Origin of the sequence: Amycolatopsis speibonae (assembly GCF_042647925.1) — a bacterium.
GTDB lineage: Bacteria > Actinomycetota > Actinomycetes > Mycobacteriales > Pseudonocardiaceae > Amycolatopsis > Amycolatopsis speibonae.
Genome location: NZ_JBHRWK010000067.1, coordinates 1 through 41,056, shown reverse-complemented (window position 1 = coordinate 41,056; position 41,056 = coordinate 1). Strand labels below are relative to the sequence as shown.

Sequence of the window (41,056 nt, the reverse complement as noted above, 5' to 3'; positions counted from 1 at the left end):
AGGCACGGTTCTCTCACACGATCATGGGACTTAGACACTCACATGATCAACCAGAGACCGTGCCTGCCCTCATGCAGACCCAAACCGACTTTGCCGGGACCCTGCTCTCAAGGTAGGGAAGGAGGCCTTCACGGACTTGTGGGTGACTGCCACTGCCCACCGGGAAGACGCTCTTCGGCCAAAGGCAAACGTGACTCTGCGCGACGCCGGGCGTTGGCGCCGACTGTGCGGATCCAGGCTCAACGTCCCTATTTCCACACACCACTCACCTTGAGTGACACTTCGCGCTCTCGTCGCCACCGCGAGGCGACCTGTGTGATCAGGTGATGATCGTGACGACCGGTTCCCCGGCCTTCGCGGCTCCGGCGAAGAAGGGCACGAGCTCGTCGTAGTAGCCGCGCACGTAGTCCAGCGCGTCGGGCTCGTCCCAGATCGACGGGTAGATCCCCGCGGAGTCGAGTTCCGAGAGCTCGACGCCCTGTGAGAGCTTGTCGAATCCGGTCCGCGACAGCTCCGCCGAGATCGTCCGTACCTCGTCCGCGCTGAAGTGCCGCGGCGGCCCGTCGCTGTCGGCCTCTCCCAGCAGGGTTCCGCCCAGCACGAAGTCGACCTCGAACCCGGCTCGCTGGACCAGGAACCACAGCGCGTGCCAGGCCTTGTCGATGTCCACCGCCTGCCCGGTGCCCACGGCCTTCTCGGCGTACTCCCAGTACCGTCCGGGCTCTTCGATCAGCTCGCGCAGTTCACCGGAGGTGACGCGCAGGTACGCACCGCACATGCCCATCGGTCAGAGCCCCGCCATGAGATCGGTTTCGGTGATGCCCGGCCCCTGGCCCGCGCGGATGAACCACTCGACGCCGAACGCCTGCGCGAAACCCTCGTCGGGCATCGCGAGGAAGAACGATTCCTCACTGATCTGACTGGCGTGCGCGCGCATCGCGGCCCGCTTCTGCGGCAGGTACGCCGCGACGTCGACCCTCGCCGTCAGGATCTCCTCCGGCTTGCCGAACTCGGCACCGTCCTCGAAGTCGGGGAGGTCCTCGGCCTTCAGCTGGCCTGTCCGCACCGCCTCTTCCATACCGCGGCGCATCTCGTCACTGTTGCTCGTCGCCTCGTAGACCCGCGGCGTGCCCGCCAGCTCGGCCGCGCGCATGCCGACGCGGTGCACCTGGATGTGGTCCGGATGCCCGTAGCCGCCGTTGTCGTCGTAGACGGTCAGGACGTCGGCCTGCTCCTCGCGCAGGATCTCGGCCAGCCGCTGGGCGGCCTCCTCGACGTCGGCCTGCCAGAACGTGCCGGGCACGTCGTTGCGCGGCTCGCCCATCATGCCGGAGTCGGTGTACCCCAGGAACTCCACGCGCTTGGCCCCCAGCACCTCGGCCGAAGCGTGCGTCTCCTGCACGCGGCGCTGCCACAACTCCTCTCCGTCGTCGAGGAACCCGTCCGGCACCTCGCCGACCTCGCCCCTGGTCGCGACGACGAGCACGACACGGTGGCCTTCCTCGAAGGCCTTCCGCATGACGCCGCCCGCGACGATGCACTCGTCGTCGGGGTGGGCGTGAAAACTCACCAATGTGGCCATGATGGGGAAACTATCGCGGGGCACCGACATATTCCGGCGCGACGACCGCTCCCGGATAACAGTTGACCTTCAGCATGTTGCGGATTCGGCCGCCGGCACGACTCAAGATTCACGGGTAACAGGAGGCAGAGGGGGCGGCCGGCCGTGATGGGGATCGACGATCGGTACCAGACCCGCGCACATCGGGGCGACGTACAGCCGGAGTACAGCCCAGACGACGACATCCCGGATCCGGTTGCTTTCGGGGAGGCCCCGGCTCACGGGTGGAGCATCCACAGAGGTGGAGAGCCTCGGCACAAGCAGCGGATTTCGGCGCCCAAGGGGCCGCGCAAGCTGCCACCCGCTGGCTCTGGAGGCGCATGGCAATCAGCTGCCAGGAAGTGGCTGACCGCCTTCCCGCAGGGCACGAACCGCGAGTGCGAGCGTGCTTTGAAGCAGGCGGGCCACATGAAGGCGACGACCCGAGCGATCGAGCGCTTACGGCGCGACCTGCCCGCCACACCACCGCCGAAGGCCAAGGCCGCAGTCGACGGCAACTCGTCGGCGCACACCCGGCGGAGCACTTCCGGAAACAAGCGGCGCCGTGCCGCCGGAGCCGTATCGTGGCAAGGCTTCGCCGTCCAGTGGTTGCGAACTCATCCGGACGCGAGCAACCGTAAATGGCGGGAGGCGGTCGAGGAAGCGGGGTATGTCGGAGTCACCACTGCGGCGATTTCCAGGCTCCGCCACGACGCGAAACCCGGCAAGGCGAAACCGTCCCGTCGCTCGGTCGTTCGCCCGACGTCGACCCCGACGCGACAGGCCGGGGTCGACTACTGCGACGGCTGCGGTATCGCGGTCCGCGACGACGGTCTCTGTCGTTGCTAGGCGCTGTCTGTGTAAGTACGTCCGCGGTCTTACACAGGATAGGTTCGCCGCAGGAAGTCCAGCGTCAGCTCCCAAGCCGCCGCAGCGGGCTCCGGCTGGTGGAACATCGGCGCCACGTGGTTGTGGAACGCGTGCCCCGCGCCCTCGTGGATGTGGATCTCCGCGCCGTCATGAGAAGCGACCGCGTCGGCCAGGTGACGTACTCCCTCGACGGGAACGTAGGGATCGGCGCCGCCGAACTGGAACTGGATCGGGCAGCTGATCTTGTCCAGCAACGGAATCTGCCCCGGCACGGTCGACCCGTAGTACGAGACGGCGACGTCCGGGTCGCCCTCGGCGGCGGCGGCGTAGGCCATCGAGCCGCCGAGGCAGAAGCCGAAGACCCCTGCGCGGCCGCCGGTTTCGGGCAGGGCGCGCAGCATCGCCAGGGTCGCGAGGACGTCGGAGACGGCGCGCGCCGGGTCGAGTTTGCCGGAGACCTCCATCGACGCCGAGATACCGGCTTCGTCGTGCGTGGCCGACCAGCCGGGCGCGATCCGCCAGAACAGTTCGGGCACGGCGACGACGTAGCCGAGCGCGGCCAGGTCGGCGGCGACCGACTTGAGGTAGTCGTCGAGGCCGAAGATCTCCTGGATCAGCACCAGACCCGGGCCGGAGCCGGATTCGGGCAGCCAGAGCGGGGCGTCGAACGAGCCGTCGGCGACGGTCACCTGGGTCATCGGGTTCCTTCCAGTGCGCGCACGAGGCAGTCCGCCACGAGGGCGGCCTGCGTGCCGTCGGGGTCGAGGTCGGGATCGAAGATGGTCAGTTCCATTCCGGCCGCGCCGGGGAGCGCGACGAGGCCGCGCAGCAGTTCGACGAGCCTGTCCGGGCTGAGCCCGCCGGGATCGGGACTGTCCACCGCGGACACGAACTCCGGGTCGAGCGTGTCGATGTCGAGGTGGATCCAGAAACCGTCCAGCGGCGCGAAGATCTCGCGGGCGGCGGCGAGCGCGCCATCGGTGCCGGACGCCATGATCTCCTGGCTGCTCACGATGCGAAGCCCGGCTTCCCGCGCCTCGGCGGACTCCTCCGCGCGAACACCGAGCACGAGGACGTCTTCGTCGCGGACATAGGGCGAAAGGCCGTCCACATCGGCCAGTTCCGGCGCGCCGCGGCCGGTCACGACGGCGAGCGCCTCGCCACCGACGGAAGCGACGTGGTCGGAGTTGCCGAGGTGCCGGAAGTCGTCGTGACCGTCGAAGTAGACGATGCCGAAGCGTCCTTCGCGACGCAGGGTCAGCATCGCGGCGAGCGCGATCGAGCAGTCCCCGCCGAGTACGACCGGGAAGCCGCCGTCCGCGCGGATCTTCGCGAGCCGCGTGGCGAGGGTGGCCGTGTAGGCCGCGATACCGGCGGCGTTCCGGACGCCGCCGTCGGGCGACCACTCGGGCAGGTAACGCGGCGGAGTGACCACGCCGCCGTCGGTCGCCCCCAAACGAGTGAGCAGGCCGTGGTCACGCAGCGCGCCCGGCGCCTTGTAGCAGCCAGGGACCACTCCTTCGGCGGGCGGACGCAGGCCGAGGTTGGACGGTGCGTCGAGCAGTACGAGATTCCCCATCACCTCACCGTAGTAGCCGTCCCTGGTGTCGCGCCGTCCGTCCCTTTAGGTTGGAGAGAACTGAGGAGGCTCAATGGCGGAGCGGACGAAGTACATCCTCGACGAAGCGGACATGCCGGCCCGGTGGTACAACGTCATCCCGGATCTCCCCGAGCCACCGCCGCCGCCCCTGCATCCGGGCACCCGCGAACCGATCGGCCCGGACGATCTCGCGCCGCTCTTCCCGCAGGCGCTCATCGCCCAAGAGGTCACCACCGAACGCTACGTCGACATCCCGGAAGAGGTCCAGGACGTCTACCGGCTCTGGCGTCCTTCGCCGCTGTTCCGCGCCAGGCGGCTGGAGAAGGCGCTCGGCACTCCCGCCCGCATCTACTACAAGTACGAGGGGGTCAGCCCGGTCGGCTCACACAAGCCCAACACCGCTGTGCCGCAGGCGTTCTACAACGCGGCGGAGGGTGTCGCGAGGCTGACGACGGAGACCGGCGCCGGGCAGTGGGGGAGCGCGCTCGCGTTCGCCTGCGCCACCTTCGGCCTCGAGTGCGAGGTGTGGCAGGTCCGCGCTTCGTACGACCAGAAGCCGTATCGCAAGCTGATGATGGAGACGTTCGGCGCGACGGTGCACCCGAGCCCGTCCGAGCTGACCGCGTCCGGCCGCGCGATCCTGGCCGCCGACCCGGGCTCGACCGGGAGCCTCGGCATCGCGATCAGCGAGGCCGTCGAGCAGGCGGCGCAGGCGGAGAACACCCGCTACGCGCTCGGCAGCGTGCTCAATCACGTGCTGCTGCACCAGACGATCATCGGCGAAGAGGCGCTCAAGCAGTTCGAACTGGCCGGTGACACCCCGGACGTCCTCGTCGGCTGCACCGGCGGCGGGTCCAACTTCGGCGGGCTCGCCTTCCCGTTCCTGCGGGAGAAACTCGCCGGACGGATGGACCCGGTGATCCGCGCGCTCGAACCGGCCGCCTGCCCGACGCTCACCCGCGGGAAGTACGCGTACGACTTCGGTGACACCGCCGGGCTGACGCCGCTGCTGAAGATGCACACCCTCGGTCACGACTTCATCCCCGATCCCATCCACGCCGGCGGCCTGCGCTACCACGGGATGTCGCCGCTGATCTCGCACATCTACGAACTCGGGCTCATCGAAGCGCTCGCCATCGGGCAGGAGGACTGCTTCGCCGCGGGTGTGAAGTTCGCGAGAACCGAGGGGATCATCCCGGCACCCGAGCCGACGCACGCGCTCGCCGCGTGCATCCAGGAAGCGTTGCGGTGCAAGGAAACCGGGGAGGAGAAGGTGATCCTGACCGCGTTGTGCGGACACGCGCACCTCGACCTTCCGGCGTATGGCGCGTACCTGGCGGGCGACATCTCCGACCACGCGCTGCCGGACGAGGTCCTCGCGAAGTCCCTCGCCGGCCTTCCCTGAGGGATCAGCCGGTCACCTGGTAGCCCGAAGTCCGGTTCCGCCCGGTGTTCTTCGCCTCGTAAAGCGCGCGGTCCGCGATCGCGATCACCGCGTCGAGGTCGGTGACACCGGGCCGGTCGGCCAGCCCGATCGACACGGTGACGTGCTCCGGCAGGTCGCCGTGCCGGGAGGCCACGCTCGACCGGATCCGTTCCGCGATCGCGTGGGCGTGCACGGCGGAGGTGCCGGGCAGCAGGACGACGAACTCCTCCCCGCCGAACCGCCCGACCAGATCCGTGCCGCGTACCTCGGTGCGCAGCGTCTCCGCGATCGCCGCCAGGTACCGGTCGCCGATCAGGTGACCGTGCCGGTCGTTGATCAGTTTGAACCGGTCGACGTCGACCATCAGCAGACTGGTGTGCCGCCCCATGCGCCGCGCGCGGTCGAGTTCGTCGGTCGCGGCCTCGCGCCACGCCTTGGCGTTGAGCAGCCCGGTCTTGGCGTCGCTGCTCGCCTGCCGTTTCAGTTGCCGCAGCAGCACCCCGCGGTGCAGCACGAGCGTGATCCCGACGACCAGCAACAGCACCACCGGCCAGTCTCGCACCGCCCACGCCACGATGACACCGAGCGCGATCGTCGCCGCTTCGAGCGCGTACTCGAACGGCGTCGCCAGCGCGTCGCGCAGCCGGTCGTGCGGGGTGCCGTAGTACACCGCGACCGTCATCAGCGCGGTGTTGACCAGCAGGAACACCCCGCCGGCCGCGACCACCGAACCGAACGAGGAGAGATCGCGGGGGAGGACGTCGAACGGGGCCGCGTACCGGGCGAGGTAGGCGGCGGCCGCGAAGCCCGAGAGCACGGTCGCCGACGTGGAGAACATCCGCCGGAACAACGGGTTCGGCTGCCCGCGGAACCAGCGGTAGAAGAAGGACACGACGATGACCAGCGCGGCGAGCCCGGGATGCACCAGCAGGACGGCGGCGAAGGTCCAGACGCTGTCGAGCGAGATGTGCGGTGTGCCCGCGAACCGTTCCCGCACCCGCTCCACCGGACGGGACAACTCCGTGTACAGCACGATGCTGGTGATCAGGATCGCGAAAGGGACGACGTCGCCCTGAGTGAACGGGACGCGGAGAAAAGACCAGGCGGATCCGGCGATCGCCGCGACGTCCACCAGGAGGACGAAGCCGATCAAGCCGCGGTTGGGGAGCCGCCACAGCGCCCAATTCGTTAGCGCCACGGTGACGAACGTAATCGGTTGGATACTAGGTGTCACTACGCTGTATGGGTAGGCGTGGGTGCACCACGCGTGACCGGGACGGGGAAGCGGAGGGGGTGAGCTCCATGCGCGGGCAGAACTGGTGAACATCCGGTTCCGGTCAAAGGGGGTGAAGCGAGGCCACATGGCGCCAAGCCCGGGTGGCCGGAACAGCCACTACGAGACCGGCCAACGCGATGACCGAGACCGTCGTCGCGGGTGAACCGAGCACGCCGACGAGCAGGCCGCCGGCGATCAGCCCGATTCCCTGGACGGCGATGAGTCCCGACCCGGCGAGGCCGAAGGCCTGGCCTCGTTCGGTGTCGGGGACCAACCGCATGAACGTGGTGCTCGCGGTGACCTGGTAGGCCGCGCACATCCCGGACAGCACGAGCAGTCCGGCGGCGTAGGGGAGCGAAGGCCGGAACCAGAACGCCGCGAGCGGCACGATCGCGCCGAGCGCCAGTACCCCGACCAGCCGCAGCCGCACTTCGGGCCGCACCAGGCGGCCCAGCGCGAACACCCCGAGCACGATCCCCGCCGGATGCGCCGCGAGCAGCAGCCCCGCCGTCGCCGCCCCGCCGCCGATCTCCGCGGCGTAGGGCACGGCGAGGCCTTCCGGCACGATCACGAAACCCGCCAGCCACGCCAGGCCGACCAGCGCGCGCAACCGGCGGTCGCGCCAGATCGTGCGGGCGCCCGCCGAAAGCCGCCGCAGGGTCGACGTCGCCGGTCCGCCGGAACCCGGAGCGGTCCGGGCGCGGACACCCAGCCGCAGGACGATCGCCGAGATCCCGAACGTCACCGCGTCGACGGCCAGCCCGCGTCCCGGTCCGATCGCGGCGATCACCGCGCCGCCCAGTGCGAAGCCGGCGAGCTGGCCGACCTGGTTGGTGATCTTCAGCAGGGACTGGCCCAGCACGTAGTCGTCCCCGCTCAGGACCGACGGCAGGACGGCGGCCTGCGCGGCGGTGAACGGCGCGTTCGCCAGCTGCACCACCACGAGCACGGCGGCGAGCACGGCCAAGGGGATACCGGGGACGGCGAGGACCGCGACCAGGAGCGCCCGGACGACGTCGGAGCAGACCATCACCGCGCGGCGCGGGAACCTGTCGGCCAGCCCGCCGAGCAGCGGCCCGCCGATCAGGTCGGGCAGGTAGGTGAGGGCGTAGGTCAGCGCGGGCCAGGTCGCCGAACCGGTCCGCTGGAACACCAGTACCGAAAGCGCGACCCTGGCCACCTGGTCGCCGAGGATCGACTGGAGTTCCGCGAACCAGATCGCCCGCAGTTCACCGACCGCGAGGATCCGCCGGAAGGTCGCCGTCGAGGTCATGTCGTGGCCACCCCCGCTCGGTCGGGTTCGCCACTCAGCGTACCTCCCTGGACGCTCTCAGTGAACCCTTGGTAGGTGACCCGGAGGTCAACCTGGACGGGGCACGAGGAGGCGGGATTGCCCCTCCAGGGGGCGCAACGACCGGTCGTTACGGCGCGGTCGAAGTGAACCAGTCGATCTGGTCGCCGGGGCATGCCCCGGACAGCAGACTTTGTCTGACACCGGAAGTAGTACAGCCATGCTTGGCCAAAGTGCTACAGCGGACCATCCTGCTCGGTCCAGTGCACACCGGACGGCCGTTGCCCGCTGGAGGTCAGGAAGTCGTGAGCGGCCCGCCGGGCGACTTCTGCCGGGATCTCGGCGTCGTCCGGGTACTCCCGAGGGTTGTTCATGAAGTAGTAGAGAACCTCTCCGCCCGGCGGCAGCGAAAAGGTCCCGCCCTTCGAGTGCGCTCCGTTCGGCGCGTCGTCACCGACGTACCGCAGGCTCGCCCGTTCGCCGTGCAGGCCGATCTCGAGCCAGGACTTTTCCGGGTCGCCGTCCGTGTACAGCTCGGCGAGCGTCGGCCCGTTCATGGCCGCCACGGCGTCCAGAACGCGGTCGAGATCGGCCTCTGTCGTGACCGTGGTCGCTCCGGTCGCGTTACCGTCGTACCAAGCTTCGATCATGGCTTCTTTCTCTGTCCGAGGTAGGTGGTCCCGACCGGTGTCCCGTCCGGCGTGGTCCCGTACACGGTGAGCGCGCTTCCCTGGGGCAGGATCTTAGGGACCAAGGTTTCACAGCCGAACGGCCCTTTGCAGACTTCGTTGTTGACGGCGACGGTCGCGCTGGTGATGCCCTCGTTCTGCATGTGAACGGCTAGCTTGACCTCGACGTCGGCAGTGGTGGAAGGCATCCGCCGGGCGCCCTGGTCCTTGAAGAACTGGACCGCCGCGGTTGCCATGTCGTCACGGCCGCTCACGATGTGCCCGGCTTCCTCTGCGCCCGAGCCCGTGACCCACTGACCGTGCCGTCGATCATGACACGGGTGTCTGACAGCGAGCGGATACGAAACCGGGGCACCCGGATGCCCCTGCCGCCGGAACCGCAGAAGGCCCCCTTCACTGCGCTAGACGCAATGAAGGGGGCCTTCACGTACTTCCGGCTTACTCGGTACCGCAGGTGATCTTCGGCTGCGGGTTGTAGTGCACGTTCCGGGTGTGGCGCCGGACCTCGCGGCCACTCGCGGCGTCCTTGATGATCCGGGTGTCCGACGTGGTGAAGCCGGGGGCGCCGTTGCTGGGCTTGCAGTTCTCGGCCGGGCCGGGCTTCGTCGGCGGTTCGGACGGGTTGCTGCGGCCGCCGGGCACCGACTCGACGGTGTACTTCTTGGTGCCCCACAGCCGGATCGTGATGTCCGACGGCGTCCAGATGGTCTGGATCGCGACGCCGGTGTCACCGTCGTTGGTGAACTTCAGGTCGATCACGCTGCCGCCGCCGTGGTTCTGGAACACGGTCGCCTCGCGCGCGGCGGGGTAGCGGCTGATGTAGTAGCTGTGTTCCTTGTGCTCGGTGTCCTTCATGCCGGCGAAGTACGAGGCGTTGTACAGCGTGGTCGCGAACTGCGAGATCCCGCCGCCGACCTCACGGCCGGGCGCGCCGTCCTTGATGACACCGGCCTCGACGTAGCCCTGCGGTGCGCCGCGCGGTCCGGTGAACCCGTTGAGGCTGAACGTCTCGTTCGGCTTCACGATGGCGCCGTTGACCTTCTGCGCGACGACCCGGATGTTCGTCCCCGAGTCCGCGGCGAAACCGGAGGTCTTGAACTCGCTGACGACCTCCTTGATGCCGAGCTGGTTCGCCTGCTCGGTGGTCACCTTGGCAGGGGTCTTCTTGTAGGTCACCGGCAGCTCGCGGGTCCCGGTGCGCTTGAGCACGTCGAGCACCGGCTTGAGGCTCGGCTCCCAGTCGACGACGTTGGCGTCCTCGGAGGGCTGGACGGTCGGCCTGCCGCCTTCGAAGACGATCTGCGCGTCCTTGCCCTCCTTCTCGGTGGACTTCAGCTGCGGGCCCGCGGCCTCGATGATCTTGTTGTTGTCCACCTTCGGGTTCAGCACGCCGCCGTCGGCGGGTTCGAAGGTCAGCGCGGTCGCGATGGCTTCGGGCTTGACGATCGCGTCCTTGCCCTCGCCCTTGACGACCACCGGCGCCGCCACGGCGGGCTTCGCGATCTGGTCGAGGGCGGCGTGGACGGCTTCCGCCGAGACCTTGACCGGGGTCTGGGTGACCGCGAGCGTCAGCGGCTCGCCGGTGGCCCAGCGGTCCAGGATGGTCTTCTTCGCGGCCTCGACGTCGAGCTTCTGCCCGGTCTTCGGCTCGACCGCGACCGGCTTGGCCTCTTCGAAGCGGACGGTGCCCTCGACGGGGTCGCGGTCGATCTTGTCGCGCAGGTTCTCCAGCGCCCCGGTGAGCTTGCCGTCGTCGGTCTGCGTGACGACGCCGACCTCGGTGGTCGTGAAGAACGACGCGACCCGCGTGAACGGGTTCAGCGGCTGGTCGCCCGCCTGGTCCAGGGTGGCGGGCCAGTCGAGGAGCAGGCCCGCCTTGTTCGGCGCGAGCGACTCCTCGGCGTCGCCCGCGACGACCTTCACCGGCCGGGTCAGCCGCGGCTCGATGCCGCCCCTGAGCTCCTTCTCGGCCGCGGTGCGGTCCATCCCGCCGACGTCGACCCCGGCGACGGTGACGCCGCGGGGGACGCTGCCCTGGGAGACCAGCACGTCGAGGGCGTACGCGACGACCAGCAGGCCGAACACGCCGCCGCCGACGAAGGCGGCCTTGCGGTAGCTGCGACGACGCTTCGGTGGCGTGGGCTCCTGGGGCGTGGCAGACTCCGCGAACCCGGGCGTGACGACCGGGAGAATGTCCGTCTGCTCAGCGTGGGACTCGGGCCAGCGCGGTTCCTGCGGCAACTCTCCACCCTCCACGGTCCGGCGGTACACCGGACGTCGTGATCGAACATCCGGGCCTTCCACACGTTCCGGACGTATGTATCAAGATACGGGGCGCGTTTTGTGGGCCTGCAACTCGCCCGGTTGGGTGAGCGGGTCACTCCGTCGGGTGGTCACTGGGCGTCAGGTTCCGGGTTTTCACCCACTCTCGCGAGAAAGTCGAAGTCACAGCCCTCGTCGGCTTGCGTGATGTGTTCGGAGTACAACGCGCCGTAACCTCGTTCGTACCGCGGAGCGGGTGTGGTCCACTCCGCGCGGCGGCGTTGCAATTCCGCATCATCGACGTCGAGGCTCAGCCGTCGCAAAGGGACGTCCAAAGTGATCGGATCGCCGTCGCGGACCAGCGCGAGCGGCCCGCCCACGTGGGATTCCGGCGCGACGTGCAGCACGCACGCGCCGTAACTGGTGCCGCTCATCCGGGCGTCGGAAACGCGGACCATGTCCCGGACCCCCTTCGCCAGCAGGTGATCGGGCAGCGGCAGCATCCCGTACTCCGGCATTCCGGGGCCGCCGAGCGGACCGGATCCGCGCAGCACCAGGACGGAATCTTCGGTGATGCCGAGGGCGGGATCGTTGATGCGCTTCTTCAAGTCCTTGTAGTCGTCGAAAACCACCGCGGGTCCAGTGTGGACGAGCAGACGAGGCTCGGCGGCGAGATGTTTGATCACCGCGCCCGAAGGAGCGAGATTGCCGCGCAGCACCGCGACTCCTCCTTCGGCGGCGACAGGATTGTCGCGGGGGCGGATGACGTCGTCGTTGTGCACCCGCGCCGTTTCCAGCGTCTCGCCCAGGGTCCGGCCGGTGACCGTGACACGATCGGTGTGCAGCAGGTCGGTCAGCCGGGACAGCAGACCGGGAAGCCCTCCCGCGTAATGGAAATCCTCCATCAGCCAGTCCCCGCCGGGCCGGATGTTCGCCAGTACCGGCACCCGGCGCGCGACAGCGTCGAAATCGTCGACGGACAACGGGATCCGGCCGCGACCGGCCATCGCGATCAGATGGATGACGGCGTTGGTGGAGCCGCCGAGCGCCAGCACGGTGGTGATCGCGTCGGCGTACGCGCGCTTGTCGAGGATCTTCGTGATGGTGAGGTCCTCCCACGCCATGGCCACCACGCGCGCGCCGCTCGCCGCGGCCATCCGGTGGTGCGCCGAGTCCACGGCGGGGATCGACGCCGCGCCGGGCAAGGTCAGCCCCAGCACTTCGGCGACCGACATCATCGTGGACGCGGTGCCCATCGTCATGCAGGTGCCCGGGGAACGCGCGAGTCCACGCTCCAATTCGGACAGTTCCGTGTCGCCGATCAGCCCGGCACGCTTGTCGTCCCAGTACTTCCACATGTCGGTGCCGCTGCCGAGCACCTCGTTCCGCCAGTGCCCGCGCAACATCGGGCCCGCGGGCACGAAGATCGCGGGGAGGCCCGCGCTCGCCGCGCCCATCAGCAACGCGGGAGTCGTCTTGTCGCAGCCGCCCATGAGGACCGCGCCGTCGATCGGATAGGACCGCAGGATCTCTTCGGTCTCCATCGAAAGCAGGTTGCGATAGAGCATCGGCGTCGGTTTCTGGAAGGTCTCCGACAAGGTCGCGACAGGGAACTCCAGCGGGAACCCGCCCGCCTGCCACACCCCGCGCTTGACTTGTTCCGCGCGCTCGCGCAGATGCATGTGGCAGGGATTGATGTCGCTCCAGGTGTTGAGGATCGCGATGACCGGCTTCCCGAGGTGTTCCTCCGGGTTGTAGCCGAGCTGCCTGCTCCGGGCGCGGTGGCTGAAGCCGCGCAGCTCGTCGCCGCCGAACCAGCGGTGGCTGCGGAGTTCCTCGGGGTCTTTCATGACCCGAGTATGGCATCTCATATATGATCGGCCTATGTCATCGACCTTCAGCCTGCCCGCCTCACGCACCGAAGTGGTGCTGGAGGAGATCCGCCGCGGCATCCTCACCCGTGAGCTCAAGCCAGGGCAGCCGCTGGTCGAAGCCGAACTCGCGGCCCGGCTCGGGGTGTCGAAGACGCCCGTCCGCGAGGCGCTCAAGGTGCTGTCGAACTCGGGGCTCGTGACGTTCAGCCCGTACAAGGGCGCGTCGGTGTGCGTGGTGGACGCGGAGCTGGCGAGGTCCGTTTACGACGTCCGCATGGTGCTGGAGCCCGAGGCCGTGCGCCGGTCGGTGGAGCGCCGCTCGCCGGATCTTCTCGAAGACGCCGCGGGGGCGCTGAAGGAGGCGTCGGCGGCGATCTCGGCCAAGGACCAGGCCGCGCTCAGCCTGCTCAACCGGCGGTTCCACCGCGCGCTCTACAGCGGCTGCGGCAACCCGCTGATGGTCTCGATGCTGGACGACCTCAAGGATCGCGCCGCGCTGATCAGCGTGGTCGGCTGGGAGGCGAATCCCAGCTGGCGCAAGGAATGGACCGAGCACAAGGCGGTACTGGCGGCGGCGAAGAAGGGCGACGCCGACGGCGCGGCTGAGCTGCTGCGCACCCACATCGGTGATTTCCTGGACCGGATCCTCGGGGCGATCGGAGACCAGTGACGCGCCTGCTGCTCATCGCCGACACCCATCTGCCGCCGCGCGCCAAAGTGCTGCCGGATCAGGTCTGGCGCGAGGTCGATGCGGCGGATGTCGTCGTCCACGCCGGCGACTGGGTCGAGGCCGCCCTGCTCGACGAACTCGAGGCTCGCAGCGAGCGGCTCATCGGGGTCTGGGGCAACAACGACGGCCCGGATCTGCGGTCGCGGCTCCCCGAGATCGCGCGGGCGGAACTCGGCGGCGTCCGGCTGGCGGTCATCCACGAAACCGGCGGCAAACAGGGGCGCGAGCGTCGCTGCGACGACCGGTTCCCGGACACCGACGTCCTCGTGTTCGGGCACAGCCACATCCCCTGGGACACCGTCACGCCGAACGGGCTGCGGCTGCTGAACCCCGGCTCGCCGACCGACCGGCGGCGGCAGCCGTTCTGCACGTACCAGACCGCTGAGATCCGCGACGGCGAGTTGCGCGATGTCGCTCTGCATGAGCTGCCTCTCCGCCTCTGACGGGGTAGACAGGTAGCCATGGAACCGGCGCAGGCGTTGAGGGAGATCGCGTTCCGGCTGGAGCGCGCGGGCGAGCCGACCTACCGGGTGCGGGCGTTCCGGCAGGCGGCCTCGGTGATCGCCAAGGTCAAGCCGGATGACCTGCGCAAACGCGCCGAGGCGGGCACGCTGACCGCGTTGCCGAACATCGGCAAGGCGACCGCCGCCGTCGTCGAAGACGTCCTCGCCGGACGCCGTCCCGCGTACTTCGAGAAGATCGGCGAGCCGAAACTGCCCGACGGCGGCCCGATGCGGGCGGCGCTGCGCGGCGACTGCCACACCCATTCGGACTGGTCCGACGGCGGGAGCCCGATCGAGGAGATGGCCGAGGCCGCCCGCGCGCTCGGGCACGAATGGATGGTGCTGACCGACCATTCGCCGCGGCTGACCGTCGCCAACGGCCTCTCGCCCGAGCGGCTGCGGCGGCAGATGGACGTCGTCGCGGAACTGAACGAGACGATGGCGCCGTTCCGGATCCTGCACGGCATCGAGGTCGACATCCACCTCGACGGCACGCTCGACCAGGAGGAAGACCTTCTGGAGCGGCTGGACTTCGTCGTCGCGAGCGTGCATTCGAAACTGCGGATGCCCGCCAGGGAGATGACGCCGCGGATGATCGCCGCCGTCCAGCATCCGCGGGTCCGCGTGCTCGGGCATTGCACCGGGCGGCTCGTGATGGGAGCGCGCGGGAAGCGGCCCGAGTCGGAGTTCGACGCGGAGGCGGTGTTCACCGCGTGCCGGGACAACGGGGTCGCCGTCGAGATCAACTCGCGTCCCGAGCGCCGGGACCCGCCGACGCGGCTGCTGAACCTGGCCGTGGACCTGGGCTGCGACTTCGCGATCGACAGCGACGCGCACGCGCCGGGCCAGCTGGACTGGCTGGTCTACGGCTGCGTGCGGGCCACCGAGCTGGGCATCGAGCCGGACCGGGTGATCAACACGCGGACCGCCGAAGACCTACTCGCCACTGCCTAGATGGCGGCCCCGCGTATGTCATGAAAGGGTCGTTCAGGACATATTTCGTCCTGAACGACCCTTTCATGACATTCAGGGCTGGCGCGTGCCGGGCGCTAGTTGATCTCGTACGGGTCCCCGTAGACCTTCCACCTCAGCGGGGTGTGCAGGTCGAGGTTGCCGTCGTTGAGCCACACCAGCTGGGCCGTGTCGATCCGCGAGGTGTCCGCGTGCGCCTCTTCCTGCTTCATGACCACGCGACGCGCGTCGAGGAACGCCTTCAGGTACGCCTTCTCGTCGCCGCCCTGGGACGGCGGCTTCGCCTTCTGGATCGCGGCCGAGCGGATGCCGCCGAAGCTGTCCTGGCTGGTGCCCGGACCGTGCATCACGATGGCGTCGTAGTAGATGAATTGTCCCAGTGCGCCCAGGCCGTCCGATTTCGCCTGGTTCACCGCCGGGTCGAAATAGACGCGGTCGCGTTCGCCGTTCTGGGCTTCCTTGAAGTCCGAACGGCCGGCGGCCTCCCGCCACGCGTTTTCGAAACCGCTGCCGAGACCTTCGTGCGAATCGCTGCCCTCGACTTTCCGCAGCGCCGGGAGGTAGGCCGCGAGCGGGTTGTCCGGGACCGAGTTCGTGTAGCGCTCGACGAGGTCGAGCATGTCGCCGGTGCCGGAGCAGAACCCGATGATGCCGGCGGTGTACCCGCGTCCGTCACCGATGTCCTCGATGTAGGAGTACTGAGCTTTCCAGTCCAGCGAAGAGTTTTCCGCGCTGGAGACGATCTGCATCGCGATCTCCTTCTTCTCCGGCGAGGCGAGGTCGCCACCGGAGGCGAAGATCGACGCCGACGCCGGGGCGGGCTCGGCCGACGCCAGTGAAGAGAGCGCGATGGGGCCGGAAATGGCGAGAGCGAGAACGGAGACCGCGCCGAGAGCACGACGCATCGCGGGCCGCAGGGTGTCACTCATGAAAGGTGTCCCTTTCTATAGAGAATTGTCATCTTCTCATCGGCGGTGCTGCGGCGTGCGCACACGATAACCAGGGGTGACAGTTTCCGGCAAGGGGTCGATTCGGTGGAAGATTTTTGCTACAGGGTCGCGAAGCGCAGGCCGGCGTCGCTCAGCCTGTCGATCAGCGCCTGCCCCATCGCGGTCGCCGTGGTCACCTGCCCTGATGTCGCGGGCAGGTCGTCCAGCGCCAGGCACAGGGCGGATTCGCCGAGCATCTTCGCCGTCTCGCCATAACCCGGGTCGCCGCCGGACACCTCGGTCACGACGCGCTCACCGCCGCTCTCGGCGTGGAATCGCACGGAGAACCACGACCGCGCCCGACGCTCTTCGTCCGGGCCGCCACCGGGCTTCAGCAGCTTCGACAGCGCCCGCCGCGCGGGCGGGATCTGGGCGGCGCCGAAGAGGAGGCCCATCCCGGCGGCACCGGCGGCCACGGTCGGAAGTCGTTTGATCGCCGCGAAATGCCGGTAGGTGAAGTCGGGGCCGTACGCCGGGAGTGCGGCGGCGGAGCGTTCGACGATCATCGGGTCGATGGTCGGCAGCGGTACCGCCCAGAACCCGTCGGGACTGCGATGCGGGGCGCCGAGCGAGGCGCGCGCACGACGGCCCTCCGGCCGGGGTTCGGCCGCGGCGCGGTCCTTCGCGGCGCGGAAACTCGGCGCCAGCCGGGAAAACGCTGTCAGCGCCGAAAGGAACGTACCGCCCGACGGCGCCGCGCCCGCGCGCACGTAGCCGTCGATCCGGATCGGTTTCCCTTGCGGCAACTGGGAAACCGTGAAGAGGGCACCGAGGTCGTGCGGGATCGAATCGAAACCGCACGCGTGCACCAGCCGGGCGCCGGTCTCGGCCGCGCGGGCGTGGTGGGCCAGGTACATCCTGTCGACGAACTCGGGCTCGCCGCACAGGTCGGCGTAGTCCGTCCCGGCTTCGGCGCACGCGGCGACCAGCGGCTCCCCGTAGTGCACGTACGGGCCGACAGTGGTGGCGACGACCTTTGTGGACTCCGCGACCTTCCGCAGCGAGTCCGCGTCGGAGACGTCGGCTCGCAACAGTGGCAGTCCGCCGAAGTCCGGGTTGAGTGAGAAAAGCTTTTCCCGCAACGCCTCCAGCTTGCCGAGGTCGCGTCCGGCCAGTGCCAGGCGCAGACCGGGTGGCGCGGCGCGCGCGAGATACTCCGCCGTCAGGCCACCGGTGAACCCGGTGGCGCCGAACAGCACGACGTCGTGGTCACGTTCGGTGGGCATGGCGTCACACTACCGCCGGTCACCGCCTGTCGCCGGTGTAGACGACGGCGGCGCCCACCGCGTCCACCCCCGAGATCAGCTCGGCGAGCGCCCTCGGGAGTTCCCGGTGGGTGGCTTCGGCCCAGGTCCGCAGGCCGGCGCGGTCGAGTTCCGGTTCGCAGAGGTCGTCGAGCCCGACGGTCCAGGCCAGCAGGGCAAGGCAGACCGAATGCGGATCCGGCCGTTCGGTGCCGAGCACGGCCGCCCTCGCCTTGCTGCGCGCGGCTGTCGACATCAGCAGATCCCGCGGCGGGTACCGGTGGTTCTTCCGCATGAGCACCCGGTCGGTCTCGTGGTTGATCACTCCCGCGGCGAGCAGATTGTCCGCGACCGATTCCCCGAGGTCTTGGCGAAGGTGGTCGACCCATTCCCGGACGGTGTGCCACTCGCGTTCGCCGAGGATTTCCGAGAAAACCCGATCCAGCGCGGGATGGGCGAGGCCGCGCCGGGACAGCGGCCTGATTCGCTTGCGTTCCACGGTGATCCGCTCGGCGAGGAGGAGATCGCAAAGTGCGGCACCGGCCATTCCGATGCCGAGCCCCGTGCGGCGCAGCACGGGTTTTCCGGTGAACTCGTCGTGGGCGAGGAAGAACAGGGAATCGACCAAGGTCAGCCGACGCATGAATGGCACGCCCTCCGGCGTTGAAGTGCGGGACGGCCAAAGTAGCGGTAGGCCGCGTACCACTGCGACCCGAGGTCCGTTTTTAGCCTGAACGGACGTATCTCGCTCGCGTACCCGGCCCTAAGGTTGGATGGCTTTCGCAAGATCAAGAACGCGAACCGACCGTGTTCGCCGACAAATCGACGTCCGGGGGGACGGGTACATGGGTACGCACAGACCGCGGCGCGGTCTCGGCCAACGGCGGCTCGGAGCCGCTCAGATCGTCTTCTTCGTGGTGGCGGCGGCGGGCCCCCTCTTCGCCATCGCGGGCGGGGTCCCGACCAACTATTCGGTCACCGGCAGTGTCGGTGTCCCGTTGTCGTTCCTCCTGCTCGCCCCGATCCTGGGCCTGTTCGCGGTCGGGTACGCGGCGATGAGCCGCTACATCACCAACGCCGGCGCGTTCTATCCCTACGTCGCCAACGGGGTCGGCAAATCCACCGGCGCCGGGATCGCGTTCGTCACGCTGATCTCCTACAACGCCATCCAGATCAGCATCTACGGCCTGTTCGGCTGGTCGGTGTCGACCTGGCTGGGCACGCTCACCGGCTCCCCGCCGCCGTGGTGGCTGTGCGCGCTGGTGATGGTGCTGATCGTCGGCGCGCTCGGTGTCCTGCGGGTCGACCTCAACGCCAAGGTGCTCGGGGTGGCGCTGTGCCTCGAGGTCGCCGTCGTCGCGATCGTCGACATCGCGTTGTTCGCGAATCCCGCCGGTGGCAGCGTTTCCTGGGTTCCGCTGGAGCCATCCAGTCTGTTCACCACCAGTGTGGGCGCGGTGTTCGCGTTCTCCGCCGCCGCGTTCATCGGCTTCGAGGGCGCGGCGACCTACGGCGAGGAGACGCGCGACCCCAGTCGCACGGTCGGCCGGGCGACGTTCGCCGCGATCGGGCTCACCGCGGTGCTCTACGTCGTTTCGTCGCTCGCGCTGGCCGTCGGCGCCGGACCCGACGTCATCGTCACCACCGCGGCCGCCCAGGGGCCGGATCTGCTGTTCAACCTGGCGGGACAGCATCTCGGCGGCACGTTCTCCGACATCGCGTACACGCTTTTCGTGACCGGCCAGTGCGCGGCCCTGCTGAGCTTCCACAACGCCGTCGCGCGCTACTTCTTCGCGCTGGGCAGGGAAGGGCTGCTGCCGCGCTCGCTGGCCAAGACCAGCAAACGCACCGGCGCGCCTTCCGCCGGTTCGCTCACGCAGACCGCGCTCGCCCTCGTGGTCGTGTCCCTGTTCGCGATCGCGGGCCGCGACCCGGTGACCGAACTGTTCACCTGGCTCGGCACGACCGCGTCGACAGGTGTCGTGGTGATCATGATCGCCGTCTCGCTTTCGGTGATCGGCTTTTTCAAACGCCGCCGTCAGGCCGAAAACGCTTGGCGCCGCTGGATCGCGCCGGGTCTGGCGATCCTCGCGCTGTCGGCCGTACTCGGGCTGATCCTGCTCAACTTCGATGTGCTGCTCGGCCCGGCCGGGAACTTCCTGCTGCGCTGGGGGCTGCCCGGTCTCGTGGTCGTCGCGGCGCTGGCCGGTTTCCTGCGGGCGGAAGTGTTGCGGACAAGGGATCCCGACACCTACGCCGCGATCGGCGGCCCGCTCGAAGGTGAAGACGAAGAACCCGCGACGCTGAGGGCGGGCCGGTGATCGTCCGCGCCGCCGAGCCGTCCGAATTGGACATCGTGGCCGACGTGCTGACCGAGGCCTTCCACGCGGACCCGGTCAGCGTGTGGGTCTTCCCCGATGACGAGCGCCGCGCGGCGGGGCTGTCGATCTTCCACCGGGCGATCGTGCGCGGGACACTGGCCGCGGGCGGCCACGTCGACGTCACCGGCGACCTGTCCGCCGCCGTCCTCTGGACGCCCGGCGGCGAGGAAGACACCGACGAAGACGCGTTCGCCGGGCTCCGCAGGGAAGAACTGGGCAGGCTCGCGGCGTTGTTCGAGCTGATGACGGAGCGCGCTCCCGGCGGCGAGTACCACCACGCGCAGTTCATCGGCGTCCGCGAGCGCGCGCAGCGGCAGGGGATCGGCGCGCGGCTGCTGCGGCACGGACTCGACCGCAACGGCGCCGTGCCGGCGTACCTGGAGGCCAGCAGCGCGGAGAGCGCGAAGTTGTACCGGCGGCTGGGTTTCCGCGAGCACGGCCCGGCTTTCGCCGTCGAGGGCGGGCCGCCGATGTGGCCCCTGTGGCGGGCACCGTGACAGATCTCTCGTCGATATGTCTATAAAGGACTGGTAAAGTCCCCGTCAGATGACGACGAACCGTGCCCCCGCCCCACGGCACCGTTCCGTCTACTTCCTGCTGATCTTGCTCGTCTTCGCCTTCGTCACCCCGACCGTTCCCCACGGGCACAGTGTCCTCGGGAGCAGTCGGTCGGCGAAGGAAGATCCGGTCGCCGTCTTCGCGACCCATCCGCTGCCCGCCTTCCACGGCGGCCAAGCCGTTCCTCTCGCCGACGTTCCCTCCGAAGCGGAGACCGTCGACCTCCTCGACGCCGGTCCCGTCCCTGAGCAGGGCGAACCCGTCGTCGTCACCCGTGCGGTGCCCCAGGCTCCCGCACGGGCGCCTCCGCGCTGATCCGGTCCTCATTCCGCATCAGCCACCATCGGAGGTCTCCATGAGTTCCGGTCATGCCCTGCTGGCCGTCGGCGGGGCGTTCCTCGCCGCCGGTGTCATCGCCAGAGCCGGCGCCCGCATCGGGCTGCCCACCATCCCCCTGTTCATGCTGGCCGGATTCGTCTTCGGTCCCAACACCCCCGGACTGTCCCTTGTGGACGATCCCAAGGAGCTCGGTGTCCTCGCCGGGCTCGGCCTCGTCTTCCTCCTGTTCTACCTCGGTCTCGAATTCTCCCTGGACGACCTCGCCAAGGGCGGGCGGAAACTCGTCTGGTCCGGGCTGGTCTACCTGATCCTCAACATCGGCGGCGGGCTCGCCTTCGGCTTCCTGCTGGGCTGGGGAACCCGGGAAGCGCTGGTCATCGCCGGTGCCATCGGCATCTCGTCGTCGGCGATCGTCACCAAACTCCTGCTCGAAGCCCGCCGGATGAACAACCCCGAATCCCGGCTGATCATGGGCATCATCGTGATCGAGGACCTGTTCCTCGCGCTGTATTTGGCGATGCTGCAGCCGGTGCTGTCCGGCGCGGGCAGTTTCGGCTCGGCCATGGCCGACTTCGGCAAGGCCTTCGCGTTCCTGATCGTGATGGCCGCGCTCGCCCGCTGGGGCGGCCGGGTGGTGTCGAAGCTGTTCGGTTCGGCCGACGACGAACTGCTGACAGTCTGCTTCGTCGGTGTCGCCGTCATGGGCGCCGCCGTCGCCGAAGAGGTCGGGGTGTCCGACGCCATCGGCGCGTTCATGGTCGGCATGATGCTCGGCGGTTCGAAGGTCGCGCCGCGCATCCACAAGCTGGTGCTCCCGCTGCGGGACGCGTTCGGCGCGCTGTTCTTCTTCATCTTCGGGCTCAGCATCGAACCGAACGCGGTCGGTTCGGTCGTCGTGCCGGTGCTGATCGCGGTGGCGCTGACGATCGTGCTGAACCTGGGCGCGGGCGCGCTGGCCGCGCGGCTGAACGGGTTCGGCCGTCAGGAGGGGGTGAACATCGGGCTGACCGTGCTCACCCGGGGCGAGTTCTCACTCGTGCTCGCCGCCATGGCGACCGCCGCCGGACTGGACTCGCGGGTCGCGCCGTTCGTCGCGGGCTACGTCCTCCTGCTGGCCGTGATCGGTCCAGTCGCGGTCATCCGGTCGGAGAAACTCACCTGGTTGCTACCGGCGAGTATCGTCCGGGAGGATTCGACCACCCGGGACCGCGAAGAGCCGGCACCGGTGACGTGACGAGGAGGCCTGGGTGACCGAGCGGTTCGGCGGCTACCAGAACGAGATCTACCTGCAGGGGCTCGGCGGGACCTTCCCGCCGTGCTCCACCGACGCCACGAAGCTGGAGGAGTCGGCGCGGGAGATCCTGGAGCCCGGGCCGTTCTGGTACGTCGCGGGCTCGGCCGGTTCGGGCGCCACCGCCCGCGCCAACCGGGAGGCGTTCGACCGCTGGCGCCTGGTGCCCAGGATGCTCACCGGCTCCACCGAACGCGACCTGTCGACGACCGTCCTGGGGACGCCCGTGCCGGCGCCTGTCCTGCTGGCGCCGGTCGGTGTCCAGTCGATCGTGCACGAGGGGGCCGAGCCGGCGGTCGCGCGGGCCGCGGCGTCGGTCGGCCTGCCCTACGTCATGTCGACGGCGTCCTCGACGAGCATCGAGGACGTCGCCGAGGCCAGTGGCGACGGGCAGCGCTGGTTCCAGCTGTACTGGCCGACCGACAACGACGTCTGCGCGAGCATCCTGGCCAGGGCGAAGGCCGCGGGCTTCACCACGCTCGTGGTCACGCTCGACACCTGGACCCTGGCGTGGCGCCCGAACGACCTCGATCAGGCGTACCTGCCGTTCATCAAGGGCGAGGGACTCGGTGTCCCGCTGAGCGACCCGGTGTTCCGCGGCCTGCTGGAGAAGACGCCGGAAGAGGACCCGCCCACCGCGATCCTGCGGTGGATCTCGATGATCACCGGCAGCGATCTCACCTGGGACCGGCTGCCGTTCCTGCGCGAGCACTGGGACGGGCCGATCGTGCTCAAGGGCATCCAGCACCCCGACGACGCGCGCCGCGCTGTCGACGCCGGGATGGACGGGATCGTCGTGTCCAACCACGGCGGCCGTCAGGTCGACGGCGCCGTCGCCTCGCTCGACGTGCTCCCGGAGATCGTGGCCGCGGTCGGCGAGCGGCTCGAAGTCCTGTTCGACTCCGGGATCCGCACCGGCGCCGACATCGCCAAGGCGCTCGCGCTCGGGGCGAAGGCCGTGCTGGTGGGGCGGCCGTGGGTCTACGGCCTGGCGCACGCGGGGGAGGAGGGCGTCCGGCACGTGCTGCGGAGCCTGCTCGCCGACCTCGACCTGACCATGGGCCTGTCCGGGCACCGGACGCTCGCCGACCTCACCCCGGCTTCCCTCACCCGCTCCTGACCCCCGCAATTCGGCACCTGGTTGCGGTAGTTCGCCCTGCCAACTATCGCAACCAGGTGCCGAATTGCGGGAGGTGGTGGTGACGTGAGGGATATTCGGAGGCCCTGATCGTCACGCACGGCTATCCTGGTGCCGGTCATGGCTGGTTCCACAACTTCCCCGCTCGGCGCCCTGCGCGCTCGCCTGCCCGATTTGATGTCGCGCGACGAGCACCGCCTCCGGCGCCGGCTCGACGGTGCCCGGAAAGCGCGCAACGGCGAGAGCGCCGCCGCGCAGATCGAGGCCGACATCGAGGCCGCCGAACTGCGGGTCACCCGCCGTCGCGACGGCGTCCCGAAGATCTCCTATCCCGAAGAGCTGCCGGTCAGCCGGCGCAAGGACGAGATCGCCGCGGCCATCCGCGACCACCAGGTGGTGATCGTCGCGGGGGAGACCGGCTCCGGGAAGACCACCCAGCTGCCGAAGATCTGTCTCGAACTCGGCCGCGGCATCCGGGGCCAGATCGGGCACACCCAGCCGAGGCGGCTGGCCGCGCGCACGGTCGCCGACCGCATCGCCTCCGAGCTGAACACCGAACTCGGCGAGGCCGTCGGCTACAAGGTCCGGTTCACCGACCAGTCCGGCCAGGACACGCTGGTCAAACTGATGACCGACGGCATCCTGCTGGCCGAGATCCAGACCGACCGGATGCTCCGGCAGTACGACACGCTGATCATCGACGAGGCGCACGAGCGCAGCCTCAACATCGACTTCATCCTCGGCTACGTCAAACAGCTCCTGCCGCGCCGTCCCGACCTCAAGGTGATCATCACCTCGGCGACGATCGACCCGGAGCGGTTCTCCCAGCACTTCGGCGACGCGCCGATCGTCGAGGTCTCCGGCCGGACGTATCCGGTCGAGGTCCGCTACCGGCCGATCATCGACCCCGACGATCCGGACGCCGACACCGACCGCGACCAGACCCAGGCCATCTGCGACGCCGTCGACGAACTCCAGCACGAGGGACCGGGCGACGTCCTGGTGTTCCTCTCCGGCGAGCGGGAGATCCGCGACGCCGCGGACGCCTTGTCCAAACAGGACCTCAAGAACACCGAGATCCTCCCGCTGTACGCGCGGCTTTCGTCGTCGGATCAGCATCGGGTGTTCCAACGGCACACCGGCCGCCGCGTCGTGCTCGCCACCAACGTCGCCGAGACGTCGCTGACCGTGCCGGGCATCAAGTACGTCGTGGACCCCGGCACCGCCCGGATCTCGCGCTACAGCCACCGCACCAAGGTGCAGCGGCTGCCGATCGAGCCGGTGTCGCAGGCCTCGGCGAACCAGCGCAAGGGCCGCTGCGGCCGGACGTCGGACGGGATCTGCATCCGCCTGTACTCCGAGGACGACTTCGACGCCCGGCCCGAGTTCACCGATCCGGAGATCCTGCGGACCAACCTGGCGTCGGTCATCCTGCAGATGACCTCGCTCGGCCTCGGCGACATCGCGGCGTTCCCGTTCGTGGAACCGCCGGACCGCCGTCAGGTCACCGACGGCGTCCAGTTGCTGCAGGAACTCGGCGCCTTCGAGATGTCGGACGGCAAGAAGCTCACCGAAACCGGCCGCAAGCTCGCGCAGCTCCCGGTCGACCCGCGGATGGCGCGGATGGTCCTGGAGGCCTCGCGCAACGGCTGTGTCCGCGAAGTGATGATCATCGCCGCCGCACTGTCCATTCAGGACCCGCGTGAGCGGCCCGCCGAGAAGCAGCAGGCGGCGGACGAGCAGCACGCGCGGTTCGCCGACAAGACGTCCGACTTCCTGGCGTACCTGAACCTGTGGGAGTACGTCAGCGAGCAGCAGAAGGCGTTGTCCTCCAACCAGTTCCGCCGCCTGTGCCGCAACGAGTACCTGAACCACCTGCGCATCCGCGAGTGGCAGGACATCTTCAGCCAGCTGCGTCAGCTGGCCAAACCGCTCGGCATCACCCTCGCCACCGTGACCACCGGCCCGGCCGATCCGCAACGTGTGCACACGTCGCTGATCGCCGGGCTGTTGTCCCATGTGGGGCTCAAGGATCCGGCCAAGGGCGACTACCTCGGCGCGCGCGGGGCACGGTTCTCGGTGTTCCCGGGTTCGGCGCTGTTCAAGAAGCAGCCGCGGTTCGTGATGTCGGCCGAACTGGTCGAGACCTCGCGCCTGTGGGGCCGGGTCAACGCGCGGATCGAGCCGGAATGGGTCGAGCCGCTCGCCGGTCACGTGGTGAAGCGGAACTACTCCGAGCCGCATTGGGAACGCAAGCAGGGCGCGGTGATGGCCCTGGAAAAGGTGACGCTGTACGGCGTCCCGCTGGTCGCCGACCGTCGCGTCAACTACGGCCGGATCGACCCGGAGACGAGCCGCGAGCTGTTCATCCGGCACGCGCTCGTCGAGGGCGACTGGGAGACCCGGCACCACTTCTTCCGTGAGAACCGCGCGCTGCTCGACGAGGTCGAGGACCTGGAGAACCGCGCTCGCCGCCGCGACATCCTGGTCGACGACGAGACGCTGTTCGAGTTCTACGACCAGCGTGTCCCGGCCGACATCGTCTCCGCGCGGCATTTCGACAGCTGGTGGAAGAAGGCGCGGCACACCGAGCCCGATCTGCTGAGCTTCGAGAAGACGATGCTCATCAACGAGACCGCGGGGGGCGTGCGCGAGGCCGACTACCCCGACTTCTGGACGCAGGGCAGCCAGACCTTCAGGCTCACGTACCAGTTCGAGCCGGGGGCGGACGCGGACGGCGTCACCGTGCACATCCCGCTGCCGGTGCTGAACCAGGTCACCGCGGACGGCTTCGACTGGCAGGTCCCCGGCCTGCGCGAAGAACTGATGACGCAGCTGATCAAGTCGCTGCCCAAGGCGATCCGGCGCAACTTCGTGCCGGCGCCCGATCACGCGAAGCTGGTGCTTTCGCGGGTCGGCCCGGCCGACGGGCCACTGCTGCACGCCGCCGCCGACGAGCTGGAGGCCCTGCGCGGGGTGGTGATCCCCGACGACGCCTGGCAGCTGTCGACGGTCCCCGAACATCTGAAGATGACCTTCCGCGTCGTCGACGTCCGCGGCAAGAAGGTGTCCGAGGGCAAGGACGTCGAGGCGCTCAAACGAGACTTGAGCGGCCAGGTGCGCGCGACGATCTCCAAGGCCGCCGACAGCATCGAGCGCCAGGGCCTGACGACACCCGCGTTCGGCGAGCTGCCGAAGGTGTTCGCGAGCAAGCAGCGCGGGCACGACGTCAAGGCGTATCCGGCGCTGGTCGACGAAGGCGGCACCGTGGCGGTGCGGCTGCTGGACACGCCGGGGCAGCAGGAAGCGTCGATGTGGGCGGGTACGCGGCGGATGCTGCGGCTGAACATCCCGTCGCCGATGAAGTTCATCACCCGCAACCTCGGCAACTCCTCGAAGCTCGTGCTGAACCGAAATCCGCACGGTTCGGTGGCGGCGCTGCTCGAAGACTGCGTCGACTGCGCCGTCGACAAACTCGTGGCGGACAACGGCGGACCGCGCTGGGACGAGGCCGGTTTCGCCGTCCTGCTGGAAAAGGTGCGCGCCGGGCTGAACGCCGGAGTGCTCGACGTGCTGACCAACGTCGAGAAGATCCTGCGCGCGGCGAACGACGTCGAGACGAGGCTGGCCGACACCCGCGGCCCGAAGGACTCGCTCGCGGACGTCCGGGCGCAGCTGGACGGGCTGGTGCACAAGGGCTTCGTCACCGAAACCGGGCAGGACAGGCTGAAGCACGTCGTCCGGTACCTGCGGGGGATCGAGCGGCGGCTGGAGAAGCTCCCGACCGAGCCGACCCGCGACATCCAGCGGACCGGCGACATCGCGTGGCTGCGCACCGAGTACAAGACGGCGCTGGACGCGCTGCCGCCGGGGACTTCGTCTCCCGCGCTACGAGAGATCCGGTGGATGATCGAGGAACTGCGGGTCAGCTTCTTCGCCCAGACTCTCGGCACCGCCCACCCCGTCTCGCTGAAGCGGGTCATCAAGGCCCTGGACGACGCCGTCTGATCACGCGAGTCCCGCCCCCAAACACGCGTGTGGCCCCTCTGATCACGCGAGTCGCCCCTCCCGTCACGCGTGTTCCCTGTTGCGGAGAGCGGGACTCGCGTGGCTGGAGGCGGAACTCACGTGCTTGAAAGGCGAACTCACGTGCTTGAAAGGCGAACTCACGTGCTTGAAAGGCGAACTCGCGTGATTGAACGGGCGACACGTGTGATTGAGGGGGAAACTCACTTCGCGTCGGCGTAGGTGTCCACGGCGGCGATGTGCAGCGGGAACCGGACCGGGCAAGCGGTCCCGAACAGCATCCGCGCCGCCTCGGCCATGCTGTCCACAATGGACTGCGAGACCTCGTCGGCGAACTCGGCGGGCGTGTGCACCAGGACCTCGTCGTGCTGGAAGAACACCAGATGCGCGGGGTCGGGAAGCTTGCCGCGCAGGGTCGCCAGCAGGACCGCGGTCATGTCCGCCGCGCTCGCCTGCACGACGAAGTTCCGGGTGAACCGGCCCCAGTTGCGGGACGCCTGGCGTGCCTTCACCTCGCCGGCCTCGTCCTCGGCGACACCGCCTGTCAGCGCGCGCCAGGCCTCCGACGGCGCGGGTGAGGTGCGGCCCAGTCGGGAGCGGACGCGTTCGCCGCGTTCCCCGGCCTGCGCGGCACGCTCCACATAGGACACCGCGTCCGGGAACCTGGTCCGCAGCAACGCCAACAGCGGCCCCGCCTCACCGGACGTGCCGCCGTACATCGCCGACAGCATCGCGATCTTCGCCCGGTCGCGGTCGTCACGGTCGTCCCAGGCGGGCACCGGAACGCGGCGCACTCCGGAGAACATCGCCTCGGCGAGGCTCGCGTACAGATCGGTGGACGCGGCGACGTCGGCCAGTTTGCGGTCCCCGGACAACGCCGTCAGCACCCGCGGCTCCAGCTGCGCGGCGTCGGCGACCACCAGTTTCCAGCCCGGATCGGCCCGGACGCAGGTCCGCAGCACCTTCGGGATCTGCAGCGCGCCCCCGCCCCGGCTCGCCCAGCGTCCCGAAACGACCCCGCCGACGATGTAGTGCGGGCGGAACCGGCCGTCGTGCACCCACTCGTCGAGCCAGGTCCAGCCATTGGCCGAATGCAGCCGCGCGAGCTCCTTGTACTCCAGCAGCGGCGGGACCGCGGGGTGGTCGATGTCGCGCAGCAGGTACTTCCTGGCCGACGTGACCTCGATGCCCTCCCGCCCGAACGCCCGGACGACGCTGGCCGGGGCGTCCGGGTTGACCGGGCGCCCGCCGAACGCGTCGCTGATCTTCGCCGCCAGTTCCACCAGTTTCTTCGGCCGGTGCCCGGCCGGGACGCGCGGCCCGAGCTGGTCGGCGAGCAGCGCGAGGTGCAGATCGGCCCGCCACGGCAGCCCGTCGGCCGACATCTCCGCGGCGGCCAGCGCGCTCGCCGACTCCGCCGCGAAGAGCAGCCGAAGCCGCTCCGGATGCTCGGTGACAGCGACCCGCTTCTCCTGCTCGGCCAGCACCCGGCGGGCGGCCTCGATCATGGTGACGCCGTCGGGCAGCCGGGGGCCGCGCGTCTCGAACAGCGTCGGCTGGTCGTCCTCGGCCCACAGTGGAGGCTCGTCGGCGGGCGCCTCCTGCCCGTTCGCCCTGGCCAGCGCGGCACGCAGGCTCCGCGACTCCTGCGGGCGGCCCTCGTGGGCCAGCAGCAGTCCCTCGGTCAGCGTCAGGTCGTGACACCGCCGCACCCGGACGCCTGCCTTGATCAACGCCGGGTACGCGCGTTCGACCGACGCGAACACCCAGCGAGGTGAGTGCTCCGCCTCCAGACCCCGTACCTCGCTCACGAACTCCGCGAGCTTCAGGCCCTGACGCAGCGGCTGCCCGGAAATCGAGATCGCGAAGCCGCCCTCTTCCTCTTGACCTGCGATCGCCTGCACACTCACATTGTGGTGGTTCCCACCGACATTTCTGTCACCAGACGGTTAGTGCGCCTGCGCTATCGGTCGGCTACTGTCGAGTAGCAACCCATACCGCCGGTACGCGAACACCGTCGGCCATGGTGTCTCGCCGCAGCAGCAACGGAGGTGCCCGGATGAGAAACCCCACCGGCCTCGCCACCCTGGTGGCGGGCAAGGTGACCGAGACCGTGCGGAGTATCGACGTGATGCGCCAGGCGGGCCTGCTCCCGATCCCGCGGGTCGACGAGGGCCTGCGTTCGCTGGTCATGGTGCGGAAGTGGGGTCCGTTCGCCGGGGCGAACATGATCGCGGCCCGCCGGGACCCGACCGCGACGGGCATCATCGACGAGCTCGGCCCGTTGACCTTCAAACAGCTCGACACCCAGTCGAACGCGCTGGCCAGGGCCTGGGCCGAACGCGGACTCGGCCCGGGTTCGGTGATCGCCGCGCTGTGCCGCGACCACCGCGGTCTCGTGCTGACGATGCTCGCCTCCGGCAAGCTGGGCGCGAAGCTGCTGCTGATGAACACCGGGTTCGCCAAACCGCAGCTCGCGGACGTCGCGAAGCGCGAAGGTGTCACGGCGCTCGTGTACGACCAGGAGTTCACCGACCTGCTGGACGCGGTCGAAGGCGAGGTCGACCACTACCTCGCGTGGGTCGATTCGGACACCGCGCGCTCGCGGGACATCCAGGTCGTCACCGAGTTGGTGGCCAGCACCGACGACCGAGCGTGGCCCGCGCCCGCCAAACCGGGCGGGTTCATCCTGCTGACCAGCGGCACCACCGGGACGCCGAAGGGCGCGCCGCGGCCGCACACCTCCGCGCTCGCGTCCGCCCAGTTCCTCGACCGCATCCCGCTGCGGACCGGCGAGGCGACCTACATGGGCGCGCCGCTGTTCCACGGCACCGGGCTTTCGCAGTTCATCCTGTCCTTCGCGCTCGGCTCGAAGGTCGTCATGCGGCGCAAGTTCGTGCCGGAAGAGACGCTGCGCGGGGTCGCGGAGAGCCGGTGCACCACGCTGGTCCTCGTCCCGACGATGCTCCAGCGGATCGTCGACCTTCCCGAGGAGATCCGGGCCAAGTACGACACCTCGAGCCTGCGGATCATCTTCGTCGCCGGCTCCGCCCTGTCCCCGGACCTCGGGAACCGCGCGACCGCCGCGTTCGGCGACGTCGTGCACAACCTCTACGGCTCGACCGAGGTCGCGGTCGCGACCGTCGCGACCCCCGAGGACTGGCGCAAGGCGCCGGGCACGGTCGGCCGCGCGCCGGTGGGCTGCAAGGTCGCGCTGTACGACGAGAAGGGCGGGAAGATCACCGAGCCGCACGTCACCGGCCGGGTGTTCGTCGGCAGCGGGCTGAGCTTCCAGGGCTACACCGATGGCCGGAACAAGGAGATCATCGACGGGCTCCTCTCCAGTGGCGACGTCGGCCACTTCGACGAGGACGGCCTGCTGTTCATCGACGGCCGCGACGACGAGATGATCGTCTCCGGCGGCGAGAACGTCTTCCCGATCGAGGTGGAGAACCTCCTGGTCGAACGCGAGGACGTACTCGAGGCGGCCGTCATCGGCGTCGAGGATCCCGAGTTCGGGCAGCGGCTGAAGGCGTTCGTGGTGCGGGCCGACAAGTCGGAGCTGGACGTCGACGGCGTGCGCGAGTACGTCAAGGCCAACCTCGCCCGCTACAAGGTGCCGCGCGACGTGGAGTTCCTCGACGAGCTACCGCGCAACGCGACAGGGAAGGTGCTGCGCAACAAGCTGCACTAGTACTCCCAGTCGATGCCGAACACGCCGGGGCCGAAGTCGAGCGCCACGGCGTGGACGCCGTTGTTCTGATCGAGCTTCAAGTCCCGGCGATCCAGCGGCGATGTCCCCTGCCTGGAGTACTGCCAGCACTTCGCCGGGACGGTGTCCGGGTCGAACCGGATCTCCAGCAGGTACTCGCGCACGGGGCGCCGGAACTCGCGGTAATGCGTGTTGCGGCACTCCGGGTACGGCGGCCCGGGGTTGGTCAGGGAGTACTCGATCAGGTGGGTCTCGCCGCGGTCGATGGGCCGGTCGAAGAGCAGTTCGGCCACCGTCAGCCCGTGTTCGTCGTCGACCTCGGCGCGGCCGACGTGACAGTTGCGCAGCGTGTTCAGCACCGGCGGACCGGCCTCCGGGTCGCCTTGGGCGTAGACCAGCAGCCAGCGGTCCTGGCCGTCCGCGCCCGCCTGGAACACCGCCCGCGCGGTCACCGCGCGTTGCCCGCCGTCCTCGGCGATCTCGCACAGGTCGTGCAGGCCGACCAGCTTCAGCTGATGGTGCTGTTCGAGCGCGTTGGGCGCGCCGACCTTCTCCAGCAGCGCCTGCAGCGCTTCGAGCGGGAAGGTCAGCGGCTGCTCGGTCGTCGCCCGGCTCCGGCGTGACGACGCCCCGCGCGGCCGCGGCGGCGGCAGCAGGCTGAGCAGGGAACCGGCGGGGATCGCCAGGACCTCCTCCAGGACCCTGACAGCGGAGAGTGAACTCTGCCGCTCCGGCTGGCGTTTCCCGGACTGCCAGTAACTCAATGCGGTGACGCTCACCGACGCACCGCGAGCCAGGAGTCGCGCCTGGATACGGTCGAGACTCAGCCCGCTGGTGGCGATGGCCGAGCGCAACGCCGTGGCGAAAGCGGTACGCGGCTGGTCTTCATCGTCCGTGGTCACCCGGTCCGCCGCGCTCCCCGCCACCATATGCCGCCCGACCGCCCCCGCCTGCTGTTTCGTGCCATCGTCGGAGTTGATAACAACACGAATAACTTTATCAGTCAGGGGTAACACTCCAGGGGCCCCTTCTGCCAGGCGAAAACCCCTTTCCGGACGAGCGTCACTACTCCTTTTGGCCTAGTACTGGTAACTGTGAATCATTGCCCGGCACCTTGCGCACCGGTTTGCATGGCCTCAGCAACGATCATCCTCCCGGGTGATCCGCACGGCGCGGCAGGAAGGGAACCAGTGAGCAAGTCCCGGAAGAACCTGAAGTCCCGAAAGACCCGTAACGGCCTCGTGGCGGGTGTCGCCATCGCCGGTGTGACAGCGGCTGTCGCCACGTTCGGCGCGGGTGCGGCCAACGCCGACCAGCAGGGCGAGATCCGCGGCGCCGGCGCGGCCAACGCGGTCGGTGGCAGCTACATCGTCGTCCTCAAGCCGACCGCGGTCGGCCAGGGCGTGGCCGCGGCGAACGAGATCACCGCGAACGTCGCTTCCAAGGCGCAGGGCCTCACCGGTCAGTACGGCACCACGCTGTCCCGCACGTTCGGCTCGGCGCTGAACGGCTTCTCGATCAAGGCCGACGAGGCCGCCGCGAAGCGTCTCGCGGCCGACCCGCAGGTCGCGTACGTCGTCCAGAACAAGACGTTCAAGATCAGCGAGACCCAGGACAACCCGCCGTCGTGGGGCCTGGACCGCGTCGACCAGGCAGACCTGCCGCTCGACCAGAAGTACACCTACCCGACGAAGGCCGACAACGTCACCGCGTACGTCATCGACACCGGTGTCCGCGGTTCGCACAAGGACTTCGGTGACCGCGCGACCGGCGGCAAGGACTTCATCGACAACGACGACACCCCCCAGGACGAGCACGGCCACGGCACGCACGTCGCCGGCACCATCGGCGGCACGGAACACGGCCTGGCCAAGGGCGTCAAGATCGTCGGCGTCCGCGTGCTGGACGCCAACGGCAGCGGCACCACCGAGGGTGTCGTCGCCGGTGTCGACTGGGTCGCGGCGAACGCCAAGGGCCCGTCGGTCGCCAACATGAGCCTGGGCGGCGGCGCGGACGACGCCTTGGACGAGGCGGTCAGGGGAGCCATCGGCAAGGGCGTGACCTTCGCGCTCGCGGCGGGCAACGAGTCCGCCGACGCCGGCACCACTTCCCCGGCCCGCGTCAAGGAGGCCATCACGGTGGCCGCCAGCGACAAGACCGACAAGCAGGCCAGCTTCTCGAACTACGGTTCGGTCGTGGACCTGTACGCCCCGGGTGTCGACATCACGTCGTCGTGGGGCACCGGTGACGACGCCACGAACACCATCAGCGGCACCTCGATGGCTTCGCCGCACGTCGCCGGCGCTGCCGCGCTGTACCTCTCGGCGCACCCGGACGCCACTCCGGCCCAGGTCTCCGAAGGCCTGGTCGCCGCGGCTGCCGACGGCAAGATCAGCAACCCGACCGGGGGCACCGCGAACAAGCTGCTCCAGGTGAAGTAAAGCTCTATCGGACAGGCTGCCCCCGGCGAACTCCAGGCGCCGGGGGCAGCCATCTGTCCGAAGGGCGCCGGACTTGTTACCAACGGGTAAGCTCCAGCCATGGTCCTGCGGAAGAACATCCTGATCACCGGGGCGAGCTCCGGACTCGGCGAGGGAATGGCCAGGCAGTACGCCGCCAGAGGCCGCAATCTGGCGTTGGCCGCCCGCCGCCTCGACCGGCTCGACGTCCTCGCCGCGGAGCTCAAGAAGGCGTACCCCGGCATCACCGTCGTCACCCGGAAGCTGGACGTGAACGACCACGACCAGGTCTTCACCGTCTTCGAGGAATTCCGTGAAGAGCTCGGCTCCCTCGACCGCGTGATCGTGAACGCGGGTCTCGGCAAGGGGCAGCCGATCGGCTCCGGCCGGTTCGACGCCAACCGCCAGACCCTGCAGACGAACTTCCTCGCCGCGGCCGCCCAGATCGAGGCCGCTGTCGGCATCTTCCGCAAGCAGAAGGAAGGCCACCTCGTCGTGGTTTCCTCCTTCTCCGCCCTTCGTGCCTTCCCCGGCAACCTGACCGCGTACGCCGCTTCGAAGGCGGGCGTCTCGGCGCTGACCGAGGGCACCCGCATCGAGCTGATGAAGACGCCGATCAAGGTCACCCAGCTGCTGCCCGGGTTCATCGAGTCGGAGATGAACGTGGACATCTCCAAGATCCCGCTCGCGACCAAGGCGGAGGCGGGCGCGCAGGCGCTGGTCAAGGCGATCGAACCCGAGAAACCGAAGGCGTTCGTGCCGTCGTGGCCGTGGAGCGTGCTGGCGAAGGTGTTCCGGTTCGTCCCGGTGTCGGTGCTGAAGAAGTTCGCATGACCCTGGCCGCGGACAAGACCGTCGAGGTGCGCGGTGAGGACGCGTTCGACCCCGCCGCGGTGCACGCCTGGCTGGCCGGACGGGTGCCCGGGCTCGGCGGATCGCCGCCCGAGGTCCGTCAGTTCCCGGGCGGTGCCTCGAATCTCACGTACCTGCTGACCTATCCGGACCGGCAGCTGATCCTGCGCCGTCCGCCGCTGGGGCACAAGGCCGCGTCCGCGCACGACATGCGCCGCGAGTTCCGGGTCCAGCAGGCGCTGCGGCCGGTCTTCCCTTATGTGCCCGAGGTTCTCGCCTTCTGCGACGACGAAGCCGTGCTCGGCGGCGACTTCTACGTGATGGAACGCCTCGAAGGCCTGATCCTGCGCGGAGATCTGCCCGCGGGTCTCGAACTGCCGCCGGAAGGCGCGCGCGAGCTGTGCGGCAAGGTCGTCGACAGGCTGGTGGAGCTGCACGCCGTCGACGTCGAAGCCGCCGGGCTGGCCGACCTCGGCAAGGGCGCCGGATACGTCGAGCGCCAGGTGCGCGGCTGGTCGGAACGGTTCCTCAAGGCGCGCACGGAGAACGTCCCGGACTGCGCCGAAGTGATGGCGTGGCTGAAGGAGAATCAGCCGTCCGAGGTGAAGATCTGCCTGATCCACAACGACTACCGGCTCGACAACCTGGTGCTCGACGACGATCTCGACATCGTCGGCGTCCTCGACTGGGAGATGGCGACCCTCGGCGATCCGCTGATGGAACTGGGCAGCACCCTGGCGTACTGGGTGCAGGACGACGATGACGACGTCATGAAGCTCAGCCGCCGTCAGCCGACGCACGTGGCGGGGATGTACACGCGCGAGGAGTTCGTCCGGCGGTACGCGGAGCGATCCGGCCTCGAAGTCGGCGACTGGACGTTCTACGAGGTGTACGGCCTGTTCCGGCTCGCGGTGGTGATCCAGCAGATCTACTACCGGTTCCACGAAGGACAGACGGCCAACCCGGCGCTGAAGGATCTCTGGCGGTTCGTCGGCTATCTCGACGGGCGCTGCCGCCGGATCATCGCGGAAGGACACGCGTAGATGGGCGCGATCTACCTGGTCCGGCACGGGCAGGCGTCGTTCGGCGCGGAGAACTACGACCAGCTCTCGCCGCGTGGCTTCGAACAGTCCACTGTGGTCGGTGAGGAACTACTGCGGCGCGGTGTCGAGTTCACTCAAGCGCGGTCGGGTTCCCTGGCCCGCCAACGGGACACGGCCGCGACGGCGTTGAAGGTGCTCGGCTCCGGGATCGCCGTCGTCGAGGACGAACGCTGGAACGAGTACGACCACGTCGATATCGCGAAGTACCATGCCGCCGGTGTCCAGCAGACCGACTCGCGGGCGTATCAGGCCGCGTTGGACGGTGCGCTGAGCGCCTGGGTCGCGGCGGGAGCTTCCGGTTCGTGCGCCGAGACCTGGCCTCAGTTCTTGGAGCGGGTCAAGGGCGCGCTGGCGGATGTCGTGGCGTCGCTGGGCAAGGGCGAGCACGCCGTCGTGTTCAGCTCCGGTGGCGTGATCGCGACGGTCTGTGGCGCGCTCATGGGCACGCCCGAGGCGGGCCTGCTGAAACTGAACCGGGTCACCGTCAACGCGGGCATCACCAAGCTGGTGTCCGGCCGCGGCGGGGTGACCCTGTTGTCGTTCAACGAACACCCGCATTTCGAGGCGGAAGCCGCAAAACTGCTCACCTATCGCTAGGAGACACACGATGGCTTTCGGCGAGGTCAAGGTCATCCCGGTCAACGGGCACGGCCCCGAGGACGTCGTGGTCGACGACCAGGGGCGGATCTACACCGGCGTCGACGACGGGCGGATCCTGCGCGTCGAGCCGGACGGCAAGCGGATCGACGTCCTCGGCGACACCGGCGGCCGCCCGCTGGGGCTGGAGTTCTTCGGCGACGACCTCCTGATCTGCGACGCCAAGGCCGGGCTGCTCACCATGCCGCTGGCCGGTGGCGCCATCACCACGTTGGCGACGTCGGCGGTGGGGCTGGACTTCGTGTTCTGCAACAACGCCGCCGTGGCCGCCGACGGAACCGTGTACTTCACCGACTCGTCGCGGCGCTTCGGCATCGAGAAGTGGCGCGACGACCTGATCGAGCAGACCGGCGGCGGCAGGCTGCTGCGCCGGACACCCGACGGCAAGATCGAGCAGCTCGCCGACGGTTTCCAGTTCGCCAACGGCGTCGCGCTGCCGCCCGACGAGTCCTATGTCGCCGTCGCCGAGACCGGTGCCTACCGGGTCGCGCGCGTGTGGCTCACGGGCGACAAGGCGGGCACGCGGGACTACCTCGTCGACGACCTGTGGGGCTACCCCGACAACATCTCGACCGGCAGCGACGGGCTGATCTGGATCACCGTCGCGAGCCCGAAGGTGCCCGCGCTTTCCTTGATCCAGAAGCTTCCCGCGCCGTTGCGGGCCGGTGTCCGCGCGCTGCCGACGGCCCTGCAGCCCGCGCCCGCGCGGGAGTGCGGGGTGCGCGGGGTGACTCCGGACGGGAAGCAGGTCCACGAACTGCGCGGGGAGATCGACGGGTTCCACGTGCTCGTCGGGGTCCGCGAACGGGCCGGGAAGCTGTACTTCGGCTCCCTGGAGGACAACGCGATCGCCGTCACGTCAGTCTAGGCAGAATTCGTTGCCCTCCGGGTCGTTCATCACGATGAAGCCGAGGCTCAACGGCTGCTCGGGCTCGAAGCGCTGAATTCGCTTCGCGCCGAGGGCGACGAGCCTGTCGCACTCGGCTTCGAGCGCCGCCATGCGTTCGTCCCCCTGGAGCCCGGGCGCGGCGCGGATGTCGAGGTGGACGCGGTTCTTGGCGATCTTGTCCTCCGGGACCTGCTGGAAGAAGATCCTCGGCCCCTCACCGGCGGGATCCTTGAGGGCCGAGCGGCTGTTGCGTTGCTCCACGGGCACGCCGACGCGTTCAAGGAACTCGTCCCACGCGTCCAGCGGATCGGTGCCCTCGGGCACCTCGACCCCGGGCGGGCCGGGGTGGACGTAGCCCAGGGCGTCGCGCCAGAAGGTCGACAGGGCTTTCGGGTCGAGGGCGTCGAAGCTGACCTGGATTTCGCGGCTCTTGCGGTTCATGGGACTACCCTGACATGCCTAGCGGACAGGATCGGTCCGCTATCTCCGATACGGTGGGTGACATGGAGGACGAGCGGGGGACGACCGAGCGGGTGCTGACCCTGCTCGGACTGCTGCAGCAGCGCACGGTGTGGACCGGTCCGGAACTGGGCGCGCGGCTCGGTGTCACCCCGCGCACGATCCGGCGGGACGTCGAGCGGCTGCGCGCGCTCGGCTATCCGGTGCAGGCCAGCAACGGTGTCGGTGGTGGCTATCAGCTCGGCCCCGGCCACGACATGCCGCCGCTGTTGCTCGACGACGAGGAGGCGATCGCCACCGCGGTCTCGCTGCTCGCCGGCGCGGGCAGCGGTGACGCCACGCTCCGGGCGCTGACGAAACTCGACCGCGTGCTGCCGACCAGGCTGCGGCACGAGGTGCGCGCCCTGTCCGGCTCGGTGGTCTCCTTCGACGGAAGCCGCGCGCCGATCGACCCCGACGTGCTGATGACGCTGGCCCGCGCGTGCCGCGACGAGGTCGAGGCGGGTTTCGGGTACCAGTCCTCCTCTGGCGTCGCTACTCGGCGGGTGGAGCCGTACCGCTTGGTGGCTTCCGGTCCGCGTTGGTATTTATTGGCTTTCGACCTGGACCGTGACGACTGGCGCACCTTCCGCGTCGACAAGATGACCGAGGTTTCCGCGCGGTCGTGGCGTTTCCGTCCGCGTCCGGCGCCTGATGCGGCGGCTTATGTACAGGAGAACGTGGCGAGCCGGGTGTATCGGCACCAGGCGCGATTCCTGGTGCACGCGCCTGCTTCGGTTGTGCGGGCGCAGATTCCGGCGTCGGCGGCGGTGGTTCGCTCGCGTGGACGTTCGCGGTGCGAGGTTTTGAGCGGAGCAGGGGAGCTGGATTTCCTGCTGATGCATGTGGTGTTGCTGGGGCATTCCTTCGAGGTGATCGAGCCGGTGGAGCTGGGGGAGCGGTGCCGGGTCCTGGCCGAACGGCTGCTGGGGGCGGCGGTTTCGGGGTCGTGAGTGATTCGCATTTAGTCGGCTGAGTGCGATGGGCGATGTGCGCGTCGGTTGGGTCTCGTGAGTGGTAAGGACGGCTTCGGTTCTAACCGTCTTTACCACTCACGAGGCACTTGGCGCTGAGTTTCGGTAATCTTGGCGAGCGGTTTGTTGTCGCGCCGGGTAGTGGTTTCACTCTGGGGAAATCACTCTATAGGTGTCGATACTCCGTTTCATTGTCACTTAAAATTACGAACACATGTTCGACTGGATTGGCGTATTATGGAGTTGTGTCCGAGACTGTTCTTCCCGAGTTGCCGCAGGAGTTGTGGCGCGCCGGCAAGCTGGAGCTTGCGCATGGCGTGCGGCAGTTCCTGCAGGTGATGCGGGTCGCGTCCGCCGGGCTGGGGCAGTACTTGGCGGAGGTCGAGTCCCGGGGCGTCAAAGACTTGTTCGGGTACGGCTCCACGGTGTCGTGGTTTGCCGATGTGGCGGGGCTTTCCTGGGGTGAGGCACGGCCGACGGTGAATCAGGCGATCGCGTTGAACCCGACTCGTGCTCTGGACGGCACGGAGGTTCCGGCGTTGGCGCCCGCGACGGGTGCCCTCGCCGCGGAAGGGATGATCGGGGCTGAGCGCATCGCCCAGATCTTGGAGATCCTGGGACGGATCCCGCCCGATACGTCTGTGGAGGATCGGGAGAGTGCGGAGAAGATCCTGGCCGATCTGGCCCGTGGTGCGGGGCCGCGGCAGGTGGCGGATGCCGAGCAGCGGATCATGGGCTGGCTCGACCCCGACGGGAACGAACCGAAAGACCCTGAGCCGAAGCAGCCTCGCCGCGAGGTCACCCTGGAGCGCCGTAAGGACGGGTTCTGGAAACTGAACGGCCTCCTCGACGACGAGACAGGTGCCCGGACTGCCGCCGCGCTGGAGGCGTATGCGAAGCCGCGTCCGGTGGATGAGTTCGGGCAGGTGGATCCGCGGTCCAAGGCTGAGCGTCAGGGTGATGCGTGGGCCGAGCTGCTCGATCTGGCGATCGCGTGCCCGGACCAGCCCGGCACCAGCGGCTACCGGACCCTGGTGCATGTCACCATCGGCCTGGACGAGCTGAAGTCCGGGATCGGGAAAGCCTGCCTCGATTTCGTCGGGACGATGACGGCTCGTGAGGCACGGATGGCCGCCTGCGACTGCCTCATGCTCCCCGTCGTCCTCAACGCCGCCGGAGAACCCCTCGACGTAGGACGCCTACGACGCTTCGTCACCCCAGGACAACGCCGGGCGTTGAACATCCGGGATCGGGGTTGCGCGTTTCCTGGGGTGCGCCACGAGGCGCGATTAACCAGTGTGGAGGTGAGAGACCTGCACCATTGTTATGTCGCAGCATAATAGTGTGAGCTGAGGGCAGCCTGATCCGGGAGACGCCGGGGAGGGCGGTAAGCAGCCCTGACAAAGCCGGGACGGGTCAGCACTGTCGAATGGCTTGGGTCCGGCAAGCGACGCGGAAAGGCATACGAGAGAAACCACTGTTGTAACGCTCCTCAAGAAGCGCGCCGACTCAAACTCGACGGATATGGGTCGGATCGCGGCGCGGACTCGCCTCTCATGTCGGGCGGGTCACTCCTGATTCCTGGTGCTGGGATGGATAGGGAGGCCAGGGTGAAAGTCTGCGGCGTAACCGTGGCGAAGTCGCAGGGGTAAAGGTGGGTGCCTCCTCCGTGGAATGGTTGGTCGTGAACGTGGGAACCATGTCCTATCGCCCGATCCTTATTCACGGCCAGTGAATGAGAGGGCAGGCCCGTCGTCGGCTGAGGGTAGGGCGTGGGGCGGAGCCGTCGTAGTACTCCGAGTCAGGGAAAGCCTGTCACATGGGGAAGGACGGCAGCGAAGTACGAGCAGGAAGGAACTGCGAGGGTATGGAGACACCGGTGAATTCCGGTGAGTCGTGGCCGGACTTCGACGAAGCCTGGGCGCGAGTACGACGGATGCAGGCCAAACTGCACTTGTGGGCGACCCGGGATCCGGGTCGCGTGTTCAACGATCTGTACAACCTTGTGCATGAACCGGCGTTTCTGGTGCACGCCTGGGAACGGGTCCGGGGAAATAAAGGCGGCCGCAGTGCGGGAGTCGACGGGATCTCCCCGATCGATCTCCCGCGAGATGGCGTCAATTTCCTCGCGGCACTGCGTCTGGAACTGAAAGACCGGACGTTCCGCCCCAGCCCGGTGCGGGAACGGCTGATCCCGAAGCCGGGCACCACGCGCAAACGTCGGCTGGGTATTCCGACAGCAGCGGACCGCGTCGTGCAAGTGGCGCTGAAGTTGGTGTTGGAGCCGATCTTCGAGGCGGATTTTCAGCCCGTCAGCCACGGGTTCCGACCTAAACATCGGGCACAGGACGCAATCGCCGAGGTTCACCACTTCACCACCCAGCGTTACGTGTGGGTGTTCGAGGCGGATATCGAGGCATGCTTTGACAACATCGACCACGTGGCCCTGATGGACCGGGTGCGTCGCCGCGTCAAGGACAAACGCGTCCTGAGTCTGATCAAAGCTTTCCTCAAAGCAGGGATCCTGTCCGAGGACGGCATGGATCGAGACACCCACACGGGAACACCGCAAGGCGGGATCCTGTCCCCGTTGCTGGCGAACATCGCATTATCGATATTGGACGACCACTTCCAGAAGAAGTGGGATACGTTCGGTCTCGGTGTCGATGAGAAAGGTGCCGCGCAACGCCGGAAAAGATTCCGCGACAGGGGTGGAGCGACCTGTAAACTCGTTCGCTATGCGGATGATTGTGTGCCACGAACACGACCGGAGGTTGCGATGTAGAAGGTCGCGCTGATGGTTGTGGTGCTGCACTGGTGATGGAGGTGGGCCCTCTGGGATCGCTCTGCAGG

Annotated in this window: 36 protein-coding genes; 20 read left to right on the top strand and 16 right to left on the bottom strand. The window is 68.7% G+C overall.

What is annotated here, in order from left to right; genetic code table 11:
* Positions 1-319: 319 nt before the first annotated feature.
* Positions 320-784, bottom strand: a complete 465-nt coding sequence (locus ACFOSH_RS34005) for a YfbM family protein (RefSeq protein ID WP_378244024.1) — start codon at positions 782-784, stop codon at positions 320-322.
* Positions 785-787: 3 nt separating this feature from the next.
* The gene (locus ACFOSH_RS34000) at positions 788-1,582 is read right to left on the bottom strand and encodes a PIG-L family deacetylase (protein ID WP_378244022.1); all 795 of its coding nucleotides are present in this window, start codon (positions 1,580-1,582) and stop codon (positions 788-790) included.
* Positions 1,583-2,029: 447 nt separating this feature from the next.
* Between ACFOSH_RS34000 and ACFOSH_RS33995 the strand changes: the two genes are divergently transcribed.
* Entirely contained in the window at positions 2,030-2,449 is a 420-nt protein-coding gene (locus tag ACFOSH_RS33995) for a hypothetical protein (RefSeq protein ID WP_378244020.1), read from the top strand.
* A 29-nt stretch (positions 2,450-2,478) separates the two neighbouring features.
* Here the strand turns inward: ACFOSH_RS33995 and ACFOSH_RS33990 are convergent, their stop codons facing one another.
* Both ACFOSH_RS33990 and ACFOSH_RS33985 read right to left on the bottom strand, forming a co-directional pair.
* Positions 2,479-3,168 (bottom strand): dienelactone hydrolase family protein, encoded by a 690-nt coding sequence (locus tag ACFOSH_RS33990; RefSeq protein WP_378244018.1) that lies wholly within the window; start codon positions 3,166-3,168, stop codon positions 2,479-2,481.
* Entirely contained in the window at positions 3,165-4,049 is an 885-nt protein-coding gene (locus ACFOSH_RS33985) for an arginase family protein (protein WP_378244016.1), read from the bottom strand. The genes ACFOSH_RS33990 and ACFOSH_RS33985 overlap by 4 nt, the downstream gene beginning before the upstream one ends.
* Positions 4,050-4,122: 73 nt before the next feature.
* Here ACFOSH_RS33985 and ACFOSH_RS33980 point away from each other — a divergent pair, with 73 nt between their 5' ends.
* The gene (locus tag ACFOSH_RS33980; protein ID WP_378244014.1) at positions 4,123-5,475 is read left to right on the top strand and encodes a TrpB-like pyridoxal phosphate-dependent enzyme; all 1,353 of its coding nucleotides are present in this window, start codon (positions 4,123-4,125) and stop codon (positions 5,473-5,475) included.
* Between the two features lie 4 nt (positions 5,476-5,479).
* On the opposite strand, the gene ACFOSH_RS33975 is transcribed toward ACFOSH_RS33980, so the two are convergent.
* From ACFOSH_RS33975 to araD, 6 genes are all read right to left on the bottom strand, one after another.
* Positions 5,480-6,694 carry a GGDEF domain-containing protein gene (locus ACFOSH_RS33975; protein WP_378244012.1) on the bottom strand — a complete coding sequence of 405 codons (1,215 nt, stop codon included), beginning with the start codon at positions 6,692-6,694 and terminating at the stop codon, positions 5,480-5,482.
* 139 nt (positions 6,695-6,833) lie between these two features.
* Positions 6,834-8,045 carry an MFS transporter gene (locus ACFOSH_RS33970; RefSeq protein ID WP_378244010.1) on the bottom strand — a complete coding sequence of 404 codons (1,212 nt, stop codon included), beginning with the start codon at positions 8,043-8,045 and terminating at the stop codon, positions 6,834-6,836.
* A 254-nt stretch (positions 8,046-8,299) separates the two neighbouring features.
* The gene (locus ACFOSH_RS33965; RefSeq protein WP_378244008.1) at positions 8,300-8,713 is read right to left on the bottom strand and encodes an Imm1 family immunity protein; all 414 of its coding nucleotides are present in this window, start codon (positions 8,711-8,713) and stop codon (positions 8,300-8,302) included.
* A complete protein-coding gene (locus ACFOSH_RS33960; RefSeq protein ID WP_378244026.1) occupies positions 8,710-9,135 on the bottom strand; it encodes a DddA-like double-stranded DNA deaminase toxin in 426 nt (141 codons plus the stop codon). The genes ACFOSH_RS33965 and ACFOSH_RS33960 overlap by 4 nt, the downstream gene beginning before the upstream one ends.
* A 55-nt stretch (positions 9,136-9,190) precedes the next feature.
* On the bottom strand, positions 9,191-10,993 hold the full coding sequence (locus ACFOSH_RS33955) for a VanW family protein (RefSeq protein WP_378244006.1): 1,803 nt from the start codon (positions 10,991-10,993) through the stop codon (positions 9,191-9,193).
* A 152-nt stretch (positions 10,994-11,145) separates the two neighbouring features.
* Positions 11,146-12,864: an L-arabinonate dehydratase gene (araD, locus tag ACFOSH_RS33950; RefSeq protein WP_378244004.1), complete on the bottom strand. Its 1,719-nt coding sequence runs from the start codon at positions 12,862-12,864 to the stop codon at positions 11,146-11,148.
* Positions 12,865-12,898: 34 nt separating this feature from the next.
* Here araD and ACFOSH_RS33945 point away from each other — a divergent pair, with 34 nt between their 5' ends.
* Genes ACFOSH_RS33945 through ACFOSH_RS33935 form a run of 3 tightly spaced genes read left to right on the top strand, consistent with a single transcriptional unit; the run spans position 12,899 to position 15,075 of the window.
* Positions 12,899-13,558, top strand: a complete 660-nt coding sequence (locus ACFOSH_RS33945; RefSeq protein ID WP_378244002.1) for a GntR family transcriptional regulator — start codon at positions 12,899-12,901, stop codon at positions 13,556-13,558.
* Complete coding sequence (locus tag ACFOSH_RS33940) at positions 13,555-14,061, top strand: metallophosphoesterase family protein (RefSeq protein ID WP_378244000.1); 507 nt, start codon at positions 13,555-13,557, stop codon at positions 14,059-14,061. Before ACFOSH_RS33945 ends, ACFOSH_RS33940 begins: the two co-directional genes overlap by 4 nt.
* Before the next feature lie 18 nt (positions 14,062-14,079).
* A complete protein-coding gene (locus ACFOSH_RS33935) occupies positions 14,080-15,075 on the top strand; it encodes a PHP domain-containing protein (RefSeq protein ID WP_378243998.1) in 996 nt (331 codons plus the stop codon).
* 95 nt (positions 15,076-15,170) lie between these two features.
* Here the strand turns inward: ACFOSH_RS33935 and ACFOSH_RS33930 are convergent, their stop codons facing one another.
* The 3 genes from ACFOSH_RS33930 to ACFOSH_RS33920 form a co-directional block, all read right to left on the bottom strand.
* On the bottom strand, positions 15,171-16,022 hold the full coding sequence (locus tag ACFOSH_RS33930) for a chitosanase (RefSeq protein WP_378243996.1): 852 nt from the start codon (positions 16,020-16,022) through the stop codon (positions 15,171-15,173).
* Positions 16,023-16,141: 119 nt separating this feature from the next.
* Positions 16,142-17,308: a saccharopine dehydrogenase family protein gene (locus tag ACFOSH_RS33925; protein WP_378243994.1), complete on the bottom strand. Its 1,167-nt coding sequence runs from the start codon at positions 17,306-17,308 to the stop codon at positions 16,142-16,144.
* Between the two features lie 19 nt (positions 17,309-17,327).
* Positions 17,328-17,969, bottom strand: a complete 642-nt coding sequence (locus ACFOSH_RS33920; RefSeq protein WP_378243992.1) for a GOLPH3/VPS74 family protein — start codon at positions 17,967-17,969, stop codon at positions 17,328-17,330.
* Positions 17,970-18,171: 202 nt separating this feature from the next.
* On the opposite strand from ACFOSH_RS33920, the gene ACFOSH_RS33915 reads away from it, so the two are divergent.
* From ACFOSH_RS33915 to hrpA, 6 genes are all read left to right on the top strand, one after another.
* Positions 18,172-19,647, top strand: coding sequence for an APC family permease (locus ACFOSH_RS33915; protein WP_378243990.1), 1,476 nt, complete (start codon positions 18,172-18,174; stop codon positions 19,645-19,647).
* The gene (locus ACFOSH_RS33910; protein WP_378243988.1) at positions 19,644-20,204 is read left to right on the top strand and encodes a GNAT family N-acetyltransferase; all 561 of its coding nucleotides are present in this window, start codon (positions 19,644-19,646) and stop codon (positions 20,202-20,204) included. The genes ACFOSH_RS33915 and ACFOSH_RS33910 overlap by 4 nt, the downstream gene beginning before the upstream one ends.
* Positions 20,205-20,253: 49 nt before the next feature.
* Positions 20,254-20,580: a hypothetical protein gene (locus tag ACFOSH_RS33905; RefSeq protein ID WP_378243986.1), complete on the top strand. Its 327-nt coding sequence runs from the start codon at positions 20,254-20,256 to the stop codon at positions 20,578-20,580.
* A 40-nt stretch (positions 20,581-20,620) separates the two neighbouring features.
* On the top strand, positions 20,621-21,838 hold the full coding sequence (locus ACFOSH_RS33900) for a cation:proton antiporter (RefSeq protein WP_378243984.1): 1,218 nt from the start codon (positions 20,621-20,623) through the stop codon (positions 21,836-21,838).
* A gap of 13 nt (positions 21,839-21,851) precedes the next feature.
* Positions 21,852-23,015 (top strand): lactate 2-monooxygenase, encoded by a 1,164-nt coding sequence (locus tag ACFOSH_RS33895; RefSeq protein ID WP_378243982.1) that lies wholly within the window; start codon positions 21,852-21,854, stop codon positions 23,013-23,015.
* Positions 23,016-23,153: 138 nt separating this feature from the next.
* Positions 23,154-27,041, top strand: a complete 3,888-nt coding sequence (hrpA, locus tag ACFOSH_RS33890) for an ATP-dependent RNA helicase HrpA (RefSeq protein WP_378243980.1) — start codon at positions 23,154-23,156, stop codon at positions 27,039-27,041.
* Between the two features lie 221 nt (positions 27,042-27,262).
* Here hrpA and ACFOSH_RS33885 read toward each other — a convergent pair whose 3' ends face one another.
* Entirely contained in the window at positions 27,263-28,969 is a 1,707-nt protein-coding gene (locus ACFOSH_RS33885) for a bifunctional 3'-5' exonuclease/DNA polymerase (protein ID WP_378243978.1), read from the bottom strand.
* Between the two features lie 149 nt (positions 28,970-29,118).
* Here ACFOSH_RS33885 and ACFOSH_RS33880 point away from each other — a divergent pair, with 149 nt between their 5' ends.
* Positions 29,119-30,753 (top strand): acyl-CoA synthetase, encoded by a 1,635-nt coding sequence (locus ACFOSH_RS33880; protein WP_378243976.1) that lies wholly within the window; start codon positions 29,119-29,121, stop codon positions 30,751-30,753.
* Here the strand turns inward: ACFOSH_RS33880 and ACFOSH_RS33875 are convergent.
* A complete protein-coding gene (locus ACFOSH_RS33875) occupies positions 30,750-31,700 on the bottom strand; it encodes a hypothetical protein (protein WP_378243974.1) in 951 nt (316 codons plus the stop codon). The two genes, ACFOSH_RS33880 and ACFOSH_RS33875, sit on opposite strands and share 4 nt — an antisense overlap.
* 261 nt (positions 31,701-31,961) lie before the next feature.
* Between ACFOSH_RS33875 and ACFOSH_RS33870 the strand changes: the two genes are divergently transcribed.
* From ACFOSH_RS33870 to ACFOSH_RS33850, 5 genes are all read left to right on the top strand, one after another.
* A complete protein-coding gene (locus ACFOSH_RS33870; RefSeq protein WP_378243972.1) occupies positions 31,962-33,212 on the top strand; it encodes a S8 family peptidase in 1,251 nt (416 codons plus the stop codon).
* A 99-nt stretch (positions 33,213-33,311) separates the two neighbouring features.
* On the top strand, positions 33,312-34,064 hold the full coding sequence (locus tag ACFOSH_RS33865) for an SDR family oxidoreductase (RefSeq protein ID WP_378243970.1): 753 nt from the start codon (positions 33,312-33,314) through the stop codon (positions 34,062-34,064).
* Positions 34,061-35,125: a phosphotransferase family protein gene (locus ACFOSH_RS33860; protein WP_378243968.1), complete on the top strand. Its 1,065-nt coding sequence runs from the start codon at positions 34,061-34,063 to the stop codon at positions 35,123-35,125. The genes ACFOSH_RS33865 and ACFOSH_RS33860 overlap by 4 nt, the downstream gene beginning before the upstream one ends.
* The gene (locus ACFOSH_RS33855) at positions 35,126-35,782 is read left to right on the top strand and encodes a histidine phosphatase family protein (RefSeq protein ID WP_378243966.1); all 657 of its coding nucleotides are present in this window, start codon (positions 35,126-35,128) and stop codon (positions 35,780-35,782) included.
* Between the two features lie 10 nt (positions 35,783-35,792).
* Complete coding sequence (locus ACFOSH_RS33850; RefSeq protein ID WP_378243964.1) at positions 35,793-36,710, top strand: SMP-30/gluconolactonase/LRE family protein; 918 nt, start codon at positions 35,793-35,795, stop codon at positions 36,708-36,710.
* Here the strand turns inward: ACFOSH_RS33850 and ACFOSH_RS33845 are convergent.
* Positions 36,702-37,172: a VOC family protein gene (locus ACFOSH_RS33845; RefSeq protein ID WP_378243962.1), complete on the bottom strand. Its 471-nt coding sequence runs from the start codon at positions 37,170-37,172 to the stop codon at positions 36,702-36,704. The two genes, ACFOSH_RS33850 and ACFOSH_RS33845, sit on opposite strands and share 9 nt — an antisense overlap.
* Before the next feature lie 62 nt (positions 37,173-37,234).
* Here ACFOSH_RS33845 and ACFOSH_RS33840 point away from each other — a divergent pair, with 62 nt between their 5' ends.
* The 3 genes from ACFOSH_RS33840 to ACFOSH_RS33830 all read left to right on the top strand — a co-directional run bounded on the left by ACFOSH_RS33840 (position 37,235) and on the right by ACFOSH_RS33830 (position 40,988).
* Positions 37,235-38,182, top strand: coding sequence for a helix-turn-helix transcriptional regulator (locus ACFOSH_RS33840; RefSeq protein WP_378243960.1), 948 nt, complete (start codon positions 37,235-37,237; stop codon positions 38,180-38,182).
* A gap of 266 nt (positions 38,183-38,448) precedes the next feature.
* Positions 38,449-39,543, top strand: a complete 1,095-nt coding sequence (locus ACFOSH_RS33835; RefSeq protein ID WP_378243958.1) for a DUF222 domain-containing protein — start codon at positions 38,449-38,451, stop codon at positions 39,541-39,543.
* A gap of 527 nt (positions 39,544-40,070) precedes the next feature.
* Positions 40,071-40,988: a reverse transcriptase domain-containing protein gene (locus ACFOSH_RS33830; protein WP_378243956.1), complete on the top strand. Its 918-nt coding sequence runs from the start codon at positions 40,071-40,073 to the stop codon at positions 40,986-40,988.
* Positions 40,989-41,056: the final 68 nt, after the last annotated feature.

Bases quoted from the DNA above. Each gene is read 5' to 3' on its own strand.
- ACFOSH_RS34005 (WP_378244024.1), bottom strand. From the start codon at position 784: ATGGGCATGTGCGGTGCGTACCTGCGCGTCACCTCCGGTGAACTGCGC.
- ACFOSH_RS34000 (WP_378244022.1), bottom strand. From the start codon at position 1,582: ATGGCCACATTGGTGAGTTTTCACGCCCACCCCGACGACGAGTGCATC.
- ACFOSH_RS33995 (WP_378244020.1), top strand. From the start codon at position 2,030: ATGAAGGCGACGACCCGAGCGATCGAGCGCTTACGGCGCGACCTGCCC.
- ACFOSH_RS33990 (WP_378244018.1), bottom strand. From the start codon at position 3,168: ATGACCCAGGTGACCGTCGCCGACGGCTCGTTCGACGCCCCGCTCTGG.
- ACFOSH_RS33985 (WP_378244016.1), bottom strand. From the start codon at position 4,049: ATGGGGAATCTCGTACTGCTCGACGCACCGTCCAACCTCGGCCTGCGT.
- ACFOSH_RS33980 (WP_378244014.1), top strand. From the start codon at position 4,123: ATGGCGGAGCGGACGAAGTACATCCTCGACGAAGCGGACATGCCGGCC.
- ACFOSH_RS33970 (WP_378244010.1), bottom strand. From the start codon at position 8,045: ATGACCTCGACGGCGACCTTCCGGCGGATCCTCGCGGTCGGTGAACTG.
- ACFOSH_RS33965 (WP_378244008.1), bottom strand. From the start codon at position 8,713: ATGATCGAAGCTTGGTACGACGGTAACGCGACCGGAGCGACCACGGTC.
- araD (WP_378244004.1), bottom strand. From the start codon at position 12,864: ATGAAAGACCCCGAGGAACTCCGCAGCCACCGCTGGTTCGGCGGCGAC.
- ACFOSH_RS33945 (WP_378244002.1), top strand. From the start codon at position 12,899: ATGTCATCGACCTTCAGCCTGCCCGCCTCACGCACCGAAGTGGTGCTG.
- ACFOSH_RS33935 (WP_378243998.1), top strand. From the start codon at position 14,080: ATGGAACCGGCGCAGGCGTTGAGGGAGATCGCGTTCCGGCTGGAGCGC.
- ACFOSH_RS33930 (WP_378243996.1), bottom strand. From the start codon at position 16,022: ATGAGTGACACCCTGCGGCCCGCGATGCGTCGTGCTCTCGGCGCGGTC.
- ACFOSH_RS33925 (WP_378243994.1), bottom strand. From the start codon at position 17,308: ATGCCCACCGAACGTGACCACGACGTCGTGCTGTTCGGCGCCACCGGG.
- ACFOSH_RS33920 (WP_378243992.1), bottom strand. From the start codon at position 17,969: ATGCGTCGGCTGACCTTGGTCGATTCCCTGTTCTTCCTCGCCCACGAC.
- ACFOSH_RS33915 (WP_378243990.1), top strand. From the start codon at position 18,172: ATGGGTACGCACAGACCGCGGCGCGGTCTCGGCCAACGGCGGCTCGGA.
- ACFOSH_RS33905 (WP_378243986.1), top strand. From the start codon at position 20,254: ATGACGACGAACCGTGCCCCCGCCCCACGGCACCGTTCCGTCTACTTC.
- ACFOSH_RS33900 (WP_378243984.1), top strand. From the start codon at position 20,621: ATGAGTTCCGGTCATGCCCTGCTGGCCGTCGGCGGGGCGTTCCTCGCC.
- hrpA (WP_378243980.1), top strand. From the start codon at position 23,154: ATGGCTGGTTCCACAACTTCCCCGCTCGGCGCCCTGCGCGCTCGCCTG.
- ACFOSH_RS33880 (WP_378243976.1), top strand. From the start codon at position 29,119: ATGAGAAACCCCACCGGCCTCGCCACCCTGGTGGCGGGCAAGGTGACC.
- ACFOSH_RS33875 (WP_378243974.1), bottom strand. From the start codon at position 31,700: ATGGTGGCGGGGAGCGCGGCGGACCGGGTGACCACGGACGATGAAGAC.
- ACFOSH_RS33865 (WP_378243970.1), top strand. From the start codon at position 33,312: ATGGTCCTGCGGAAGAACATCCTGATCACCGGGGCGAGCTCCGGACTC.
- ACFOSH_RS33860 (WP_378243968.1), top strand. From the start codon at position 34,061: ATGACCCTGGCCGCGGACAAGACCGTCGAGGTGCGCGGTGAGGACGCG.
- ACFOSH_RS33855 (WP_378243966.1), top strand. From the start codon at position 35,126: ATGGGCGCGATCTACCTGGTCCGGCACGGGCAGGCGTCGTTCGGCGCG.
- ACFOSH_RS33850 (WP_378243964.1), top strand. From the start codon at position 35,793: ATGGCTTTCGGCGAGGTCAAGGTCATCCCGGTCAACGGGCACGGCCCC.
- ACFOSH_RS33845 (WP_378243962.1), bottom strand. From the start codon at position 37,172: ATGAACCGCAAGAGCCGCGAAATCCAGGTCAGCTTCGACGCCCTCGAC.
- ACFOSH_RS33840 (WP_378243960.1), top strand. From the start codon at position 37,235: ATGGAGGACGAGCGGGGGACGACCGAGCGGGTGCTGACCCTGCTCGGA.
- ACFOSH_RS33830 (WP_378243956.1), top strand. From the start codon at position 40,071: ATGGAGACACCGGTGAATTCCGGTGAGTCGTGGCCGGACTTCGACGAA.